Consider the following 57,671-nt stretch of genomic DNA (forward strand, 5'->3'; position numbering starts at 1 on the left):
AACCGGATGACCTGTTCCAGATGAGCGATCGCCGCGTCGAGATTGTTGATCGTGTAAGGGCTGGCGCTCCCCGTCGATGCCTGTCGCGCGGGTGGTTGCTTCTGCTGGCTCAAATCGGGCATCTGAATCCGGTCTGCAATCATGGAGACGAGATGATCGGCCGGCGTTGGGACATTTCGCGTCTCTAACCCCCGTCGGCATGGGAACGAACATGGGCGCGTGATCGGGACGCGATTCGTCCCGATGCCAGGCTAGCATGAGCCTGCCTGTCGTTTCGCTTAGAATCGACGTCCGGCATCGGCGGGCCAATGGGTGCGCGCGTCGATGACCCATCGTTCAATCGGGGAGTGAACATGCGGTTTATCCATGCGGCGGATATTCATCTCGACAGCCCGCTTCACGGCCTGAGCGCCTATGCGGACGCGCCCGCGGCGATGCTGCGCAATTCGACGCGCGAGGCGTTCTCATCGCTGGTGGCGACCGCCATCGACGAAAAGGTCGACTTCGTGGTGATCGCAGGCGATCTGTACGACGGCAGCTGGCGTGACCACAACACGGGTATCTTTTTTTGCAGGGAGATGGGCCGGCTGCGGCGCGCGGAGATTCCCGTGTTCGTCCTGTTCGGCAATCACGACGCCGAAAGCGAAATGACGAAGCAACTGCAACTGCCCGACAACGTCCGTACCTTCTCGACGCGCAAGGCGGAGACATTCAGGATCGACGCGCTGAAAGTTGCACTGCACGGCCACAGCTTCAAGGAACGCGAGACCACCGCGAATCTCGTCACGGGCTACCCGGCGCCTGTGTCCGGCTACTTCAATATCGGCGTGCTGCATACGGCTCTCGAAGGCAACGCGGCGCACGCGAGCTATGCGCCGTGTTCGCTGGCGGAACTGCATGGCAAGGGCTATCAGTACTGGGCGCTTGGGCACGTGCACGAGTTTGCGATGTGGCAGGATCGATCGACGGTGGTTTTTCCGGGCAATCTGCAAGGCCGCAATATCCGCGAGACGGGGCGTCGTGGCGCCGTGATGGTAACGGTCGACGACTCGGGCGCTGTCGTGGTCGAGCGGCTTTTCGTCGATGTGTTGCGCTGGGAGGCGGTGGAAGTCGATGCGTCGGCCTGCGCGACGCTGAACGATGTCGCGCGCGCGGTCGGCATTCATCTGGAAACGCTGGCGGCGTCAGCATCGACGACCGTGCCTCACGCCGTGCGCGTGACGGTAACGGGACCGAGCGCCGCGCATGGCGATCTGTTCGGACTCGAACCGCAATTGCGCGCCGAAGTGCTGGCGCAGATCGCGGGCCTCAGCCACGAGCGCCTGTGGCTCGAAAAAGTGCGTATTGAGACAAGTCCGCCCGCTGATAGCGGTTCCGTGCTGGATCGCGCGGATGCCATTGCTGATCTACACAACCTGCTCGTTGAAGCCGAGTCCGATCCAGACTTTCTCATGATGCTGAAAGAGCGGCTGATCGGACTGGCGACACATTCGCCTCACGAGCTGCAGGAAATGGTGCCCGCGCTGTCTCACGTGCGCAACGACGATCTGGCGGGGCTGGTGCGTGAAGTGCGCTCCGGTCTGCTCGAACAGGTGGCAAAGGCGAACTGAACCATGCGCATTGGCAAGCTCGAACTGATCCGTTACGGCAAGTTCTCCGACGAAGCGGTGGGATTCCCCCGTTCGTCGCGCGATTTTCATTTTCTGGTCGGACCCAACGAAGCCGGCAAGTCCACTATCAAGACGGCGATCACCGAATTGCTGTTCGGGATGCCGCACAGCTCGCCGCTCGATTTCATCCATCCGCAGAGCGAACTGCGTCTGGGCGCGATGATCGAGCATTCGGATCAATCGCTTGCGTTTCATCGGTCGAAGGCGAGGAAAGCGTCCTTGGTCGCGCCGACGGGCGAGCCGCTCGCGGGCGATGCGCTCGCGCCATTTCTCGGTACGACTGACAAGGCGTTCTTCGAGCAGATGTTCTGTCTTGATCACACGGCGCTGGTCAAGGGCGGGCAGGGCATTCTGGACGCGTCGAGCGACGTGGGACAGGTGTTGTTCCAGTCGGCGGCGGGCATCTCCAGTCTCGGACCTGTGCGAGAGCGGCTCGTGGAGGAGGCGGATCGCCTATGGAGCAAACGCAAATCGGGCGAGCGCACCTACTACGTCGGACAGAAGCAACTGGATGAAGCGAGCGCCGAACTGCGAGCCGCAGCGGTGCGGACATCCGCGTGGCGGGCGGCGCAGGAGGCCGTTGACGAGGCGCAGGAAGGAAAGGAGTCCGCTGAGCGACGGCACGCTGAACTGGAACTGACGCGCAGCCGCCTTGAGCGCATTCGCCGCGTCGCGCACCATCTGGCCGTGTGGCGGGAAAAAAACGCCGAACTAGACGCGCTCGGCGAGGTGATTGACCTGCCGGACGGTGCCAACGCAACTCTGCAAGGCGCGTTGAGCAAACTGGCCGCCGCGCAAAGTGCGCTGGAAATCCATCTGCGACGTGTCGGCGAACTGCAAGGCGCGCTGGAAATCGCAGAAGTGGATCACGTCGCGCTGGCGTTCCAGAGCGAAGTCGAAGCGCTCGAAAGCGCGCGTCATCGCTGCGGTGACCACGAAGCGGACATCGCACGCCTTGAACAGCAGGTCACGATGCTCGTGCGTCAGATCGCCGATGCATGTACGCAACTCGAATGGCCCCGGGACGAAGCGGCGGCGCGCAACTGCGTGCCCTCGGCGCTCGCGCTGCAGACGGTCGAAAGCCTGATGCGCGAGCGCGGCAAGCTTGAGCAGTCGGTCGTCAATGCGCAGCAGGCGATAAAGAAGAAGCTCGCGGACATCGCCGAGCTCGGTCGCAAGCTTGAGAGCCTGCCGGATGGCGACGTTCCCGCAGAAGTCTTGGCCGCGTTGCGTGCGGGACAGCGATATGGCGAAAACACCTCTGCACAGCGCCGGCTGCAAGATGCCGCCGCCGACGCGCAGCGCACGCTGGACGCGAGTCTCGCTGCGCTGGGCAAATGGAGTCGTCCATTGCCGGCGTTGAAGGCTATGACCCTGCCTTCGGCGGAACGTGTCGCGTCGTTGCGCGCGGAGCGCGATGAGCTCGTCTCGCGTCTGATGCGCGTGCGTGACCGCCGTGATGAAGCGCGTGAGAGCGAAGCCCTCGTGGTCGCAGAACACGATGCGTTTGAGCAGGCCAATCAGATCGTCACGGCTGAACTCGTCCTGCAAGCGCGCGATGTGCGCGACGCGGCATGGGTGGCGATCAGGGATGGTGCGGTGTCGGTTGCCCGCGGGGCGCCGGAATTCGAAGCATCCGTGAAGGCAGCGGATATCCTCTCCGACCAGCAGGTCGACTCCGTCACGCAAGCGTCGGAACTGTCGAATCTGAAACAGCGCGTTCTCGAAGCGAGGGAGGCGGTGGCGCGCGCCAATCAGCGCGTTACCGAAGCAGAACAGGCGCTCGCGGGCTTCGACGCGGCCTGGACGTCGATCGTTTCCGAGCAGGAATTGACCGGCATGGCGCTCGACGATATCGCTTCGTGGATGACGCGCCGCGAGCACGCGCTGCACGCCGCCGCGGCGGTCGAAAAGTGCACGGATGAGTTCGAGCGAGAACGCGCGGAAGTTGAAGCGTGTCGCACAAGACTCGCCGCTTCTCTCGTTCAGGCGGGACTGGGCGGCACGTTGCCTGCCGACCTCGAAGGCTTGTGCGCGCTGGCCGAGAGCCATGTGAGTGAGCGGAAGCAGGCTGCGACGACGCGGCGTCTTCTCGCCGGACAGATAGAAGCAGCTCAGATCGACGTTGCGACCTTGGGTCGTGACGCGGACAATCATGGCGATGCACACCGGCTCTGGAAGGAGCAGTGGGCTGCTGCCCTGGCGAAAGCGGGTCTGTCGGCTGTTGCCGGTTCGGATGCCGTGACCGAGGCTGCACTCGGTATCGCAAGAACGGTTCGCGAACAGCTCGATCAGATCACCTCCATTCGCGACACGCAGATCGGTCCGATGCGCGCCGCCCTGGCGAGCTTCTCGTCTGACGCGGGCAGGCTCGCGGCCCAGTTTGGTGTGTCGATGCCTGAAGAGGCGGACGCAAAGGCCATATCGGTCGAACTCTCGCGACGTCTGTCGTCTGCGCGCGCGGTGCAGGCCGAATCGCAGCGTCTGAACCATGAACTGGCGGATGTAACTGAGCGCGTTCGTCTCGCTCGTGCCGAGGTCGAAGAGGCTGCGGCGCAACTGCGTCCGCTCTACGCGCTGACGACCGTCGACACGCCTGACCTGCTGCGTCCGCTCATCGCGCGTTCCGACCGCAGGCGCGAACTCGTGGCTGCCATCGATCAGGCGCATAAAAATCTCGTGAACGATGGCGACGGATTGAGCATCGGTCAACTCGCCGACGAAGTCGACGCGACCGATCCGCAGGCGGTCCAGGCCGAACTGCTAAGCGTGGGTGCCGCGTTGAGCGATTCGGTCGACGCGCGTGCCGAAAGGGCGACCGCGCTGGCCGAAGCGCGTCAGCGGCTGGCGGCGATCTCCGGCGGTGCGAATGCGGCGATTGCCGAGGCAAAACGCCAGGAGGCGCTCGCTTCCATGGCCGAGGCGGCCGAACGCTTCATCAAGGTCGAGACGGCGTCGACCATGTTGCGCTGGGCTGTCGACCGGTACCGCGAGCGTCGCCAGGGGCCGATGCTGGCGCGCGCGAGCGCGATCTTTTCTGAATTGACGCTGGGTGCGTTCGAGCGTCTCTCCGTCGATTACGACCGGCAACCGCTGGCGCTGGCCGCAGTACGTCCGGACGGCGAGCGCGTCGAGATCACCGGCATGAGCGAAGGGACGCGCGACCAGCTCTATCTGGCATTGCGCCTCGCGGCGCTCGAATTGCATTGCGAGCATGGCGTAGCGTTGCCTTTCGTCGCCGATGACCTGTTCATCAACTTCGACGACAAGCGGGCGAAGGCAGGGCTTCGCGTGCTGGCGGGAATGGCCACGCGCATGCAGGTGATCTTTCTCAGCCATCACGATCACCTGGTCGAAATCGTTAACGAGGTGTTCGGCGCCTCTGCGAACGTGCGATATCTGGGCTAACGATTTTTTGGTTCAGCCACACATCGTTGAGTGTTCGTTGTTGCTTGCGGCACGGTGCGCCAGAACTCCGGCGCGCCGTGCCGCTTTGCTTTTTCCTGAGCCAATATCCGGTTGTAAAGCGAATCTCGATACGCAAACGTTTTCGCTTCAGACCAAGGGTTCCCGTGTCTTGCCGCGACCACCGGGACGCGAATTGTCCCAATGCGCATCTATAGTGTCGTCGATGCGGAACACCTATCAGACAGACACTACGGGGACCACGAATGGCCACTGAATATCTGCGCGACGACCACTATCACATCATCGGCTCGATCGAGACCGATTCGAGCGGCAAGCAGATCGCGCGTGACGCGCGTTACAACCGGGTTGGGGAATACGATCCCCGGACCGATCAAACCCGCGACGCTTCTTACCGGATTCTTGGAACGGGTAATCAGCTTTCGGCATTGATCTGGCGTGCAGTCAAATAGCTGCGGCTTGCATGTGGACATTCCATCGCGCAAATCGTCAGCGAATGCTTAAAGAAAGTATAGCGGGTGCCGTAATTGCCATGGTGGATGCATGGCGACCGCCCGTGTAATCGGGACGTCGTTTGTCCCGAGCGCGATGCAAACTGTGCAGGTGAATCCATGCACGGTGGCATCGGGGACACAGACTCGCTGTATTCACCTGAGAGGACTCAACATGTTGAACAACAATTCGCCCCTCGAAAGCCTTGCGGCATTTGCCATCGTTTTCGCGACCGGCATCCTGTCGACGGTCGCGCTTGGCAAGTACATTGAAAAGGTGCGCCGCGACGCGCAGAATGCCGTGTCTGGCGCGGCGTGAGTATCTGACGTATCGGCCTCGATATCCTGATTTCAGCACGCGTACGCTCCATGCCGATCCCCGCGCCTCCGATGACATTGACCTGCCGCGCGTGCGGCCGGCGCCGTGTCTATCGGCCGCGCAGTGATGTGCTGGTGGTGCTCGGCGCATGCGAGGCGTGTGGGAGCACCGATCTCGACATCCGGCCGGCACGTCCACTCGATGGCCCGGGCATTTTGGCCTTGTGGCTGCTGGACCGCCTCAAGGGCCGTTCGCGCACAAGGCCTTAGCTGCATGCTGGCGCTTGCATAACAACGACACAGACCACAGCCGACAGGCAGACAGAACAACGGGGGCCGTACGAGATGAAAGAACAATTGGCAATCGAGCAGGCCGCCGCCTGGCTGCGCGACGCGGACGGTCTGCTCGTGACGGCAGGCGCGGGCATCGGGGTGGATTCGGGGTTGCCGGATTTTCGCGGCAACGAGGGCCTCTGGCGCGCGTATCCGGCGCTGGGCGCGGCGCAGATCGGTTTTCCGGCGATCGCCAATCCCGCGTCGTTCCTCGAAGATCCGTTGCTGGCGTGGGGGTTTTACGGGCATCGCCTGAAGCTGTATCGCGAGGTCGTGCCTCACGCCGGGTTTGCGATCCTCCAGCGCTGGGCGCAACGCATGCCGCACGGTGCGTTTGTCCGCACCAGCAACGTCGACGGCCAGTTTCAGCGTGCAGGGTTCGCGGAACAGGCCGTTGCCGAGTGCCACGGGTCCATTCACCACCTGCAATGTGCGTCGCCGTGCTGCTCGCGCATCTGGCCCGCGACGGAATTCGAACCGCAGGTCGATGAGCAGGCATGCCGCCTGGTCGGTCGTTTGCCTCGCTGCCCGGACTGCGGCGGCATCGCACGCCCGAATGTGCTGATGTTCTACGATGCGGCCTGGCTGTCGCGGCGCACCGACGCACAGGAAGCGCGCTTGCAGCGCTGGATCGATTCCGCCCGCCGGATGGTGACGGTGGAACTCGGCGCGGGCACGGCCTTGCCGACGATCCGCCGATTCAGCGAGCGTCACGGGCCGCGCGTCATCCGCATCAATGTGCGGGAGCCGCAAATCGATCCGGCGAAAGGCATCGGCATTCAGGGCGGCGCGCTCGAGACACTCGTCGCACTCGACCACGCGCTCGATCAGGCCGACGGCGCGCACAAGCGCTGACCCGCCACGCCTCATCGTTTCGCCCGACGTGCGAGCCGCCACTCAACTCACGACCAGTCGCATTGCGCGAACCGAACGCGAGCGCGTGTTACCCACGCGCGGCGCTTGCGTTTTCGCGCGTTCATGGAGTCTTTCTTGACATCGAATTCCCTTTCTCCCGGGCTGATGCTGATTCACGGCAATCGGTCCGAGCGCCTTCGCGATCTGCTCGTTGAATGGATGAAACGTTACCCGCTCGCGCCACTCGAGAACGAGGTGATCCTCGTGCAGAGCAACGGCATTGCCCAATGGCTCAAGCTCGCGCTCGCCGCTGACCGTGATCCCGTGACGGATTCCGGTGGCTGCGGGATTGCCGCCGCACTGGAAATCTCGCTGCCTTCGACCTTCATCTGGCAGGCCTATCGCGCGGTGCTGGGCAAGTCGTCAGTGGCCGAAGTGTCGCCGTTCGACGAATCGCGGCTCGTGTGGCGGTTGATGCGCGTGCTGCCCGCGCTCATCGATCTTCCGGCGTTCGAGCCGCTGCGTCGCTTCATCAGTCACGACGGCGACCGCCGCAAGCGCTTTCAGCTGGCCGAGCGCATCGCCGATCTGTTCGACCAGTACCAGATGTATCGCTCCGACTGGCTCGACTGCTGGGCGAAGGGGAACGATAGCGTGCTCGATGCGCGCGGCGAAGCGCATCCCTTACCCGATGAACAACGCTGGCAGGCGGCGTTGTGGCGGGAACTCGTCGCGGACGTGGCGCGTTCGGCGGATGCTGCCGCAGCGCCCGAAGTGATGTCGGACGGCGGACGCGCCGCCGTTCATCAAGCGTTCCTCGCCAGAGTCGATGCATGGGACAGCGACACGCGGCCGCCAGGCTTGCCGCGTCGGGTCATCGTGTTCGGCATTTCGAGCCTGCCGCGCCAGTCGCTCGAGGCGCTCGCGGCCATCGCCCGCTGGACGCAGGTGCTGATGTGCGTGCCGAATCCGTGCGCGCATTACTGGGCCGACATCGTGCCCGACAAGGAACTGCTGCGTGCGCAACATTCGCGGCAACAGCGCCGCGAGGGCGCACCCGCTGAACTGGCTGCGGAACAACTGCATCTGCATGCGCATCCGCTGCTCGCGTCGTGGGGCAAGCAGGGACGCGATTTCATCGGCCTGCTGGACGAGTTCGACAGCGCCGAGGCACGCGAGCGTTATCGGCCGCAATTCGCGGGCATTGGACAGCGTATTGACCTGTTCGAAGAGCGCGAAGCAACGTCGCTGCTGCAACAGCTGCAGGACGATATTCGCGATCTGCGTCCGCTGCGCGAGACGCAAGCGGAATGGCCACCCGTCGATCCCGCTGCCGACGAATCGATCCGCTTTCACGTGGCCCACAGCGCGCAGCGTGAAGTCGAAGTCCTGCACGACCAGCTGCTCGCGGCCTTCAACGACGACCCGACCTTGCGGCCGCGCGACATCATCGTCATGGTGCCGGACATCGACGCCTACGCGCCGCACATCCAGGCCGTCTTCGGGCTGCTCGACCGTGACGATCCGCGCTACATTCCGTTCAGCGTCGCCGACCGCGGACAACGCAAGGCGGACCCGCTCGTCGGCGCGCTTGAAACGCTGCTCAGCTTGCAGCATTCACGCCTGACGGTGAGCGATCTGCTCGATCTGCTCGACGTTCCGGCGCTGCGCCGGCGTTTTGCCATCGACGAGAGCGATCTTCCGACACTGCGCGCGTGGATGCGCGGCGCGAACGTGCGCTGGGGCTTGCATGCAGAGCATCGCGCGAGCCTCGGCTTGCCGCGCGACGACAACCCGGCAGCGCCGCACACCTGGCTGTTCGGCCTGCGCCGGATGCTGCTCGGCTACGCGGTTGGCGGCGAAGCGCAAGCGTGGGGCGAGATCGAACCGTTCGGCGAAGTGGGCGGGCTCGACGCCGCGCTGCTGGGGCCGATCGTCCGGCTGATCGACGAACTCGATCACGCGTGGCGCACGATGAGCGAGCCGGCGACGCCCGCAGTGTGGTGCGAGCGCCTGCGCGCCCTGAAACAGGCGTTTTTCAGCGCCGACGACGGCAACGATGCCTATACGCTCGCGCGGCTCGACAACATCCTGCACACGTGGCTCGACGCCTGCACGGAAGCGGGACTCGACGACACGTTGCCGCTTTCCGTCGTCGGCGATTACTGGCTGAGCCTGCTCGACGATGCGGGTCTCGCACAGCGCTTCTTCGCGGGCTCGGTGACGTTCGCGACGCTGATGCCGATGCGCGCCATTCCGTTCCGCCGGGTGTGTCTGCTCGGCATGAACGACGGCGACTATCCGCGCACCCGCGTGCCGATGGATTTCGACCTGATGCGCGGCTACTACCGGCCCGGCGACCGTTCGCGCCGCGAGGACGATCGTTATCTGCTGCTCGAAGCGCTGCTGTCGGCGCGCGATCATCTGCATGTGTCGTGGGTTGGGCGCAGCATCAACGACAACAGCGAGCGGCCGCCGTCCGTGCTGATCGGGCAACTGCGCGACCATCTCGTTTCCGGCTGGCAACTTGCCGATGCACCGTCGGACAAGCGACATGCGCTCGTCGATGCGTTGACCGTCGTGCATCGCCTGCAGCCGTTCAGCGCCGAGTATTTTCCCGCGAACGCCGACGCCGATGCGTCGCCGCTCTTCACCTATGCCGCCGAGTGGCGCGACGTGCCGTCCGAAACGGCGACGCCCGATGCCACGGCTGACGCGCCGCTCGATGCCGTCGTGCGCGACGAGCCCTTGTCGCTGCGCGAAGTCTCCGACTTCCTGCGCAATCCCGTCAAGGCGTTTCTGTCGCAACGCCTGCGCATCGCGCTGGATATCCAGGAAACGGCCAGCGACGATCAGGAGCCGTTCGAACTCGATGCGCTCGACATCTGGAAGCTGCAGGACGAACTGATCGGCGCGCAAGTCGCGCAAGTGCACGAAGACGCTGACGACGCCGCGCTCGTCGCGGTACGCGACGCGCGTCTCGCCGTCATCCGGCGGCGCGGTGACGTCGCGACGGGCGGATTCGGCGACCTCGCGAGCGACAGACTGATCGAGCCGATGGACAAGCTGTTCGACGCGTACCGGACGCAACTCGCGCGCTGGCCGGTCGTGCGCGAGCGCGCGCAGGAAATCGGCTTTGCGGTGGCGGGCGAGCACGGCCAACTGGGCATCGCCGACTGGCTCGGCCACTGGCGTGCCGATAACGACGGCAAGCTCGCTCGCGTGCTTCTCGAAACCAGCGAGCTCGTCGAGGGACGAACCCGGCGCTATCGCTATGCGAAGCTCGTCGGACCGTGGGTGCAGCATCTCGCGGCGAACCTCGACGGCCGTGAGGTATCGACGGTGATCGTCAGCAAGAAGGGGACGGTCGAGTTCCCGCCGATGCAAGGGGGCAAGGCGGCCGCGTATCTCGGCGCGTTGCTGCGCGCCTGGGAGGAAGGCATGCGCAGGCCGCTGCCGCTTGCAGTCGAGTCCGCGTTCGAATGGATTTTTGCGGGCGGCGCGCCACGCAACGACACGGACTCATCGCGGGATATGACGGATGCGCGCCATGCCGCGCGCCGGAAATACGAAGGCGACGGCAGCGGCTTCACGTCCGGAGAGGTGGAAAAGAGCGCGAGCTTGCGCCGCGCCTATCCCGATTTCGAGAGCCTGTCCGCGAGCGGCGAATTTGCGGTGCTGGCCGATGCGCTGCTCAAGCCGCTGATCGACGTAGTGAAGAACAACGCAGGAGCTGACGAATGAACGCGCCCAACCTTCCGGCAAGCATGATGCACACGCCGCAACCGCTCGACCCGCTGCGCTTCGCGCTGTCGGGCCGCAGTCTGATCGAAGCCAGCGCGGGCACGGGCAAGACCTTTACGATCGCGATGCTCTATGTGCGGCTGGTGCTTGGACACGACCCGTCGAACGCGCACGCGCGTCCGCTGACGCCGCCCGAGATTCTCGTCGTTACCTTCACCGATGCCGCGACGAAGGAACTGCGCGATCGCATCCGCGCGCGGCTGACGGAAGCGGCCGCGTATTTTCGGGCCGAGCCGCATGACGTAGAGCCGCTCGCGCCCGGCGCAATCGACCTGCTGCACGCACTGCGCGACGAATATCCGCCGCAGCAGTGGCCGGCTTGCGCGCGCCGCTTGCAACTCGCGGCCGAATGGATGGACGAAGCGGCCGTGTCGACCATTCACGCGTGGTGCAACCGGATGCTGCGCGAGCATGCATTCGACAGCGACAGCCTGTTCACGCAGACGCTCGAAACCGACGAAAGTGAGCTGCTCGCCGAAGTCGTGCGCGACTACTGGCGCACGTTTATGGCACCGCTCGTAGCAGCGGATGCGGCCACGGCCAGCGAATGGGCTAAAGGTCCGTCGGAGTTGCAGAAGAAGCTGCGCAATCTGATCGACATTGCGCCGTTCCTGCCGGACGCGCCGGCACCCGCCGATGCGCTGCAGGCGGCGCGCGACGAGACGGCTCGGCGGCTTGCTGAGTTGAAGGCGCCCTGGAATACGTGGCCAGCGGACATGAAGGCATTGCTGGATACGGCGCGCGCAAGCAAGCAATACGTCGGGACTGCGTTCGGCAAGGCGAATTGCGAACGCTGGTTGAATGAACTCGCGGCATGGGCCGGCGATCCGGAGAAGGCATCGCCGTCTCTCACCGATACCGCCTGGAACCGGTTGACGCCCAAAGAACTCGCGGAACATTGCCAGCATGGCACGCCGCTTTCGCATCCCGGCTTCGACGCGCTCGTCACCTTGCGCGCGGAGCTTGCCGCGCTGCCGGATGCGCGCAACGATCTGCTGTCGCACGCGGCCCGCTGGGTGGCGAAGCGCTTCGCGGCCGAACAGGCGCGGCGCGCCCAGATGGGCTTCGACGATCTTCTGATGCGCCTCGACGCAGCCTTGCATGGACCGAACGGCGAGCGTCTCGCCGAGATCGTCCGGAAGCAGTTTCCCGTTGCGCTGATCGACGAGTTTCAGGACACCGATCCCGTCCAGTACCGCATCTTCGATGCCGTCTACGGGCAGGGCAGCGAAACATCGGAGGCGAGCGCCGACCATGCGCTCATCCTGATCGGCGATCCGAAACAGGCTATCTACGCGTTCCGTGGCGCGGACATCTTCACCTATCTTGCGGCGCGCCGCTCGTGCGGCACGCGGCTCTACACGCTCGCCACGAACTTCCGCTCGACGCACGCGATGGTCGACGCGACCAACCACTGTTTCAACGTGGCGGAGCAGCGAGAAGCAGGCGCGGGTGCGTTTCTCTTCCGCGAGTCGGATGGCAATCCTGTGCCCTTCATCCAGGTGAGCGCGAAGGGCCGCGACGATGCGTTCGTCGTCGATGGCGACGCGCCGCGTGCAATGACGGCATGGTGGCTGCCTCCGTCCGACGACGGCAAGCCGCTCAGCAAGACCGCGTATATCGATCGCATGGCGCAGAGTTGCGCGACGGAGATGGTGCGTCTGCTCGATCTTGGCCAGCGCGGCCGCGCCGGATTCGGCGCGGTGGGTGGTGCAGCGCCGCTGAAGCCGCTGCGTCCCGCCGACATGGCCGTGCTCGTCAACAACCGGATCGAGGCCGACGCCATTCGCAGGGCGCTTGCGAAGCGCAATGTGCGCACGGTCTATCTGTCCGACAAGGACTCCGTGTTCGAAAGCCCGCAAGCGGCCGAGCTGCAGCATTGGCTCGCGGCCTGTGCGGAGCCCGACGACGGCAGGCTCGTGCGCACCGCGCTCGCCACGCCGACACTCGGACTCGGCTGGGCACAACTGGACGCGTACTACAGCGACGAGATCGCGTGGGAAGCGTGCGTGTTGCGGTTCCGTGGCTATCGCGAGTGCTGGCGGCGTCAGGGCGTGCTGCCGATGTTGCGCCGCCTGCTGAACGATTTCAGCGTGCCCGCGCGCCTGCTCGGACTGCGCGCCGGTGGCGCACAACGCGTGCAGGGCGGCGAGCGCATCCTGACCGATCTGCTGCATCTGGCGGAATTGCTGCAACAGGCGAGCACGCTGATCGAAGGCGAACATGGCCTGATCCGTCATCTGGTCGAACAACGCGAAGCGGCGGCAGAGGGCAATGGCGGCGGTGATGCGCGGCAACTCCGTCTGGAGAGCGACGGCGATCTTGTGAAGGTGGTGACGATTCACAAGTCGAAGGGCCTCGAATATCCGCTCGTGTTCCTGCCGTTCGTGTGCGCGCACCGTCCCGCCGGCGCGAACGACGTGCCGTTCAAATGGCACGACGCGCAGGGCAACGTGCAGGTCGCGCTCGACGATGACGGCGGCGTGCTGGAAAAGGTCGACCGCGAACGGCTCGGCGAAGACTTGCGCAAGCTCTACGTGGCGCTCACGCGCGCGCGGTACGCGACGTGGATCGGCATCGCGGAACTGAAGGAATTCGAGCGCAGCGCGATCGGCTATCTGCTCAACGGCGCGAAAGTGCTGGCGTCGGGAGAACTCGAAAAGTGTCTCCACGAATCGCTCGGCGCGGCGGACGACATCGCTGTCACGCCCGCGCCCGAGCCTGGCGACGACCGTCTCGCGCATCTCGACCAGAAATCGCGAGAAGGCGAGGCGCGCGCCTCGGTGCGCGTGTTGCGCGAGCCGTGGTCGGTCGCGAGCTATTCGAGTCTGAAGAAGATGAGCCACGGCGTGAATGTCGTGCCGGACACGCCGCGTGAAGAAGGTTTTATCGAGGCCCGCGATGCCGAGGCCGAGATCGATCAGGACGATGCACCACAACCCCCGCAAGCGCCGCGCCGATCGGGGCAACGGATTGCGTCCTTGCTGCACGACTTCCCGCGCGGTTCCGACGAGGGCAGCTTTCTGCACGACCTTCTCGAATGGGCCGCGCGGCATGGCTTCGCGCAGGTCGCGGTGGACGAGCGGCCGCTGCGTGAAGTGGTCGCGCGCCGTTGCAGCGTGCGTGGCTGGCAGCGCTGGATCGAACCGTTGACGCAATGGATCATGCAGATCGTCACGACGCCGCTGCAGTTGAAGGCTGCCGGCGGCGTCGACGCGACATCGATCAGGCTGTCGGACTTGCGCACGTCGGCTGCCGAAATGGAGTTCTGGCTCGCCGCGCATCATGTCGACACAGCGGCGCTCGATCGGCTCGTCAGTGAACATACGGTCGGCGGCACTGAGCGCGCGGCGATCGAACCCGCGCAGCTCAACGGCATGCTCAAGGGTTTCATGGATCTCGTGTTCGAACACGACGGCCGTTACTACGTCGCCGACTACAAGTCGAACTGGCTCGGCGCCGATGACGCCGCCTACACGGCGGAGCGCATTCGCGCGCAAATCCTGCGCTCGCGCTATGACCTGCAATACGTGCTGTATCTGCTCGCGCTGCATCGGCTGCTCAAGGCGCGGTTGCCCGACTACGACTACGACACGCATGTGGGAGGCGCCGTCTATCTGTTTCTGCGCGGCCTGAATGCATCGACACAAGGCATTCATGCCGAGCGTCCGCCGCGCGAGCTGATCGAGCGGCTCGACGATCTGTTTACGGGCGACTTCGAACTCGCCGACCGGGAGGCTGCATGAGCGCGCTATTGTCTGAAAACACGGTCGCGACGTCCGGCGGCGTGGGTGATCGCGAGCAGATCGGGCATCTGCTCGCGGACTGGGTCGAGCGCGGCTGGCTGCGCGAAGTCGATGCTGCATTCGCCCGCTTTCTCGCGCGTGAAGTGCCGCGCGCACACGCGCTGCTGATCCTCGCCGCGGCGCTTGCGAGCCACCAGCTCGGGCGCGGCCACGCCTGTCTCGATCTCGTCGCGACGCTGCGCGACCCCGCTTTCGCACTGTCGCTGCCGCCAGATGGCCCGAGCACACGCGCCGACGACGATGCCGACGAGAACGTCCTGTTGCCGTCGCAGGTGCTGGCGGGTGTCACACTGGAGCGCTGGCAAGCGGCGCTCGACGATATCTCGCTGGTCGGCGACAGCGAGGGCAGCACGCCGCTGGTGCTCGTCGGCACGCGGCTCTACCTGCGCCGCTACTGGCAGTACGAACGGAACGTGTGCCGCGCGATTCGTCAACGGCTCGAAGCGTCGGTCGAACTGGCAGGCGCCCTGGATGTCGGCGGCTTGCGCCACGCGCTGAACACGCTGTTTCCGTCGACGGAGACACAACGCAAGGCGCACGCCGACTGGCAGAAGCTGGCCTGTGCGCTTGCTGCACGGAGCGCCTTCAGCATCGTCACGGGCGGACCGGGTACGGGCAAAACGACGACCGTCGTGAAGCTGCTCGCGCTGCTTCAATCGCTGTCGCTCACGGGCGAGGACGGCAAGCCGCTGCGCATCCGGCTCGCCGCGCCGACGGGCAAGGCGGCGGCACGGCTGAACGAATCGATTGCCAATGCCGTCGAGCGTCTGCCGCTCGACGGCTTCGCCAACGGCGAGGCGATACGCGAGGCGATTCCCGTCGCGGTGACTACGCTGCACCGGCTGCTCGGCACGCGGCCCGATACGCGGCGCTTTCGTCATCACGCGGGCAATCCGCTGGCACTCGACGTTCTGGTGATCGACGAAGGATCGATGGTCGATCTGGAAATGATGAACGCCGTGCTCGATGCATTGCCGGCGCGCGCGCGGCTGATTCTGCTCGGCGACAAGGATCAGCTCGCATCGGTGGAGGCGGGCGCCGTCCTCGGCGAATTGTGCCGCCGCGCCGGCAATGGGCACTACACGCGTGCGACGCAGACATGGCTGGAAGAGGCGACGGGCGAGCGCATCGAGTCGCGTCTCGTCGACGACGGCGGCGGCGCGCTCGATCAGGCGATTGCCATGCTGCGTTTCAGCCATCGTTTCTCCGCCGAAAGCGGCATCGGACAACTGGCCGAGGCCGTCAATAGCGGCGAGCCGCGCAACGTGGCAGACGTCTGGGCCAGCCATCACGCGGACCTTGCGTTGCTCGAATGCGCGGAGAAAGGCGACGCGGCGTTCAAGGCGCTTGTCGTCGACGGGCAGGTGAGCGCGTGGATGAACGGGCAGATGAGCGGCGAGACCAGCGCTCGCCGGGGCTATCGACACTATCTTCAGACACTGCATGAAGGACAGCCGGCACACGGCTCCGGGCAAGGCGCGTTCGACGCATGGGCGAACGATGTGCTCGCTGCGCACGGCGAGTTCCAGTTGCTGTGCGCGCTGCGGCGTGGCGCATGGGGCGTCGAAGGATTGAACCGGCGCGTGGCGCGTCTGCTTCAGGACGAACACCTGATCACGGCAACGGGTGAGTGGTATCTCGGGCGTCCCGTTCTCGTGACGCGCAATGACTATGAACTGGGCCTGATGAACGGCGATATCGGCATAACGCTCGCGCTGCCGGAGCCGGATGGCGGCTGGAGTCTGCGTGTGGCGTTCGCGGCCAGCGATGGCTCGGGCCGCATCAAGTGGGCGCTGCCGAGCCGCATGCAAGCGGTCGAAACCGTGTTTGCGCTCACCGTGCACAAATCGCAAGGTTCCGAGTTCACGCATGCCGCGCTCGTACTGCCAGACACGATGAGCCCCGTCCTGACGCGCGAGCTCGTCTATACGGGCATCACGCGCGCGCGCCGCTTCCTGACGATTGCAAGCGCGGGCGGCAGAGCGGTGATCGAGCGGGCGGTGCTTGCGCAGGTGCTGCGCGCGAGCGGTCTGTCGGCGGGATTCGACGCTGCCTGATGTCATCTGCGGCCGGGACAGGATATGTCTTGGCCACGTGCGACGATGCGTGCCACCCATCACACACCCGAGATGTCATGCCGAGAGCCATCGAACACATCGACGCGATTGCGCGTCGAAAGCAGCGCGACGTGCTTTTTCTCACCTTCTTCGACGACCCGAATGGCGAGCGTTCGCCTCATCACTGGGAAGCGCATCCTACGCGGGCGACGATCGTCGAATGGCTCGACTCGCACGGCTACGCATGGCAGCCGTGCGGTGAAGTCGCCAGCGAAACCGTCATGAGGAGTTATCGCGGCTCGATCTACATCGACGTGCCGTACGACCGGGACGACGCGTCGTATCGCGCGCTCGAAGCGTTCCTCGAGTTCCCCGACCGCTCGTTGCGCATGCCGCACATGCGCTTTCTCGTCCTCGATCTCCAGTCCGCGCAGAAGAATGCGCACCACGACGAACCGGGCTTCTGGGAGCGCTGGGCCGAAGATTTCTGACTGCAAGAAGAACGGATCATGATCGATAACACCGACATTCAACGCGCCGCGGACTGGATTCGTCACGCGGACGCCATCGTCATCGCCGCCGGTGCGGGCATGAGCGTCGACTCCGGCCTGCCGGATTTTCGCGGCACGGGCGGCCTGTGGACTTCGCTGCTGCCCGCGGGCATGATGGAGCGCGACGTCGGCTCGCTCACCCAGGGCGACTGCTTCGCGGAGAAGCCCGTCGACGCATGGCGATTCTACGGACGGGCCCTGCAGGTCTGCAGGCAATGCTCGCCGCACGCAGGCTACGCGATGCTCAGGCGCTGGGCCGAACGCACGCGTCATGGCGCATTCGTGTTCACGAGCAATGTCGACGGCCATTTCCAGGCGGCGGGTTACGACGAATCGCGCGTAGTGGAGTGCCACGGCACGCTCAATTTCATGCAATGCGGCGAGCCGTGCAGCGACGGGATCTGGGCATCGGGCAGTCTGATGGATGACGTCGATGTCGACGCACTTACACGTCCCGCTCTGCCGCGCTGCCCGCAATGCGGCCATCTCGCGCGGCCGAACTTCCTGATGTTCGACGACAGCCACTGGGTCGAGAAGCGCACGTCGGCGCAGTGGGAACGGCTGCGCATCTGGCTGCGTCCCGTGCAGCGGCCCGTCGTGATCGAGCTCGGCGCGGGAACGGCCGTGCCGAGCGTGCGCATGTTCGCGGAGTCGGTACGCGGTCCGCTGATTCGAATCAATCTCGACGAAATCGAGGTGGTGGGCGAGGGCGTTGGTCTACGAGGCACTGCACTCCAAGTGCTGTCGGCTCTCGACGCGACCCTCGCTCGAGATTGACACGGCAGCATCCTTACGTCGAGGCGCACGCACGTCCCGACGCATCATCCGGAAATCCGGCCGCCGGATCTTCTCGTGCAGCGCACTGGCGTTCAAGCGAAGCTCAAGAAAGCAGCAAAAAGTGTCGATAAACCCGAGATCATCCACTCACGCGACTATCGTTCAATGTCCGACATCGACCGCGAAATCATGCGCGTCCTTCCCGACGCAGCCACGCAAAGCGATTACCTGAGCACACCGGATGTCTACCGGCGTCTGACGAGCACCGTGCCGAACCTGCCCTCGCCGAAGACGATTTATCGGCATCTGGCTCGGCTCGAGGAAGAAGGTCTTGTCGAGATGGACCAGCGTGGAACGGCTTCCGTGTGGCGCAGGAAAGCAGGCGCGAGCGGTCTGGCGGCCAAGGGCGGCGCAATGATTAACTTTGACGAGGCGTTGGCGCTGCAGACGCTCAGGCGCTTCTCTTCGCGGCAGATCCCGGAACTGGTGGCCGAGTCGCTGACGCCGTTGTTCGAGATCGCGGAGACGCGGCTGAGGAAGACCAATAGCGAAACGGAGCGCAAGTACTCGCGCTGGGCCGGTAAGGTTGCAGTGGAGAGCGGCGGGTTCGCGCTGCACTATCCCGTGATCGATCGCGACAACTTTGCGGAGGTATCGAGGGCGCTGTTCGAGGAACGCAAGCTGGAGATCGTCTACCGTCCTCGTCACAAGACGGACAACGATCAGGCGAAAGTCGTCCTGCCGTTCGGTCTCGTTGAAGTGGGGGGGCTCGTATATCTCGTGGCGGGCACGGAAGGCAAGGCCAATCCAACGATGTATCGCCTCGATCGCCTTTGGGGCGCCAAGGCGATGCTCGAATCGTTCTCGTATCCTGCGACGTTTTCGCTCGATGCGTATGTCCGTCAGCAGCGCAGCTTCGATTTCATGGTCGAGAAGGAAGTGCTGCTCAAGCTGAAGTTCTTCAGCGGCGCGGGAGAGCATCTGCTCGAAGCACCCATGTCGAAGGATCAGAAGAGCACTCGCAAGGACGATGCCTTGTATGTGCAGGGCACTGTGATGTTGAGTCAGCGGCTGCGCTGGTGGCTGCGCTCGTTCGGGCCGAACGTCGAGGTGCTGGGACCCGCGAGCCTGCGAGCCGAGCTCGCCGCTGAAGCGGTCGAGCTCGCGAGTATCTACGGCGAATAGCGGCTGGCGGGACGTATCGGGGAAGATTCCGGGCCATACGTCGCTGGCGGGAATGAGATAGGCTCGTGAGCGGCGCGGCTAAGCGGTCGATCAAAACGCTCCGCGTTGTGCATCGCGGCTTGCTTGACACGCCTACGCACGATCTGTGCTCGCGCAAGAGCGTCGAATTACCGGGCTCGAAGTGCGCGATGGCCAATCGTCGCAGCCCGCATGACGTGGTGGTGCGCTTTCTCGACATGCTGTCGGACGAGCCGATGAAGGTCGAAGCGACGGGACCGTTCACCCGCTCGTATGTTCGCACGATTACGTATGAAGGCCGCAGCGCGACGCAAGCCACCCGCGAAGCACTCGACGAGGCGATCGTCCGGGGCTTCTTGCCCTCCGACATCGCGCTGCTGACGTTCAACAGTCGCGACAAGTCACTATTGGTGAGGCTCGACCAGCTTGGCCTCTACGCGTCGCGCAGCTTCACGGGCGACGGCGCGACGACACGGTATTCGGGCGTCGGTTCGTCGGTGCGACGCGTGCGACGATGAAGCTCATCATCGTGATGTCGAACCGCGCGGAAGTACAACTGATCGAGCGAATGTTGTAACGCGCGCAGCGATGCCTATTCCGCATCGAGCTGCTGCGCGATCATGCGCAGAAGATCGCGCCTCACAGGGCCATGCATTGCCCCATGAGGCGTCGACGACGCTGCAACCAGGCGCCCTAGCCGGGCGAGTGCTGTGTGAGGCGACAACGTGCCAGTGAGCGCCCAATGACCGGAGCGCCTGCTCGGCAATTCGTTCGCATTACCTGTGAACAGAACCATTTCAGTGCGGTTTGCAGGGAACGACGCCAACACGGCGCGATTTGCCTGGATGCTGTGCCAGCAAAATTCATCGTTCGTGCGGCGCGCAGGTTTGACCAGATGCACGACGATGTCTGCGTCCGTCTCACGCCTGACACGCGAGATCTTCCAGGAGAGCGCGCCTTGCAGATCGGGTAACTCGCTCATCCACGACTGAACCTCCGATTCATCGAATCCCCAAAGCCGCATTGCGATGCACAGCGTCTGCGTATTGTCGCGAACATCGCGATGATCGTGCGTCGTGTTCCTGCGAATCGTGTTCGTCGGCTTCGTCATAGGTATCAAGCGCTTCAAGTGATGGCGTGATCGGGATTTTGGAGAGGCATCGGGACAAACACTGTCCAAATCCACGCAGCGATGCGCGATTGTTTCGGGACACAGATTGTCCAGATCGATTTCTATATTTCGGTTGGGCCATTTGGCGAACGCGGTGTTCGCCATACAACTCCGAACAGAATGAGAATAGGATACGCACGAGTCTCTACCGATGATCAAAATCTCGATCTGCAACTGGCAGCGCTAAAGAAAGCTGAGTGCGACAACATTTTCACCGATCAGGGCGTATCGGGCGCAAAGTTCGCGCGGCCTGGTCTCGAACAGACGATGGCGGCGCTGTCGAAAGGCGATACGCTGGTCGTATGGCGCCTCGATCGTCTGGGGCGTTCGCTCACGAAGCTCGTCGAACTCGTCGACCAGCTCGGCGAGAATGGCGTTCAATTTGTCTCACTCACAGAGTGCATCGATACGACGTCTTCGGGCGGCACGCTTCTCTTTCACATCATGGCCGCGCTTGCGCAGTTCGAGCGCTCGCTGATCGGCGAGCGGACACGGGCCGGCATGCTTGCCGCCAAGGCACGCGGACAGCATGTCGGCAGGCGGCGCGCGATGACGCAAAGCGAATGCGTCGAAGCCCAGCGCCTGCTTGAGCTTCATTCGTCGCATACCGTCGCCGAGCAGTTCGATGTACATCCGCGGACGCTGCTTCGCAGCCTGCGCAGGTATGGCCTCGAAGCACAGCAGCTTGCATGAAATATCCGTTCTATTCTTGGCGGCCTTGAGTTTCCGATGAGTCGCGTTGCACGGTTGAGTTGCGCAGCATGCGCTGCATCGTGCGCGGATGCACATGGAAACGCGCTGCCAGTTCTACGACGGACAATGTTTCCGACAGTGCAAGTGCCTCTTTGCATTGCACCGGTGTCATTGTCGCGCGCCTGCCTACACGACGACCTCGCTCTCGCGCCGCGTTCATGCCGCAGCGCGTTCGCTCGCTGATCAACGTTCTTTCGAACTGAGCCAACGCGGCCATCATATGAAAGATGAACATGCCGCTGCACGACGTGGTGTCGATCGCTTCCGTGAGCGATTGAAAGCGGATGCCCCGCTTGTCGAGCGTGTCGATCATTTCGACGAGCTTCATCAATGACCTGCCCAATCTGTCGAGCCGCCATACGACGAGCGTGTCGCCACGGCTGAGCTGTGTGAGCGTGTCGTCCAGACCCGGCCGGCGGAATGTCGCGCCTGACACGCCATGATCGTGAAAGAGTCGTTCGCAGCCTGCCGCCGTCAGCGCCAATACCTGCAAGTCGAGGTTTTGTTCTTCCGTCGAAACGCGAGCGTAACCGATCTTCATCGTCGTGCCTCACTTGAGTACATCGTTCTGACGCATGCATGCGCGCGTGCCGCGCAGAAAAATGTTCGTCATGCGTTGACACAAAGGTTCCCTTTTGTCAGCGCAGCGAATCGTGTCGGCGGGAACAGCAGATCCATGTTTTATCTGTGATTTTTTTCAAGCCCTGAACTATCATGGATCGTGACACAAAGGAACCCTTTTGTACCTGGCTGCGAGGGCCGCCTGCGGAAAGGCGGGATGGGTTCGGCGCAATGAGTCATAACAGGCTAACGGGGTTTGAGACCGAACTCGAAACGTTACTTAAACGCTTCGGCGCTGGACAGCGAGCGCACAGCGGCTCACGCGTGGGTTTGTGTATTGTCGCGACGATCGTCAACCTCCGACAGCTCGAGCGCGTGTACGGGTCAATTTTCGCGATGACTGCACGCCAGGTGTTGCGCGAGCGGGCGCGGGAACTGTGTCGCGAGTATTCGGGCATCGTCGCGATGAGTGGCGAACATATGCTGTTCGCGTTCGATGTGCTGCCCCATGTGCGCGGCGCACTTGACACGCTGCCCTCGCGTCTGCTGGATATCATTCTGATCCGCCTTTCCGAACGTCCTGTTCGATACGGCCAGGCAGTCGCATTTCCTGTATTCGAAGCAGGCATCGCACACTTCGACGACAAGCCCTTCGATATTGCGTCAGTGAATGCGGCAAGCCGTATCGACGCAGCGGCTCGCGATGAGTGGCGGGAAGCTTTCGTCGCGGATACCCGCGTAGCAGAATCCGTGTTCGGCGCCATGAACGACGGAAGGCTCGATTTCGATTTCGAGCGCATCTGCGACGCAAAAAAACCCTCAGCGACGCTCTACCAGGAAGCGCTACTGTGCAAGATGGGCGATGCCTATCGCGAGCGCACGCGGATCGGTTCCGAAATATGCGCGCTGGAGCGTCTGGGTGTCGTGCGATGCCTCGACAGATGGGTGGTGCAGACGATCATCGACAGACTCAGGGCGAATCCCGCCGCCCGGCTCGGCTGCAACATATCGACCCGTAGCGCGGTCCTCGATGGCTGGTGGGCACTCATCGTCACGACACTCGCGGTCGAACCCAATGTTGCTTCACGGCTCACCATCGAAATCACCGAAACTTTTCCGCTAGCGAATCTAGACGCCACCCGCGAATTCGTCGCGGTGCTTCAATCATTAGGTTGCCGCGTGGCGCTCGACGATGTCGGCCATGACTTCGGCAGCCTGCGCAATCTGATCACGCTTGATGCGGACATCGCGAAGCTCGACCGGTCTCTCATTGCCCGCTGCCGCCACGACGAGGCGGCGGCAGCGCGCTTTGCGCAACTCATTGAACTTGTGAAGGTTTGTGCCGATTCTATCGTTGTCGAAGGAATCGAAACGGAAAGCGATGCGCAAACCGCTTGTTCAAGCGGTGCGACGGGTCTGCAAGGTTACCTCTACTCCTGATTTTCTGACCAGAAACGGCGAGCGTATGCATTGCGTTGTCGTACGCAAGTGCATGCATGAAGCTGGCTTCGATTTTGGCTGCAGAGACATCGTTTGTCCAGAGCGCGCTGCAGAATGCTGACTAACCCACAGCCGCCGAACGATTAAATATCGCCCCGCACTCAGGACATGAAGTGTCCAGATAGGTGCATAGAGTGCGAACTCGTCGTTTGAGAGTAGTGAAGCAATAGTAGGCGATAAAACAGAGCATATTGACAAATGAACTTCAAGCGTTTCCAAAACACTATCGTTTCCTCGTATCGAATCACGATGGCTGCGATTCTTCTACTGATCGTCGCAGGCGTGATGTCGTATCTGTTTCTCATGGTCTTCTATGCCGTCAATCGTAACTGGTCCGCACCTATCGTCCTGTCACCGACGCAGGAAAAAGTGCTGGCATATCAACCGCAGGTATCGGCGCTTGAAGCAGCACTGTTGAAGAATCGTGTTGATCTCACAACTGCGACCGAAAGATACCGCGTCATCACTCAGCAGATTGAGGACACCCGCGCGCTCATCGAAAGATTCAACACGGCGGCACATAGCGAGTCGCATGCGCTCGCGTTGACGGAAGCAGATATGCGGTTCGCGCTCGGCAGAAAGCGTATTGACTCGTTGCAAACGGAGAAAGCGGCGGCCGAGGTGAAGCCGATGCTGGCATCAGTCGATTCTGACCTTGCGGCCGGCCTGATTACGAAAGACCAGGCAATGTCGCGCCGCCTCAATATCCAGTCGGCAATGAGTGCGATAACCGACTCGCACATCAGCGAGATCACGCTGCGCGAACAGGCGCGCGCCGCGGCTGCGGCGAGCAGGACGCTCGGTGGCGGTCCGGCATCGTCGCTGACGGCCTTGCAGTCTCTGACCAACGAGGCGCAATTGCGCATGACGCTCGCCCAGGCGAATGTCGATGCGGAAACGGCGCGTCAATCCGTCGACCAGCTACGCGCAACGGTGGCAAATGCGGAACGCGTGCTGAGCGTCGCGAAACGTTCGCCGTATTACCTCGCGTTGACACGCAGTGTTGCGGTTGTCTTTGTCCAGTACGACAACCTGACCAATGCGACGCCGGGCGCATCTGTCTTCGATTGCTATCTGCAGGTGATCGCTTGCCGGAAAGTCGGCACGGTCGAACATGTGTACGACGCGGAGGAGTACGCGCGACAACCGCTCTTCAAGACGGATATCAAAGGAAGGTTTGTGCGTGTGGACTTTTCAGTGACGTCCGCCGAACAGTCGCCGGTGGTTTTCATTGGACATAAGCCGCTGCTCTTCTAAATGAATCGCGGCGCTGGGTGGATCATCCGGCAAGAGCGTCACCTTCCAAACTTCATAGTCGAATTGATGCCTTTCAAAGTCAAGTATGCATTTGTTTTTTTGCTTCTCGGCACGTTGAACGTGGCTGCCAACGCGCAGACTTCAGCTGATGCAGAGAAGCAGGCTTACTGCCAGTATGTGCAGGACCAGGCGGATGCGGAACGCACGCTGGATACGGGTGTGGAGGGATTTGGCCGACTCGGTCAATCGGATTCGAACCCGTCGCTCAAGCAGGTCGTAGTCGGTGTTTCGAAGAGCCTCTCGCGGCACCTGCGGGGCGTGTCGGCAACGCGAGCCGCGCAGCTGGAATGCGAGTTGTACAGCCGTACGCTCAATGTTGATCGTTTCGTTAAATACGGCATGCCATCGATCGACCGTCAGGTGGCGATTCAACAGGTGGCGGATCTGAAGGATGTGCTCGATATCCTGAACGAAGAGATCATGTCCGCCGACAAGCGTTTGCAATCTGGAAACGGGACGCTATCCGACCTGCTGACGCTCAGGCAGCAACGCGACCGGATGGCCGCGCAATACGTCGCGGCGAAAACCGAAGTTGCGTCGCAACCCATACCGGAGGTGCCGCATATCGACTTGAAGCAGGCCATCGCGCAGATCGATGAAACGACACTCGATCTTCAGGACGAGCTGAATCACAAGCAGAAGCTCCAGGCATGGGACGTGTCGCTGGTCGGTGGCATGCAGAAGCCGATTTCGGGCACACCGGTGAATACGTCGACGGGGTACCAGCCGTTCGTTTCCGTGACGTTCACCTATAACTTCAATGCGGCGTCGTATGGGCGAAAGCTGGACAACGCCACACGCTCGCTGATGACGATGCGGCATCAATTGAACGACGAACTGGCGCAGAAGGTCGACGGATTGCAGCGGAGTATGGCCGATCGTCTTGCTGTGCAGCAAGAGAACCTGCCGCAGTTGCTGGGCGAGCAAAGCCAGTTGAGCGACGAGTACGAACGGCTGCGCACGCTTGCTTCGCCCGAAGCGCTACGAATGAAATCGCAGATTCGCGTCAGTCTTGCTATGGCCGCCATGAAAGTTCATCTGGCGCGTTTGCAGATCACGCTACTTTCTCAGAACTATGCGCAAGATCAATAAGATTCTGGTTGTTGGACTCGGCTATGTGGGATGTCCGCTCGCTTTCGAACTCGCGAAGCATTTCGACGTGACGGGCTACGATATCGACGTGAGCCGTATCGGCGAGTTGCTTGCGGGCAATGACAGGACGGGCGAGATCGCGGATGACGATCTTCATTCCACGCGCTGGCGGCTTACGAGCGATGCCCACGAGGCCATGCACGACGCCGATCTCATCATCGTTACAGTACCAACGCCCGTGACGGACGCGAATGTGCCCGATCTCGGTCCAGTTGTCGGCGCAACGAGAACGATCGCGCGGCACATGAAACAAGGGGCGACCGTGATCTATGAGAGCACGGTGTATCCGGGCGTAACGGAAGAGATCTGCGTGCCGCTGCTGGAGCAGCGCGACGACCATACGGGTGAGAGGCGTTTGCAACATGGCGTGGACTTCTGGGTCGCTTATTCACCGGAACGCATTAATCCCGGTGACCGCGTGCACACGCTAACGTCGACGACGAAGATTGTTTCGGGCGATACGCCCGAAACCCTCGAACTCGTAGACGGCCTGTACTCGAAGATCACGACGACCTACCGCGCCGCCAACATCAAGGTCGCGGAAGCGGCCAAGGTCATTGAGAACACGCAGCGTGACGTGAATATCGCGTTGATGAACGAGTTGTCGCAGATCTTCTCGCGGCTCGATATCGATACGCACGACGCGATCGATGCCGCCGCGTCGAAGTGGAATTTTCATCGCTATGTGCCGGGATTCGTCGGCGGCCACTGCATCTCCGTCGATCCGTACTATCTGACACACCGGTCCGCGCAGGTCGGCTATATCCCGTCGCTGATTCTGGCGGCACGCGAAGTGAACGACAAGATGCCCGGCCTGCTCGCGGAGAAGACCTTGAAGGCGATGCGCCATCGCGGCCTGCCGCTCGATTCGAGAATCACGGTTCTCGGGATCACGTTCAAGGAGAACGTGCCGGATATTCGCAATTCGAAGGCGGTTGGCCTCGTGCGCGAATTTATGAGCTGGGGTATTGACGTGCAGGTCATCGACCCTCACGCCGACCCAAAGGACGTCGAGCGCGAATATGGCATCCGGCTCACGAGTTTCGAGCGGCGCGAGCCGGCGCGTGCGGTCGTGCTGGCCGTTGCGCACAATGAATTCGTCGACGGCGGATGGGGCATGATCCTCAAGCATATTCATCCGCGCCAGGGAGCGGTCGTCACGGACGTCAAGGGGGTACTGACGCGCGGCGGCGAGCCGCACAACGTGACGCTGGTGCGGGCGTAAGTCATTCGAAGTGAATCACATGAAGCGCCTGCTATGTCTTGCGCTAGTGTTGTGGATGGCCGCGGCGTCGGCGACGGAGATCGAATGGGCTGGAACGGGCTGGCAGGTCCGGAGCGGGGCAGGCAAGCCGTGCGCTTCGGACCGTTGGAACGGGCGCGGCGCCTGGGTCGATGCGGAAGGCCGGTTGCATCTGAGGCTCTCGCGCATGCCGGATGGCCACTTTGCCTGCGTCGAGGTCGAATCAGTGAAGCGATTCGGCTTTGGCCGCTATGCGTTCGGGATTCGTGGACCGATTGGCGACGCCGACCCTGACGTCGTGTTCGGCGTCTTCATGTATCCGCCAGCAGATGTCGGACCGGACGGCACGAACGAGATTGACATCGAGATTGCGCGTTGGGGCGATGCCACCGCGCCACAGATCAACTACACCGTCTGGAATCGGAGCCATCCCGGTAGTCGTCACACGGCGTTTCGCGTCCCAGACGATATCGCGGAATCGACATTCGCCTTCGCGTGGCAGACTGGCGTGGTGAACTGGGAGTCGCCCTTACAGTACGGGCGGGAGGTAGTCTTTCGGGGCGATGTCGCAGATCGACCACAGAAGCTGGTCATCAATCTCTGGTTATACAGGCGGCCCGAGCCGCGCAGTGGAAAGGAAGTCGAATTCGTCATCAAGTCTTTGGGGCCGTTGTGATCGATACATTTGTGCAGTTGATTTTCGCGTTGCCGTTAATGGTGATGGTGATGAACTTTGGCGTCACGCTGATGTTGCGGTTCGGCGCGGAGTCGACGTTTCTGGTGAAGAACTATGCGCTGCAACCGCGGGTAAGCGTGCTGCTGCCATGCTTCAACGAAGGTGAGCACGTGTTCCATACGATCCAAAGCATTCTTTCGAGCGACTATCCGATGGAGAAGGTGGAAGTGATCGCCGTCGACGATTGTTCCGCAGACGACACTTTCGAATGGATCGAGCAGGCGGCGCGCCGCTGGAAGAACGTCCGCGCGTTTCGCAACCCGGTGAACTCGGGAAAGCACCAGACGCTGTCACATGCGCTGTCGCATTCGTCGGGCGAGATACTGATCTGCATCGATTCGGATTGCATCTTCGACAGTCGCGCAATCGCGGAACTGACCGCGTGTTTCGTCGACGAGACGATCGGCGCGGTCGGCGGCCGAGTCGGGATCAGCAACGCGCAGGAAAACGTGCTGACGCAATGCCAGACAGTCGTCTACTACTACAGCTTCCAGATCATGAAGATGCTGCAAAACTGGACGAGAAACGTGATCTGTATTTCGGGCTGTCTGTTCGCGGTGCGGCGCGAGCATTTCGAGGCGATCGAGGAACAGGTGAAGCATCGCAACTGGTTCGGTGTCGGCGTACGCGACGGCGAGGACCGCTATATGACGCACTTGCTGCTGCTCAAAGGGCTGAAAACCTACATCAACATCGACGCGCAATGCTGGACGGCCGCGCCGAACAATTTCAGGCAGCTGTTCATGCAGCAGCTTCGCTGGCGACGCAGCGGCCTGCGCGATCTGTTCTGGACATTGCGCAAGTTCGGCGACAATCTCGACGTGCTGCATCCGCTCACCGTGGTGAACCTGCTGATTCCCGGCGCGCTGCAGGTGCTCTGGCCCGCCATGTGCATTTACGGTCTGGCGTCGGGTTGGCTCGCGGAGCATCTGTTGCAAGACATGCAGCTTTATTTCGGCATTTGGGTCGTCGTCGGCCTGCTCTATAACCTGTACGTGCGCTGGCACAACCCGGAGCAGAAGGTGAACCCGTTGCTCGTTGGTGCGTTGGGGATGTGGTTTATCGCGGACTCGTTTGTGATTACGCTCGTGGCGCTCTGCACGTTCGATGTGGGTGAATGGGGAACGCGTGGGACTTCGGAAAAGAAAGTGTGACGAAGCAGTGCCTGACGCCATGCGAATGCTCACGCTTTGCGAGGCGTTCGCAGTTCAGGTGGTTCAATGTCGCCAAACGTTTGCGATGTCGCGTTCAATGATTGATGCCGTCCTGCGTGCATCGCAATGCGATTTGCGTATAACATCCAATCACTTAAGTTCGCGCAGAGCATGCCGATATTCACGCCTGTAGTGCCTTCTGCGAGCTTTACTTTACCGCGCATGACATGACGTCGTGCTTCGCCTTTTCGATGGCATGGATCGGGGAGCATGTGGGCATCGAGCGCGACTTTCAACGAAAACAAGAATGGCTATAGTTCACCCTCCGTTGGCAGAGATACGCGTGGCATCTGCTGGCGAGCATGCAGAATTCGACATTCTCAAAAAGCTGGCTGATGGCCTGCCGGAGAGCTACGAACTGTTTCATAGCGTCGACTGGACGCGCGCTGAGCCGCATCGCGACAGTCATGGCGAGTTCGACATCGTGGTAGTCAACAGCGCCGGCGACGTTGCGGTGCTGGAGGTGAAAGCGGGCGAGATCGACATGACAGGCGACGGCCTTTTCAAGCGATACGGCGGGCAGCGAAAGGACGTCGGGCGGCAGGCAAGCTGGCAGTTCAGGTCGCTTTTGCAGCGTTTGAAGGCCGACGGCATTGATGTGCGCCTGCTTCATTGCCTGGTGCTACCACAGTATCGAATTGGCGATCACGGCACAGTCAGTTACCCGCGTGAACGTATCGCGGACGCGGAAGACTGCCTGGATATAACAGGTTTCATCCAGCGCCGGCTCGGAGCCGGCCGGCCCGATCCGAATAAGGAACGGGTATGCGCGTTCATGCTCGACCGCATACGCGTTCAGCCGGATATCTCGGCGCTTCGTGGCACGCTCCAGCGACGTGTCGACGAGATTTCGGGCGGGCTGGCGCGTTGGGTACCACGTATCAATGTGGCGAGCGGCGTCATCCATGTGCGTGCAACGGCTGGATCAGGCAAAACACAGCTCGCGCTCTCGTTGCTGCGGCAGTCGCTTGTCGCGTTGAAAGCGGCATCGTACGTGTGTTTCAACCGGCCTCTAGCGGATCAGATGCGCGCATTAGCGCCATCGGACGTCGAGGTCAGCAGTTTCCATCAACTGTGCTGGGAGGCGGCGGGACGACCGCGCGTGTCGCCGGACTTCGAGGCGCTTGCGCAGTGTTATCTGGAGAAACAGCAGCGCGCCGCGCCGCATCTGGACGTGCTGGTGATCGACGAACTGCAGGACATGCAGGCCGCGTGGGTGCAGGCGCTGATCTCGCGCGTGCGCGAGAACGGCCGCATCTATCTGCTCGAGGACCCCGAGCAATGCGTCTACGCGGATCGGGCCCAGATTGAAATCAGCGACGCCGTAATGATGACGGCGCGAGAAAATTACCGCAGTCCCCGCAAGGTTGTCGAGACGATCAACCTGCTGCGGCTGACGGAAGAGCCGATTGCGCCTTGTGCGCCGATTGCCGGCGAACCGCCCGGGTTCACGATCTATAGCCCTGCCGCGAAAAACGTTGCGCAAGCGACTGCCGACGCAGTTCGCCGATGCGTCCAGGTTGGCTATGGATTGGATGACATCGTCGTCCTGTGCTGGCGCGGGCGGGGCCATTCTTCGCTAATGGCTGACGACATGCTGTCGGAATGGAAGCTGAGAAAGTTCACGGGTTCCTATGACGAGGCGGGACAACCCGTGTACACCGATGGCGAGCTGACGATCGAGACCGTTCGACGCTTCAAGGGGCAGTCAGCACCTGCCATCGTGCTCACCGAAGTCGACTTCGATCACGCGGACGCGCTGTGGCCGCAATTGCTGTTCGTCGGATTGACCCGGGCGCGGATGCACGTGGAAGTCGTCGTATCGGAAACGGCGGTACATTCGCTAGAGTCGCGCCTGACCGCTATGTGAATGGAGTGTGCGGCATCGTGCCGCGTCATCTAGGCTATCCTCTGTCGGATAGACACGCGAACCGTGACGCTTGGTACCGAGCTTTTTCATGTGGCTTACGTGTGCGTGAAGGGGCAAGTCGTTGATCTGTCGGCCGATTTTCTTGAAGGACGGGAGAATCTGCACGGTTCAGCCGGTTACGACCTCCGTCAGGGTGTTACAAGCTCGCCGATGTTTCTACGCGTGCCCTGCCATCGGCGTCGTTTTGAACACCAATAGCTTCGCTTCCAAGATGACTCAGTCAGCTGCACCAACGGGGGTGGTGCACCCTGCAGCGCGGGTCAACGGCGCCGTTTCTGCTTCTGCGCATTAAACATTTTTTCTGGAATGCCGTTAGCACAGGCGTGCCGTCACTTCTGATCTCATCCGTCGCCACGAGGTCGCGATTGCACGCCGGTATACGGACAGGGTTTGTCCGCAACGGATCGTATGGTACGGATCGATAGCATGGTCGTACACTAACAAAAACAGGATACAAAGCAATGTCGATTCATCACGAAGCAAATCAGATGCGCGAAGAACTTGAGCGCGATCGCAATACGACAGTTTCCGTTGCACTGTTTGGTCAACCCGGCGCGGGCAAATCGTCGCTGATCAACAAGATCGTCGGCAAGCGAGTGGCAGAAGTCGGAGTGGAAACGGACAAGACTGTCGATGCCACGCCTTATGAGGTAAATGGCCTGCGCTTCGTGGATTTGCCGGGTTACGGCACATCGAGATTTCCGAAGGCCAGCTACTTCAGCGATTTCAAGCTCCAGAACTTCGATCTCTTTCTCTGCGTGACCAGCGGCAAGCTCCATCAGGCCGACACGGAACTGTTTCGCGAACTGCACAAGCAAGGCAAGGTGTGTATCTACGTGGTAAACAAGGTAGATGAATTGTGGGAGGAAGGCGTCGGGATAGACGAACTTAAGGCGCGCAAGGAAAGGGACATCAGCAAGAACCTTGAGATCCCAGTAAAAACCATTTTCACGAGCTGTCGCACTTCCGAAGGTCTCGATCAATTAAACACTGAGATCAAGAACAACCTCGACGGCGCCAAACGTGAGCGATGGCTGCGCGATGCCAAGGCCTACAGTGCCAGGTTCCTTGAGGAGAAGAAGGAGGCATGCGAAAAATACGTCGTGACGGCAGCGGCAGCTTCGGCGGTCAACGCGATTAATCCGATTCCTGGCGCCGACATTGCAGTCGATCTTTCGATTCTCGTCGGGCTATTTGCAGGAATTCGCCAAGCCTACGGACTCGACGAAGCTGCGCTAGACAAGCTGAAGCAATCGGCTATTCCCGTAGTAGGCAGGCTTGCCAGCAACGTGGTCTCCTATGCCGCACGTGAAGGGCTGATGCAGTTGCTGAAGCGCTGCATCGGCAGAGAGGCGCTCAAACAGTTCTCGAAGTACGTGCCATTTGTGGGGCAGGGCGTAGCGGCGACACTCGGCTATGTCATCACGAGCAATGTGGGTAGCATGTATCTTGACGACTGTCATGAACTTGCAAAGCAGATCATCGAAAACAAGCTTGTCATCTGACCGATGCTGAAGGCTATCCTGCCGGCGGCGATCGCTAGCCTGTTAGAACGGCGCGGGCCCGTAGTGTCTGCGGATTCCGTACTCAGATTCAACATTGAGCGTCTCGGTAGGGAACTGGCTCGCGCGCCCGGTCGGAAGGTCGCCATCTTCGGTCAGCCGGGCGCGGGCAAATCCTCGCTTCTAAAAAACATGACCGATGCGCAGGTTAGGCCCCTGCCGTGCATCGGCTCTCAAACCGACGCGACCGACTGGTCCACGGATCCGGCGTGCGAACTGCTCAGCTTTCACGAGCGCGAAGTGTACGTCGACGCACCGGGTCACGATACGCTGAACCACCCGCTCAATGCCTTCGCGCCGAACTTCCCGTTCGCAGCATTCGATGCGTTCGTATTCGTCATTAGCGGGAAGCTGCATGATGCCGACTGCCTGATGTTTCAGCGTGCAATGGAGTCGCGCAAATCGATGTGCATTGCCCGGTCGTTCGCGGAATCACTGACAGTGGAAGAGGCTGTCGCGGTCGAGCGCGATTTGCGGCGCAAGCTGGCCGCTCCCGCGAAACTGAAGTTCGTGTTATTCAGCAACCGTACGCGGGAGGGTGTGAAGCAAGTGCAAAGGTTCGCGAAGGGAGAGTGAGAGAGCCGCAAGCGTGGCCGGAGGTGCCGCGCGCATCACGCACATCGAGGCTCGAGACGAGCCATTAGCAGTTAACTCACATTGTTGCCCGTGAAGTGGGCTTACCATTTCTCGCTTAAAAGTTAACGACAGATATGCACGAAAAGAACATTGAAACGCTTCGGGAAGAGGCTACGCGTTTGCTTCAGTACGGCAGCGAGTTGCTGAAGCGAATGACCCTGAACCCAGGCATCGTAGTAGAGCCGAAGCGCGACGAACCGCAGATCTTCGATCTCGAATCGACGCGGGTTCGCATCGACGAGATGCATAGTGAGCAATGCAAGGTCGAACAGCTTGAAATGGTGCTTGCCGTTGTTGGCACCATGAAGGCCGGTAAATCGACGACGATCAATGCGATCGTGGGCGCGGAAGTGCTGCCGAACCGCAATCGCCCGATGACCGCGCTGCCGACGCTGATCCGTCACACGCCTGGCAAGGTCGTACCGGTCCTAAAGCTTGACCGCACAGAGCCAATCAATGCGTTGATGCGCACGCTTGCCGAAGCGGCTGCGCGTCCCGAGCATCGCGACACCGTTCGAGGACTGCAGGACGACAAGGACATGGTGGCCCTGCTGCAGCTCGTGAAGAGCGGCGGCGAGTTCCAGCAGTGTTACGAAGGCGCAGACGAGATCTTTCGTTTCCTCAAAGGCCTGAACGATCTGGTTCGTCTTGCGGGCGAATTGGGCATCGACTTCCCGTTCGACAGCTACAGCCACATCGAAGCGATCCCGGTGATCGAGGTGGAATTCGGCCACTTGCGCGGCAAGTCGGACTTCCAGGGGCGTCTTGCGTTGCTCGATACCCCGGGACCGAACGAGGCGGGTCAACCCCATCTTCGCAAGATGCTACGCGAGCAGTTGCGTAACGCCTCGGCGATTCTCGCGGTGCTCGACTTCACGCAGCTCAAGTCTGACGCCGACGCTGAACTGCGCAAGGAACTGGTGGATATTGGTGGCGCGCGCACCTATGCGCTCGTGAACAAGTTCGACCAGCGAGACCGCAACGGCGACACCGAAGACGACGTGTGTGCGCTCGTGGCCGGCAAGCTGCTGCCAGAGGTGGTACGCCCGGATGACGTTTTCCCGGTTTCGTCGAAGCGCGGCTATCTGGCGAACCGGGCGCGGACCGTGTTGGCCGCCCAGGGGCGCCTGCCTGACCCGAAAGCCGAGGGCTGGGTCGAGGACTTTGCCACTGAGGCCATGGGCAGCAGTTGGGACGAAGACGATCTCGACGATTCCGAAAAGGTCGAGAGCGCCGCCGGGAAGCTCTGGAAGAAGTCGAATTTCCAGACCTTACTCACGGACGTGATCGAATACGCGCACGCACGTGCGGCGGCGCTTGCGATCGACTCGGCTGCGCAGAAGCTCATCAAGCTCACTGGCGACGTTTCGAACTTTCTCGACATTCGCAAGACCGGCCTTGCGCAGGACGCGCAGACGCTGCACGCGCAGATCAACGCCATCGTCGAGGACATCCGTAAGATTGGCGACCTCGAACAGACCGCTCAGAAAGCGACGGAGAATGCATTGGCCGAGATGGCTGGCATGGTCGACGAGCGATTCTCCAGGAGCCAGAAGGACGTCGAGACCGTTGTCGACCAGTACTTCCTGAAAGGCAAGATGGCGGAACTGGAGGCGGCGATCGAGCAGCAGAAGCCGCGATCGCGCAAGGCCATCAGGAAGTCATCGCGCTCTGGTGAGTCGGCGCCGTCGTGGAAAGGCATCCTCGCATCGTTAGCGGAGGCGGTCGGGGAGGCGTTCAATCCCGGCGAAGATATCGACTTCAATCCGAACAAGGAGACGATTCAGTTCGACGACGCGAGCAAGGCGACGGAACTGATGGATACCATCCGCGCGCGGGTGGAAGAAGTCATGGCGATTGCGGAAAGCGACATGCAGCACGATCTGATGCAACTGATCGAGGGCTTCAAGCAGCGCTTTTGCGAACACGTCGAGGCGCCGGCTCACCGGATTATCGGCGACCTGAACAAACGCCTCGGCGAAGACGGTTTCACGGTGAAGCTGGCAATCCCGATGATCGCGCTCGACACCATCGAGTTTTCGAGTGGTGAGATGCTGGCCGATGCAATTCAGCACAAGACGCGCACGGTCACGCGCCAGCGCCGCCAATCGGGTACATGGGGCAAGGTCTGCAGCTGGTTCAATACTAACGATTGGGGCTGGGAAGACTATAGCGTTTCGGTCGAATACTCGGAGATCCATCTTGGCACGGTGAAGGAGATGGTCGCCAGGCGAATCGGCGAGAGCTTCGATGGTCTCGCAGAACGCATCCACGCATCGGTCAAGGAGCCAGTCAACCTGGCGACGGGCGAGTTCTTCGCCGTGTTCAAGGGCGAAGTCCAGAAGATTCGCGGCACGCTGATGCAAAGCGAGCGCGACCAGCAGCGTGACAAGGCCGAGAAGGACCGGTTGATCGAGGAGCTGGTTGTCTTGATGAAGAATGTGCCAGCCGCGCGCGAGGACAGCGAGGAACTGCGTCGCGAAACGCAGCACTGGCTGTCTGATGAGCTGGAAGAGCAGGCATGAGCGAAGCGCCGATCGATATCGAGTCGGCGATCTGCAAGACGCTGACTTGCCTTCCTGAGAAGCTGGTGGTCGACTTCGCCAATTGCGTCGCCGAGTCCACAGGAAGGCTGGCCGGTCAGTCTGGTCGCAACGGTTTCTTCACGCGCTGCTGGGAGGGCTTCACGGGCCGCAGCGCCGAGCGCCAATGGCGCCTGAACCAGAATTTCGCGGAAGGTCTCGACGTCACGCTGCAATGGTTGACTGAACTGACGGAATCCGTCGCGCGCAGCAATCTCGCGATTGGTCGCGTGCACGACACGGTCAACCGCATGATGCTCGAGCTCGTGGATGTGGCGGACTTCTCGGCGAATGTCAGGGACGAACTGCGGGCGAGCACGTCGCGTCTGGAGAAGCGGCTCGATGCGCTCGCCAGCGAACTCGCACGCGTGGACTTCATTCAGGGCGTGCAGTTGAATCTGGACCAGGTGTTCAACCGCTGGCGCGCGGGTCGCTTTGCCGGTCTCTCACCGGCCGGCCGCGCCTATGCGGCGCTCGAATGTCTGTGGTGGGGCACATTTGGCGACTACTGCCGCTATCAGAACGGGCCGCAGCGCCATGCGTTTGTCGAAGACGCAATGAACCGCGTGACCGCTCAGCTGGCTGAAGATGCCCGATGCGGGACGCACGATCGGGTCGATTCGTCATGGTGGCTCACGTCAGGCAGCGCGCCTGAGCAACTCGAAGGTGCGGCGGCACTCTCCTACCTCGGGGATACGCTGGACCCGGTGCGCAGTCCGGTCGCATTCGCCGTCGCCCATACGCCTGCCCGCCTGCCGCTCGAAATGCCGTTGCGCGCGACCCCAAGGCGCATCGGCGATGCGTTGGTCCGCGAACTCTTTGGAGAGGCTTCGCGTGGATAATCTCAAGGTGGGTCTGGTGCTCTCGGGGGGCGGTGCCAAGGGCGCTTATCAGGTTGGCGTCATGCGCGCACTGGCGGAACTCGGCACGCAGATCGACATGGTCGCGGGGGCGAGTATCGGCGCGCTCAACGGTGCGATCGTGGCCTCTGCCATTACCCCGCAGAAGGCGCATGCGCATCTGGCCCAACTATGGGACCGGCTTGCGCAGGCTTCGCCGGTGGAGTTCCAGGCGTTCGGCTATCTGACGATGCTGTCCTCGGCGGGTGTCGCGCTGGCGCCTACGCACGCGCTCGACCGCGTGCTCAAGGCCGCGCGCCTCGCCGCCGCAGCGCTCGACGTCGATCTGTCAAAGTCGCTCGACAGGCTGGAAAACAGCCTCGCCAGCGATGCACCTCTCAAGGCGCTGATGGACGAGTATCTCGATCCGGCGGCGCTGAAGGCCGGATTGCCACTGTATGTCTCGCTGTTCCGGTCGCAGTCCCCCTTCGACGATCTGCTTCGCATCGCTGCCGCCGAAGCAGGCGTCGTGGACACGCCGGAGTCCGCCTACGTGCACGTGCAAAGCTTGCCGGCAACCGAGCAAAAGGCAGCGCTGCTTGCCTCCGCCGCGATTCCGGTGATCTACGCGGCGAAAGCGATCGACGGCAAGCGCTATTCCGATGGAGGCATCGGGGGGTGGCGCACGATGCAGGGCAATACGCCGGCGGGTGCGCTGATCGATGCGGGCTGCAACATGCTGATCGTCGTGCATCTGTCTGACGACTCGCCGTGGTCGCGCCGCGATTTCCCGCAGGCGACCGTGCTGGAAATCCGCCCGCAGCGCGCAATCGCGCGCGACCCGAGCCTGCTCGACCATCGCGATTTGCTCGGCTTCGACTCAACGCGGATTCCCTCGTGGATCGCTCAGGGCTACGAGGACACGCTTGCGTGCGCTCAGCGCATCATGCGGCCCGATGCAGCCAGGCGCGCGCTGCGCGAGTCGGAAAAACTACTGGAAGCGAAGCAGGCCCAAAGTATTTCGAATGAAGCGCGCCTCGCTGATGCAATGGCACGCTTGCGTCGCGACTGAAATGTGAACGAAGACCTGTCAAACAGAAAACCTGTTTGGGTGCTCTGTCGAGGGGGCATATGTGCGCCGCAGGGGTGGCCTGCATGGCGACGTACCGGATTGAATACGCGAACCCTGTGAACCAGCAGCAATTTTTGGATGACATCGAGGTCAACGCATTTGTCGAATGGCTGGCTGGTTTTGCCGATCGACTGTTGGTGGATCTGAATATCGGCAGATCGGCACGCGTGCCGACTGCCGTTGCCAGAACCGTGCAGGGTTTCGATAACCTGATCGATACGTATGTATGGCGCGCGAATTGGGTGGACGACGACGGCACGCAGGTGGACTCGTTGTGCTGGGATAGTACGGCGCAGAGCCTCGCGCGTCTCGGCAAGAAATTGCGTAAGGCACTGGAAAGCCAATCTGCCGAAGCCGTTATGACAGCATGTAAGGCTATTTTACGCTGGGCCGGCGAGCGCAATGCCAGTCGAGGCGCGCGCCCCTTCCTTAAGGCAAAGCATGTCAACGGGCAACTGGTCGACTACCTCATCGCTGCACGTGAAGCGTTTAGCCTGGAACGAGGAAGACTTGGTCAGCTTCACGCAATCGAGCTGGTGAACTCCATGATGACCAAAATCTACGCGTTGGCATCGGGCGACGGGCTTCCCATTTACGACTCACGCGTCGCCGCTGCAATCGCAGCGCTAGTCGAGATATATCGTGTCGAGACACACCGTGACTGGTTGCAGGTGCCAGGCAAGCTCTTGTTTCCGACGATGGCCGACGAATCTCGCCGCAAGTTGAATGGTCTGCACCCGAACGCACTCATCTCTGCCGGCGCAGTGATGCGCTACCAGGATGCCGATATGTCTGCACGCTGGGCGTCGGCAAAGCTACGCCTTGGCTGGATCGTGGAAGACGTGCTCAGGCGAGCGCCGAAATTGCTGAGTTCCCAGCCGCATTCACGGCACCACGCCTTCGAAGCATCGCTTTTTATGATCGGTTATGACGTGCGATGCCTCACCCCCAATCTATAGCGAATAGCACGCGCGACACTGCGAACGGAGTTTGGGTTAGCGCGAGCGGCGTTATTTGGACAAATTTTGTCCGTTTGTCAATTCAGAATATGTACTCTCTGAAGCGATTCGATTTCCAGGAATGTGCATGACCGAACTCGATACCCGTACCACGGACATCTATCTTCCTTACTTCACCGATGTAGATCCTGCGCTGAGCAGATCGTCGGGAGGTCGCGATCCACTTGGCCTGTTGCCGGTATGGAGCGCGTTCGGACGCCGGCTCGTGCCTAATCTGGCGTCGCCTGTCGCACAGGTCACCGGCATCAAGGCCGTGGTCCTGATTCAATGGCTTGCGGATCAGAACAGCATGCAAAGGCTGTTGGAACACGAGGGCGCGCGTCGACGTTTTTTCCGGCTCATGGAAGGGCTGCTTGAATATTGGTTATACCGGCAAGACGGCGCGGCTCACTGCTTCGGCAGCAACGCGCTGGCCGCCGCAGAAGAGAATTTCTACGTGACGGCGACGTCGGCCAAGACGGTTGCGAACGGGCTCTATCAGTACTATCGCGGCAGTTGCCGGCGCGCCCGGCTCGTCGACGATGCCTGGACCGTCGAGGCCGACGTTGCTCGTCAATTGAGCAAGTGCTGGACGCAAAAGGCGACGGAGGAGTTGATCGAAGCGCTTGCCGGGCCTATCAAATCCTCAGCTACGCGGCTCTTTCCCGGAAAACATCTCAACGGTGCGCTCCACAGTGCGCTGACCCGGGTGTTCGATTCGAACACGCTTCGCGACACGCTGCAGAACTGTTTGTTCGGCGACACGGATCAGCGCTCGCTGGCTCGTGAATTTCTTGCGCTACGACAAGCGGGCGAGACGGAAAAACTGACATTCGAGGGTCGTGTCAAAAGGCTTGTGTCACCGTCGCTCGATCACGAGATTGACTGTGTCCTTCGATGCGAGCCGTTTCTTCTGGTCATGCAAGACGTGTTCGACTATATGCGTGGCTCACCCGGCAAGAGGCTGGAGATCATAGCAGGCGAATTGAAACGATATCAGCCGGACATGGGGAAGCGCGCCACACGTTTCCTGCCACTTGGCGCCGAACAGGATTCCGCGCGGATGAAGCACATGCAGGCACTTGCGCGCATTCTTGCCAACACTGAATCTGCAGCGAGTGCCACGAACAATGCCGAACTGGTGGCGTTCTTGCGTGAGCTCGTCGCCTATCACGCGCGATGTATTAAAGAACGCGGGCGTGACCCGATGGTGGTGATCGAAGGCGATGTCGTATTGGTCACCGTCGCCAGCGATCGCAATGTGCAGGATGCGACGGCGCGGCTCGAAAAAGGACACCCCTGGATGAATGACTATTACCTGAACACCGCGTCGAACCTCTACGGGCAGGTATTTTGAGCACCACCATGAAACTATCGAAACCTGGTATCGACCGGGCGATGCGCGCGACGCTCGAGCATATCCGGGATCGTTTCTCAACCGATCATCCGCGCTATGTTCTCTTCACGACGTTCAATTTCGCGTCGCAGTTTTTCGAGTCGAATGTCTTGCCGCTGCTGGTCGGAGACACGGTCGACGATCTGAAAGGCGCCTCGGAAACACGCTACGCGATCAACGCTGACCTCGAGACGCTCAGGTGCCTCGTGGTGTGTGATCGCTCGACCTGTCCCGAACCAAAAGGCGACATGCGCTACGGTTTGCTGCCCGTCGGCCTTTCCGATGGCCGCTTTCATCCGAAGCTGATGTTGATGTTCGGTACGCTGAAGGACACGCAACAACCGGGCCTGTGGATGTCGGTCGGCAGCGGCAATCTGACGTTGTCCGGGTGGGGCGTCAATCGCGAGGTCGTCGGGATGACGCCAGTCACGTCTCGTCATGCGTCGGAACTGAATCTCCTGTTCGAGTGGCTTCGCGGCCAGGCAGCACTTCAGTTTGGAACCACATCAGAGGACAAGGAAGAGGGCGGCGTCCGCGACATTCTGCGCGTATTGCACGGAGCCGTGCTTCGCGACGATAACCTTGTGCCGCATACGCCTGCCACACCGTCATTACATCTGTCGTTGCCGCAGAAGAGCGGGAGCGAATCGATGCTCGACGCGTTGAAGGGCGACGTAGCCTGGGACGCAGCGACGGTTGTTTCGCCTTATTGGAGCGCCGTGGATCAACTGGTCGAGGCGCTTGGCGTGAAGACGTGCCGCTTCGTGCCTTCGCTGACAGCCGATGGCAAGTACCGCTTCCCTGTGGAGACAGTCAACCTGACGGACCGAACGTTCGCGGCGTTCGAGAAAGATAGCGAACGTTACACCCATGCAAAGGCGCTGCTGCTCGAGAACGAACAGGAGCGGGTATTGTGCATCGGCTCGGCGAACTTCACTCAGGCGGCGATGCTTTCTGCCGGGAACCAGACGCTGACGAATATCGAGGCGATGCTGCGCTACGAACTCGGCGCTGCGCCCGACCCCTGGAAAGCGCAACTGCGATCGCTACCCGATCCTTCCTTTGCGTCGGTCGATGAGGATGATGAGGAGGACGGTGCGCCGCCGCTTCCGCCTTTCGACGCGACGGTGCTGTACGACTGGACGGCGGGCGAATTTCGGGCACATCTGACCATCACGGGCAGCGAGCCGGTCAGTGATCTCGTTCTGTCGATCGGTGCGTACAGTTGGACGATGACAACTGCGGCCGCTGGCGAGACGTGCGTCATGCAACCATGGCGTTACAAAGGCGCACAACCGGTGCGATCGTTCTCGGTCCACTACCGCCTCGCTCAAGATGAACCGGCAATATTTCGCGGATTGATCACCCAGGTCAACGCGGGCGACGATCAACTCGGCTATCTGCCGCGTCCGCGCCTCAATCGGGTTCTCGAACTGCTGCGAAGCCTCAATCCGCTTGCGACGACGGGCAAGACCCGCGAGCGCGTTCTTTCCGAGCTTGCAGATGGCACGGGCGATGGCGAGGAAGAGTCCGCCGATCCGACCTTCGACTTTTTCGGTCTTTTCCAGGCCACCTGGAAGCTGCAAGAGTACTACCAGACGAAAGCGGCGGCTGAGCGCGACCCTTACGACAAGCTCGCACCTTATGGTGCAGTGACGCTTTATCGCGCGATCACCGCGCAGGCGGCGATCACGCATGAAGAAAAGATCGGCCGGTATATCCAGCTGTCGGAAATGCGCGATGTCGTCGTGCGTCTGGACAAGACGATGAAGTTCAAATCGACGGAAACGTTCCGTAGCGACATCGAGACCGAAATCAGCGTGCTTGGCGCAGAGATGACGCAGTTGCTTGGCGAGTCGCAATCGTTTCGATCGATGTTCGGCGAGGCGACCCCTGAACGCACCAAAACATTCCTGCGCTGGTTCCGTGAGGAACTACAGCGGGAAGCGAGTCACCAGGCGGGAGGCATTCATGGTTGATAAGACGGACATCATTCAAGGCGGGCTGACCGCTCAGGCTGTTCGTTCCTACATCGACTTCGACGGACATGACGCCACGCGCTTGACGCCAAGCGCGCAAGCCGTGCTTCAGAGCAAGGGGGTAGCCGCACTCTGGCATTTGCTGGAAACAAAATCCTTCGCGTATCTGGCTGATGAAGTCGGCATGGGCAAGACCCGGCAAGCAATGGGTGTCATCGCGACGCAATTCCTGCGCAACCCCGACTCACGCGTGGCGATCGTTTGTTCGAGCGCGACGCTGCAGCGTCAGTGGCAAAGCGAGTGGTCGGAATTTTTGCGAACCTGTTACCGGTTGCTCGATGACCGTTTGCTCGACACAGTCAATGCCCGTCAAGTCGAGGATCTGCATCTTCACCATAGCCTGCGCGATTTCGTCCGTTCGCTGAGTCTCGGCGATGCACGCATTCATTTGCTGCGCTATTCGTCATTTAGTCGCCCGCTGACTTTCAAGGGCAAAGACGCGGCGTCGATACTGGACGATTACCGGTCAATGGTCGGCGTGTCGTCACTGGCCGATCTCGAAGACGACGAACGCGCGCTGTGCACGACGCGCGGAGCGTTGTCCGAGACGCAGAAGGGCGACCTCACGCACGCATTGAGCGCAGCATACTGCCGGCGTATCGCGGCCCTGATGACGAATGGTTCGAGCCTTGGCGCGGACGATGAGCCCATTCCCAATCACCCGCTTGATCTGGTCATTTTCGACGAAGCACAGTATCTGCGTCATACGACCAATTTCCAGAATCGGCATATTGCCGGCATTTTTCGCCGGAATGTAAAACGCTGGTTGTTCATGAGTGCAACGCCGTTGCACTCGAAGGCGAGTGACATTCGCAGTCTGGATACCTATCTTTGCCGCCAACCCGCGCACAAGGTTGGTGAAAATCGCGCTTTGGAGATTCCGCGTGATTGCGGAGACTGCCAGTATCAGACATTTTGCAGCCGCATGACCTGGCAATTGCGTGCGCAGCCCGAAGGCGTGAGAGATGTGGTGCCGCTGCTGCCGGACTTCATGGTCCGCCGGACACGTACTTATGCGGACAGGCACAACCGGCACTACGGAAAAATCCAGTACCGCAAGTACGAGCGCGTTCGCTATGCGGGGTCGAACGATCCGTTCCTCTCGCTCACGATGGCGCTCGTGCAGAAACGCCTGGTCGGCGTGCTCGCGGGAAAGGGAAACAGATTCCGTCTTGGCGAGTGCGCTTCGTTTGAATCGTTATCGACTTCTGTTGGGCGTCTGCTCGGGCGCAAAAAGGCGCACGTTGCCGAACCAGCCGTTGAGCGTGAATACGAGGCTGTGCGCGACGCGAAGCAAGGCACGAAGGAGGAGCCGGGCGTATCGGTGGATCGCACCGCCATCGACGAGCTCAATCGTAGCTTCGTCGACGCGATGAATGTGCCCGGTAAACACCCTGGGACCCAGCAGCACACGACCTCGCTTCCGCACGCGAAACTGAATCGTGCCGCTGATGCGTTGTTTGCGCACAGCCTCGCGAAAGGCAGTTGTCAGAAGACACTTGTTTTCGTGCGCCGAATCGACACCGTCGAAGAAATCCGCGATCTGCTGAACGTGAAGTTCCAGCGACAGCTCGATCAGCGGATCGAGACCTGGCGAAGCATTCTGATGCAACCCGCTCTGGGTGCAAACGGCAAAACGCCATGGGTCAAGGATGCATTCTGGGAAACGGGCGCGGCGGGCGCGATGGATGACGCCGACGAAGAGGTGATCGGAGCGGAGAGAAAAGCCGACGAAGAGGCGGAGCGCGAAAGCATGAAGGAGTTCGGCAGCGACGAACCTTCGGGTGCCGAATCGCACCGCACGGCCTATCGCGAGGCGTTCGACCTTCCCTATTTCGAGGCGTTGAAACGGGCGGCAAAAGGCGGGCGTCACGGCATGCTCGTGTCGTTCGGCTCGCGGTTGCTCAGTACGAAGGACGCGTCGCGCAATCCGCTGCGAGGATTTCTTCTGAAACGGCCAGAACCTTCTGAAGAACTCGTCAGCGAGGCGAATGAGAACCATTGGAAGAACAATGCCGCACGTTGGCTGCGCTTTCTACGGATCGTTCTGGGTAGCGAGCGGTTCGATGAGCTGTCTACTGATCCGGCTCGCCGCTGGTTGTTCGACGGGTCCGCGGACCATAGAGACGATGCCTGGAAGCTGGCAGCATTGCAGCTTTGCGTGCTGCAATCGATGAGGCAGACCGATTTCCTCGTCGATCTGTTCATTCTCCATACGCACTTGAACCGCACGCCGGATGGCGCGACCGAGTTGCCCGAGAAACTGATGTGGCTGCTCGAATGCGATCGGCAAAGCACGGAAGGCCACGGGCTATCCACCTACATCGATAACTGGAAAGAAACGTTTCGCCGCTGGATCGAGCATTTCGATCTGATCGTCGACAAATGCCTGCGTAGCGGCGCAGCGGTCGGCTGGGAGGAGATTTACCGCGAGCGCGTGCATCTTGCGTTTCGCCAGATGTCGCCCGTGATTGGACGCTCCAGCCGGCTGCGCAATCAGAACGCGGTGACGCAGTTCAAGTTTCCCACGCATCCGAACGTGCTGATCTGTACGGACGTGCTGAAAGAGGGCGTCGACATGCATCTCTTCTGCGACAACGTCGTGCACTATGGCGTCGCGTGGACCTCGGGCGATCTCGAACAGCGCATCGGGCGGATCGACCGGTTGGGAAGTCTGATTGGACGACGGATCGAGCGCTTTGAGCGCGTCGAAGGCGAATCGCTGGCCGAATTGCCACGTCTGGGTGTGGCTTTTCCGTATCTCGACGGGACACTCGATCAGTTCCAGGTCGAGCGCGTGATTCGCGCCAAGATTGTCAGCGATCTGCGCATGGACCTTGGCAAACGGAAGGACGAGATTGGCGAACTGGACCTCTCGACGTTCGACGATGACGAGTCGATTCAGGTTGCGGCGAAGGGCGATTCACAGCATGCCGACGGGGTGTTCTTTCCTGACTCAGCGCTGGCAGTGGTTGCGGAAAATGCAGCGCCCGCCGCGATCACGTTGCCCGACGGCATTCGCCGCAAGGGCAGCGACGAACGGGTGCCTGCGACGCAGGCGGTCAATAGTGCGTCCGAATCGGCGGAATATCTGCCGGCGTTCAACTGCCTCCGCGTGACGCGCATCGTGCCGACGGGACCGGGCGTGAGTCGTCTGACGCGACGTATGCTCGACACGGCGATGGGTGTACTCCGTCTATCACGGTCCGCTCCGAAAGATGCGTCCATTGTCTGCACGGAGGAGATTCTTGTGCCTGGCGCCTGCTCGACCGGGCGCTCACTGAGTGTCGCACTGGCTGAGGGCGACCAAGCGTCGGTCGGGCATGTCGACCTGGAGGGCTTTGCGTTCGATCAACGAGCCAATACTGCGACCCGCCAGATGGACATGTCATACGCGTTTGCCTCCCGGGAGCGCCTGAGCGGCAAGGTGATTCTGGAGTCGATCGGCGACGACTTCCTGCTGCTGCGCACGGCGATCTGCTCGTTGGCCGCGGCACTCGCGACAGCGGATGGACACAACTTGCAGCGCTGGCTCGCGGCGAAGAACAGTGGGCGACGTTGGGGTTATCTGATGGCGGATGCCGACACGGTGTGGTTCGCGGTCGTAGTCAGTGCAGCATCGGGCGATGAGGCGCCCCTTCTGACGCGGCTCTCGCAGGAGATGGGGAGAATTGCGCTCTACTACCGGCCCACGATTAAGTATCCCGACGAATATTTAGAACGGGAATATCGTGCCCGCACGGCATTTCCGGCGCTTGCCGCCGTTAGTCAAGCATACGGCGGCGATGCAGATCTGCGCGTTTCACGCCTTCTAAAAACTCTTGAAGAAGGAAAAATATCAAGCATGAAAAACGTTGATCTTCAGGCATGCGGCAACTTACTTGCGGGTGTGCAGGGATGGTTTTGCGACGTTTTCGATGAAGTTTTGGCCGCCCTTTACGAAGGAGATGAGGACAGTTCGGAGCGTCCCTTGCAGAAGATGCCGCTGGTCCTTCTGGATGGCGGGATCTTGCATTTGCACGCGGCAGGCAAGGAACATTTCCGCATTCAGGCGTACTTGGACTTGAATGGTGCAATTCGCAGTGCGCACGTCATATCCGGCCCGAAAGTGGTCTGGGAGTTGGTAGCAAGCACGACCACGCGAGGCAAGAAGCCGGAGTTGCAGCTCTCGACGTTCGAACAGCTTCCGCACGCATTGCCGCAGGTGTGGGAAGGCGAGGCTGCAAATGGCGCGGCCGCGTTTGCGTCTACCGACGAGAAGTACCGCTTCGTGGTGCTTTATCACCATCCAGCGGCATGGCAGACCGCACGTGCTGATCTGCTCGAAGCATGGAAAGCGGTGAAGAAGAAGATGCAGGAGCTGTCAACCTTTCAGCGTAAAGGTTGTCGGGACACGCTGATTCAGGCAGTCGAACCGGAGACGGTGCCATAACGGCAAGTGACTGCGGTTTGATGCAGCAGCCCTGCGCGTGCCCTGGTCGAGCGCAAAAAACAGTAGGCCGTTCGGCGTTGATCGCGTGAAGGTCCAGATGCCGCATTCGCTAGAGTAAACGCTAACGGTGACCGATTCCTATGCTAACAATGAAGTTCATTCCGATCGGCTCGAATTTTGGATTTAGGGCAGAAGGAGGAGCTTCAACGAGTACGAATCGAACGCGCGGACTGCTTGCCAAGGTGCACGAACCGCAAGAGGAAACATGCAAGCTCCGAACCCTCAAGTCCTAGCACAGTCACCCGTAAACATGCTTTATGTTGGCAGTGGTACGCAAGGTCGGGTCGGGGTTAACCGGGGCGTGCGTGAAGCGTGCGTGAATTCGACTCGATTACGAGTCGGTGCGCAGAGGGCATTTGAGTGAAGCGACAAACGAGACACAGCAATGAACAAATACGAAACCCAGGCGTTGAGTGACATTCAATCGTGGAGAAATCCAGAGCGAGGTTGGTTTGGACGGGCTTTGCAGGTCGTTAACGCACCACTGGATGCCGCTGGCGATGCCATTCTCAAAACCCCAGGGGTCGGTGATGAGAGGTGGAACCGGAAATTCGGACAGGTCGGTAAGTGGAACGGTCGGGGCCTGAGCTGGTCATAGGAACCAGTAAAAGGAACCCAAAGATGACAAAAAGAAGCCGCCGGTCACATAGCCCGGCATTCAAGGCAAAGGTGGCACTGGCAGCCCTGAAGGGCGACAAGACGCTGGCAGAACTGGCGCAGCAGTACGACGTTCATCCGAACCAGACGACCTCATTCGAGTCTGGAAGACCGCACTCCGGATGAGGCATACTTCGCGACGCTGCCTGCGATTAAATCGGCAGCATGAACGCCCCGGTGGTTCCACTTAAAAATCTCGGGACCCTGTCCGAACAAGCGGCGCCACTTTTATGTGATCAAGAAGGCGGTGGAGGGTCTGACGAGTGTGTGCAACGACGCCGCTCATTGGAGTGTGCGCGCCGACGCCACCGGTAGACCGCGTAGATAGGCGTCCCCGGTTGTGATCGTTTCACCCGCTGAGTATGGCAATTGGCTTTCGCGAATATCGGCAAATCTATCTGGAACAGTCGCTCCTCCGTCGGCCGTTGAACATCCGCAAAGGCCGATCGGTTGATTTACCAAGGCAGGAGAGCGCACTTCGGCCGTGTCGAGTGAGGTCGCTTGACATAAAAACCGTCGCGTGGCGACAGACAGATGAGCGGCGGGGACACTCCTTGAGTGTCCGTCCCTGTTCGCCGGGAAAAAATGGCACGTCTGAATTGTGTTGGATCAGGGCGCTTTGTTTGAATCAGGCGCCCGGGACACCCCGAGGAGAAAGGACCATCACTTTCCACTCAGCAAGGTCTTTGCTTGCAATGTAATTGCCGACAAGCCCTCTTGCACGATTTCCTGCCAGTCGCTAGAACTTACGACCTGCTTGGATTCTTTCACGCGCGTCTTGATCGTCTGCGTACCGTGGAGGGCACCCACATCGCCAGACACCAGGATCTCCGACTTCTGATTGGTAGTAACGGACCAGAAACCGGGCTGGAACCATGCCCAGAAATCGACGACTTCTGCCGTCACCGGCGCGGCTGCGCCGAAATTCGGATCGCCTGGCTTCACGACGACATAGCCCGCCTCCTGGAAGCCGGTAGCCAACGCGTTCTCAACGAGGCCCGAAACAGTTTTGCCTTCAGGCAGCACCACGTCACCAAGCGCCTTGCCGTAGCCGTTTCTCTTCCGACCAATGGCTCGGGCTTTCGAGGCGTCGCTCGCGTCTTCGGCTGGATCAAGTGACGCCATGTCGGCACTCGGTGGGGCGACGGCGAACGTGCGTTTGTCTTGCGGCGACTCGATACGGACAAACTTTCCGGTCGCTGGATTTGTGCCTTGGGGCGCGACGACGTCAACGGTGGTGCGTCCGACCGCACATCCCGCGAGGATGGAAACGGCGATAGCATAGAAGGCGATACGATTCAACACCATGAAGGATTCTCTCAAAGTTGGTTATGTTTTGTCTGGAGCCGACTTGTACCTCGATATCGATCATGAAGTTCGTCAGATCCGTCCCAGTGTTGATTACGGCAAAAAGGCCGCGAAATTAATCGAGAGAGCTGTTGAAATTTCACGTTGTCGGCCGAAAGGCAATCGACTGCGTTTGTTCTTCACCAGCATTGACGACATGGGGTGCGGAAAAGCGCGTCGCCTGCTTCGACAATGAGACACGATAAATCCCTTTGCCCGCCTGTTTGGCCTCATACAAGGCGTTATCCGCCCGTCCGATGAAGTCATCAACTGCCTCGTTCCCGGACGCCAGCGCGACCCCGACGCTGGCGCCGATGCTGACCGTCTCGCCGACGCCGAGGGATAGGGCATGCCGACGATCCGAATGATGCGTCGCGCGATGGCGGTGATGGCGATAGGGTTTGATTCAGGGATCACGATTGCGAATTCGTCGCCCCCGAGCCTGCGGCAAGTTCCCCGTGCCGGATCGCTTGCTGCAATCGTATAGCAACCGTCGTCAACACCTCATCGCCTGCACGATGGCCGAGATGATCGTTGACCTGCTTGAATCCATCGAGGTCCAGATATAGGAGGGCGGGCGCTGTACCTGGGCTTGTCTGGCGACAATTACTTCTGCCGACGGTAGTTCTAGTTGACGCCAGACATGGGCTCCTTTGATTCGCGAGAACCCGCTTGAGACGGTCCCGGAACTGACGTCGGTTTGCGAGTCCCGTCAGGGGATAATGTTGAGCAAGATGGAGAACTTTGGCTTCTCCGCGCCGACGCTCAGTCACATCGACAATAATGATGACGGCACTCCCGTCCGGTACCGGGTTACGCGTCATCTCAAGGTGACGCCCGTCAACGAGGTCGATGTCGAGAGGGTGGAGGTCCTCCCGCAGCCAGGCAGTGCAGCGCTCTATCAACTGCTTCTGTAATGTTGCTCCGAACCCATGCACAGCGGAGCATACCAGGCTGCCCACGAACGCGGGTGCTCAGTGCGCCCGTTGTTACAGCGCAAGTACGCATGGATCGCATACAGGCGTGTCGCCAGCACGCCTGCGTCCAGGACAAACCATATGAGGGCCCATGGCTGGTTGAGTCTGGCCAGCGCCACCAGCGCTACGAACATGCTCGCTACGCCCGCCATGGAAAGCGGCCTCGCGTTATCGAACAGCGTCGACAGCAACGACGAACGGATCGACGGACTGACGACGTTCTGCTGCCGTACGGGCGTGGCAAGAACAAAATCCAGAAGTGAAAGTTTTACCGGCATGACGCGAGCTTCGACGAGACAACCATGCGCGCCTTCATGCGGACGCGCCCTACCTGGTTTACGGCATCTGAATGCGCTCCCTTGATTGGGGAGGCCTGGATTGGCCTCACCGGAATAACAGCGTTGGAGCGATGTCGCACATAGATCGATGTGTTGAAATCAAAATCAGGGACGACGGCCGCCCAGGCCGCCTCGCGACTAACCGCCCCTTGTTTTCCTCCGTTCTCGCTCGCGAACGTGCTCGCAGAGGTCGCGGGAATCGATTACGAAGAACGATCCGTTCGTTGCGGAAAAAGCGGATACAACCGACTAACCGTTTCAGTATCTACGTCAACGCAACGGGATCCAACAACGTTATGACAGTGGACGACGCAATGAATCGTCGCCTTACCACCGGAGACTCCGAATGAAGAAGCTTGCTGCCGCCTTGGTTACCTCCCTGTTTGCTACGGTCGTGTTCGCCTAGGCTTCCGCACCTGCTGCCACAGCACCCGCGGCTGCCGCTACGGCTCCCGCCACGAAACCGGCACCGGCCCACAAGACGACGAAGCACATTCATAAAGTGAGTCACCACGTGACGCACAAGAAGGCGGCGTAACAGGAAGCGGTCCCGATGTGGAGTACGAAACCCTGCTTCGGCAGGGTTTTACGCATTGAATGAATGGTTCTAAACGGGGAAGCGGAGTAATCGCTCGTTCGAGCTACGGAGACACCGTCAAGGTGTTCGCGGCAGTCGGTGCGCGCGGCTGCATCGGTCTGTCTCAAACAACGCAGCCTTAAGCGAACGGAGCGCCTTGTCGCCAAGGCATTCGCGGCGGCCCGTGGGCGGGGCCGTCAAGGTGGGCAGGCTGACGCCTGTCCGCTTCAGAATCCCGCAAACGCTGCCTTATGCGAGCGCGAGTGTCTTGGCTTTTAACGCCCCGAGATTTCACGTGACGGTGCGCCGTCAGACTCTCGGCCTCCTTTTTGCGGCCGTCGCGTATCGCTGTCGTAAAACTCGAACGGCAGCTGTCCACCACCTCGGTTGAACTGGTGCTCTCGGCCAACATGAGTCGGTTGCTGGGAGTGTGGACCGGACATTCAGTCGTCGGCCCGCGCCTCCAAAGCGGCCATCCGGTCGGCCTCTCAAATTTCAAACGGTCCGACGAAACCCAATCGATTAGCGCGCGGAGCGTCGGCTTGCGCGCACGCACCTCAAGACTGTGACAGCCGCCTGGCGGACGGAATTATCGGGTACTTGTCGTTGTCATAATAGCTTGCCTGTCTCATGGACGGAGAAGAGGCGAAGGTTCTCAAGCGTTTCGCGGCGCCGTCAAAGAAGAGGTAAACAACATCCGAGGCATAAATCGGATTGTTGTCTGCTTCGGTATAGAAAGCAGCGTGCCCGATGTCGTCGACCAGATTGCGAAGCTTTGGGTTGTAGCTAACTTCGTAAGTGCACTGATTTTTGATGACATCATCGACCGCATCAACCGCGGACAACTCCCCGATCACCCAGGCATGGGGCGACTTGTCGTTCTTCAGCTCCCGGATTTGTTGCGCCTTATATTGATGGACGTAAAACTGGCAATTTTTTAGAGCCAGAATCTGCGTCGCCTGGGCATCTGCTTTTCCGGTAGTGCCGTTCAAGCGCTCTTTCCTCCCAAACGGTGAGCCGCAGAATTTTTCTACAATCCATCGACAGCGACCCTTCTCTCCCAAAGAGTGCAGATCGAGGTAAACCTCAACGGTTTCGCCAATTTTCATATTTTTTTCCTAGTTCTTATCCCAATAGACCGCTTTCTCAGGAAAAATCTTTCTCACCCCACCCCGAGGGTCTTCCTGATCTCCCAAATAGCGCGGAATCAGATGGATGTGCAAGTGCGGCACGGTTTGCCCAGCGGCAGCGCCTACATTGACACCGATGTTAAAGCCATCAGGGGCGTTGCCTTCCTGTACTGCCTGGTGAGCTTGATCCAGCAACGCTAATAGTGCCACACGTTCTTCAGTGGTAGCCTCAAATAACGATGCTACGTGCCGTTTGGGGATAAGCAGGCTATGGCCCGGCGAAACGGGAAACCCATCGTGAAACCATATGGCCTTATCGTTCTCACCAAGAATCCGGTCTGGCGGAAGGGAGCAAAATGGGCAGGGGTAATTCACGATTTATCTTTCGGAACAGTGCAAAATGTGCAGTCAGGATTTATTCGGCGCTCGAAAAACGGCATCGCCGTGACAGCTTCTCAGCATAAGCGATGGAACCAGCGTATGCATCCATACCGAACGCTTCCGAAGCGTTTAGTGCGGTGGCTTTCGTCCGCGTCCAATTGGGAGATGAAGACCAGGACGACCTCGAACCGTACGCTCCAACTTATTTCAAACGGTCCGGCAATGAAAGGGCCGCTCCTCTCCCGGTAGCTGGCATTCGGTCTAAGGCTAAGCGGATGGCCGAGAGGAGTCGGCTGCTGCCGGTCGAGCCGGGCTGCAAGGGCCCGGACTTGCGGCGCAGTGCACCTATGCAGTCGCAGGGAGATCGGCGTCGGCTTGTTCACGGCCTCCCTTATAATCGGGCATGGCTCAATCCATCCCCCACGCAGCAAGTTTGCGAGCGTTAGCACAGACTGCACGATCCATCGGCTTACTGGTCGCACATACCTCAACGAACTATTCACCATCCACGCGTGAGGAATGCGCGTTCCACGACCTGCAGCCGACGGTCGCATGAAAATACCCAAACGACTTTTGCCCCTTCTCGAAGAAGGGCTCATCGACGAAGTCATCGGCCAGTTGATGAGCGGCAACGAGGCAACGGTCTACGTCGTGCGCAGCGGCGAATCGACACGTTGCGCAAAGGTCTACAAGGATGCGAAGCAGCGCAGTTTCCGGCAAGCCGCATCGTATCGGGATGGTCGCAAGGTCAAGAACAGCCGGCAGGCGCGGGCAATGGAAAAAGGAACGCGCTACGGCCGTCAGATGCAGGAAGCGTCATGGCAGAACGCTGAAGTGGACGCGCTGTTCCGGCTTGCCGGCGCAGGTGTGCGCGTGCCGCAACCCTATATTTGTACCGACGGCGTGTTGCTGGTGGATCTGGTGATCGACGAGGTGGGTGACGTCGCGCCACGGCTCAACGACGTCGCTCTGACCGAAGCCCGCGCCCTCGAACTGCACGCGCTGCTGCTGAACCAGGTTGTCCGCATGCTTTGCGCGGGGGTGATTCACGGCGATCTGTCGGAATACAACATTCTGCTGGCAGCGGATGGGCCGGTGATCATTGATTTGCCACAGGCCGTCGACGCGGCCGGCAACAACGAGGCCGCCTCGATGCTCGAGCGAGACGTCGACAACCTGGCCGCGTACTTCGGGCGGTTTGCACCGCAACTACTCACGGCGAGTTATGGCATGGAGATCTGGACGCTCTTAGAAGCAGGGCGGCTGCATGTCGATGTCGAATTGACCGGCCGCATCGAAGTCGACACGCGACCTGTGGACCTCGATGGCGTGCTGCAGGAACTCGAAGAGACCCGTCTTGAGGAAGACATGCGGGTGCGGCGACAGCAGGAACTGAGCGCAGGCCGGGAACCGTGCTCGCTGTCCCCCGGAGACAGCCCGAAAGAGCATTACCTCCCGGTACCGCCTTTCGCGGACTTCAGGAACGATCAGGCGGCGAGAGATACGGTCACAAGACCCGGAATCCCGGGCCTTGTTCGTTGATAGCCGCGTCAGGCTATTGGCAAAGTTCGGCCGACTTCGGCATGGGCCGATTGCCTCCTCTGAACGGCACCGAACGTCGCTCGTTGGGCGGAATCTGAGATGGAGCGATTTTTCACGCACCGGGGTCGACCCACCCCGATGCGCTTTATGCGCCATGGTACGAGGGGGCCTGACACGCTACCACCGGCTCACAACAGGATCGCCTGCTGCAAAAGTTCCAGCGCTTTCAATTCGTCCAATCGCCCCGTGCGTGCTTTACCCGCAAGCGTCTTGATCAATGCTTCCGCGATCGGTTCAATACCGTGAAGATTGTCCAGGCTCGTCACGGAAGTCAAAGAGACCTGTACCGCGTTTCGCTGCGGTATTGCGGACGCGGGAAAGGACGCAACGGTTGCCGGTGTGGCTGCCGTAGCATCGTTATCACTTGCTTCAAGTGGGCGACCGGCAAGGTCGCCGGAGAAATCCCTTGCATGATCTTGCGGGCTGACGACGATCGTCGCTTTCTCGTCTGCGACATCCGCCGAAACAGGTGAGGGGCTTTCCGAATCGCCCAGGGCGCCCGCCCGCGTGCGCTTCTTGCGCGCCTTCACATCGGCGTGTTTCTCTGGTACGCCATCGTTTGTTGCTGCCGCAACCGGCTCGTGTTGTTGACCGGATGCGCGACCCCGCGATGCGGGCGTAAGCAGAAGCGACACCGACTCTGGAATCTCGGTTTCGGAGCGCGGGTTGTCCAGCCAGCCAGTTGGCAAACCAAGTCGCTCCGTGAACCGGTTGGCTTCGACACTGTCCATGCGCTTCTTGCCATTTAGCCGATCGGCGATGTTGAATCCACTCATCTCCATGACTACACCCAGTCTTACTTTCGATCCATTGCGACTGGTGAGAAGGCGAAGGTTAGCGCGTCGGATGTTTTCTACCTCAGCACCGTCGCTTAATTCCAGTGGTTGCTGTTGGGGCGTTTTAGGAGATGTCCTGGATTTCGAAGGCGCAGCTTTCTGTGGCGTACGAGGTTTAGCTTGTTCGGCTATCTGGCTTTGACTATTCCTGACGGCTCTGGGCGACCCACCCGCTGCTTTCTTCGGCATTTGCGCTTCCTCGGACAAACTATCTTTAAGAACTGGTTGCTGATCGACGTTCAGGGCAGAAGCCGGCTCAAGTGCTTCAGCCTCTACGTCGGGGCCGCCATCCGTTTGAACGAAGTCCAGCGGTGACTTCAGGCGAGCGATGGTCTCGGCCGCGAGCGCAGGATTGGGCTGGTCAAAAAAGCCATGCGGCAATCCAAGCGTGGTTTCCATGTGAAAGGCGGTCTCGGGCGTGAACCTCTCACCCTTCATCAGTTCGGCCACGCGTGTCATGTTCGACTCAAGTGCTATCGCGATATTCTCTGCGCCCACCGCGTCGACCAGAAACTGAAATGATCGTGTTTTGAAAATGGAGGCAGTCTGGGCGGAGTCTCGAGGAGGCGCCTTCACATACGGTTGTCCCTGCCGGTTGGACGGGGATTTTTTAACGTGGTGAGGTTGGCGTTGGCCACTGTCCCGGGATCCCGCATATCGCCCGCGGGCTTGACTCATAAAGTAGGGCTCCATGCAATCGTTGGCCTTCTGGATTTTTTTGATTATAGACGAGCCGATGTTGGCATTTGACTCCATGGGTTGAAACGAGCCGCGATGGTTGACAGGTCGACATCCCTGCCGTCGGGCTGCGAGGCGATGTGTCCGACACCAGGATAGTTCGGTCGGTCAGGGTGGCCAATGCTACGATATGGTAGCGGTCAGTCACCAAAGGGCTTGCGGCATGGAAGCATACAACCCCGACAGCGCGCCCGAGCCTGATTCGTGGCTCGAACTCGACGAACAGGAGCGCATTGTTCTGGTCGAAGCCTGGCATCGCGCGGCACACGTCAAACTTCCGAATGTCACCGCCCATGCCGCGTTTCACGCCGTCGTCGAAAACCAGATCGCGATGAATCTCGATCCGGTGATCCGGGCCATGCATCGCCTGACGAAAGCAGGACTGACGCGACACGATGCGATTCACGCGATCGGTTCGGTGGTCGCCGAGCATCTGTTCGATATTTTGAACACGGGGCAGAGCGACGATGTTGATGCTTCGCAAGCGCGCTACCTGGCAGCAGTGGAGCGCCTGACTGTAGCGAGTTGGCATCAAGGACGAAAATAGCGACTGACTTTTTCGCACCACCACCTGGCTTGGCGCATTTCAAAAGCACGCAGGCACACGGCATTCTTCCGTGTGCTCGGATAGAGAAAAGGTGAGGATTTCCAGACGTCGTGCCGGTTCTAACCTCAAGATCCGGGCGAATCGGGATGCCCGCGACGAAGTCGCCGGACAGCTTATCCTTCATCGCGGTTTCCCACAGACTGGAAGAGAACAGGGCCGGCGCTATCGAATCCATCTGTCGCAACCGGCGTTCGACCAGCACGGGAAAGTGAACTCGTCAGTTGGCGTGCTGCCGCGCGAGTGGACTTCCTGCAAAAGGGTCGTCGCGCCAGTTGATCGTCGTTCGTTGAGTATCCGGCATGGGTGACGCCGGTGCCGACTCAAAATGCTCGAGTCTTTGTCCTGCGCTAATCGCCTGCTTCAGCCACTGGGGCATTTCCCCGTCGCCTGTCCACGTACCCCCGGTCGCATTTTGATACCGGGCTGGTTTTTGCCTTGCCTGATCGCCTGCTATTGCTGAAGCGAGGTCGTCCGGCTCAATGCCGTATTCTTCCATCCGGTGGCGGAGATAAGCAATCATGCTGTCCCGCTTACGTTCATCCATATCGTTTCCATCTGTGAATACCGTCCGACGGTTCTTCCACATGATCTGCGGATAACCTGTCTGAATCGGATTTGATCTGCTCAATTGCGCTAAGCCGGGGAGGGCCACCGCCGCTTCCAGCAGAAGATTAATGCAGCAGGTATCTCTTTTCAGGCCGCGTATTAGCGGTCGTGGTTCCGGTGCCGGGGCTGAGTGAATCCGGGTGCGAGAGGTTCGGCTAGCCGCTATCGTAGCGCAGCCGTTGCAGCCGCTCATCCTTCAGTCCTGCCTTAACCAAAGTCGACCAGGCACCCAAATTGTTCGTTTGAAGTCGGAGCTTCTCTCAATTGTAGCGTGCCACTCTCGACCTGCGTCTTTCTTGCTGGCATAGTTCGGCCATTACTACACATAGAAAGGGGAAATAATGGCTACGCTCGAAAACGTGCAGGCGAAAATCGCCAGGTTGCAGGCCCAGGCCGAAGCGCTTGCGGCGAAGCAGTCGTCCGGTGTTATCGCAAAGATTCGTGACCTCATGGAAAAGCATGGCCTGACCGTTGCGGACATCGAATCACATGCCGGCGGTACGAAGCGTGGACGCAAGCCTGGCGCCGCGACGGTTGCCAAGCCAGCAGCAGCGGCGAAGTACCGTCATCCGAAAACCGGTGCCACCTGGACAGGGCATGGTCGCGCGCCTGCGTGGATCGCGAGCGCGCGTGACCGGATGAAGTTTCTGATCGACGGCAGCGCTGCACGACCAGCCATTGCTGCAAAGAAACCCGCAAAGGCGGGCAACTCCGCGAAGGGCGTCCAGGCGCCGAAGTATCATGACCCAAAGAGTGGGGCGACATGGAGTGGCCGGGGGCGGGCACCGGCATGGTTGGCGGGTGCCAAAGATCGTTCGAAGTTTCTGATTGCCGCCACGGAAGAGGGTGCCTCGGGCTCGAAGGCGGTTTCTCCTGGCAAGGCAATCGCGAAAAAAGCCGCGACGAAAAAGGTGACGGGAAAATCGGCCGCCACGAAGAAGATCAAGGCAGTAACAAAACCGGCACCGGCGACGAAGGCCGCCGTCAGGAAAACTGCAGCGAAAAAAGCGGTGACGAAGAAAGTACCTGCGAAGCGGGCGCAGAATACGGCAGCAGTTGCACCAGCCGGTGATAGCGCCTCGGCGCCCGTCGCCGCATGATTGACGGGTGACCGGTTACGTGCAGGGCTTGTCCGTCCTGCTCGAATCGGTGCACCGGGATGCCACCACACGCACAAATTCCTGACTTGCTGACCTTAAAAAGTTTGACTCGCGCAGGGCGGGTCACTTGTCAGGACGATGCGCCCACCGCTTAGACAGGCTTGATATTGGCAGCCTGCTTGCCCTTCGGGCCCATCTTCACTTCGAAGCCGACTTTCTGGTTTTCCTGCA

45 protein-coding genes and 2 pseudogenes (2 of these 47 cut by a window edge) are annotated in these 57,671 nt (G+C 60.7%); 35 read left to right on the forward strand and 12 right to left on the reverse strand.

The window, feature by feature from the left end; translation table 11 throughout:
- Positions 1 to 122, reverse strand: partial view of a chorismate mutase family protein gene (locus BMW76_RS25430; RefSeq protein ID WP_245763377.1) — the 5' end (the start) only. Its footprint begins 133 nt before the window's first position; 122 of the gene's 255 nt are visible here — the first part of the coding sequence; the start codon lies at positions 120 to 122; its stop codon lies off the left edge, out of view.
- A 231-nt stretch (positions 123 to 353) separates the two neighbouring features.
- Between BMW76_RS25430 and BMW76_RS25435 the strand changes: the two genes are divergently transcribed.
- The 12 genes from BMW76_RS25435 to BMW76_RS25485 all read left to right on the forward strand — a co-directional run bounded on the left by BMW76_RS25435 (position 354) and on the right by BMW76_RS25485 (position 19,809).
- The gene (locus BMW76_RS25435) at positions 354 to 1,610 is read left to right on the forward strand and encodes a metallophosphoesterase family protein (RefSeq protein ID WP_090870309.1); all 1,257 of its coding nucleotides are present in this window, start codon (positions 354 to 356) and stop codon (positions 1,608 to 1,610) included.
- A gap of 3 nt (positions 1,611 to 1,613) precedes the next feature.
- A complete protein-coding gene (locus tag BMW76_RS25440) occupies positions 1,614 to 5,078 on the forward strand; it encodes an ATP-binding protein (protein WP_090870219.1) in 3,465 nt (1,154 codons plus the stop codon).
- A 263-nt stretch (positions 5,079 to 5,341) separates the two neighbouring features.
- The gene (locus BMW76_RS25445; protein ID WP_090870221.1) at positions 5,342 to 5,548 is read left to right on the forward strand and encodes a hypothetical protein; all 207 of its coding nucleotides are present in this window, start codon (positions 5,342 to 5,344) and stop codon (positions 5,546 to 5,548) included.
- A gap of 91 nt (positions 5,549 to 5,639) precedes the next feature.
- Complete coding sequence (locus tag BMW76_RS40495; protein ID WP_143062318.1) at positions 5,640 to 5,906, forward strand: hypothetical protein; 267 nt, start codon at positions 5,640 to 5,642, stop codon at positions 5,904 to 5,906.
- A gap of 344 nt (positions 5,907 to 6,250) precedes the next feature.
- Positions 6,251 to 7,093, forward strand: a complete 843-nt coding sequence (locus BMW76_RS25450) for an SIR2 family NAD-dependent protein deacylase (RefSeq protein ID WP_090870223.1) — start codon at positions 6,251 to 6,253, stop codon at positions 7,091 to 7,093.
- A 135-nt stretch (positions 7,094 to 7,228) separates the two neighbouring features.
- Positions 7,229 to 10,837 carry an exodeoxyribonuclease V subunit gamma gene (recC, locus tag BMW76_RS25455; RefSeq protein ID WP_245763378.1) on the forward strand — a complete coding sequence of 1,203 codons (3,609 nt, stop codon included), beginning with the start codon at positions 7,229 to 7,231 and terminating at the stop codon, positions 10,835 to 10,837.
- Positions 10,834 to 14,643 carry an exodeoxyribonuclease V subunit beta gene (gene recB, locus BMW76_RS25460; RefSeq protein WP_090870225.1) on the forward strand — a complete coding sequence of 1,270 codons (3,810 nt, stop codon included), beginning with the start codon at positions 10,834 to 10,836 and terminating at the stop codon, positions 14,641 to 14,643. Before recC ends, recB begins: the two co-directional genes overlap by 4 nt.
- The gene (gene recD, locus BMW76_RS25465) at positions 14,640 to 16,760 is read left to right on the forward strand and encodes an exodeoxyribonuclease V subunit alpha (RefSeq protein WP_090870227.1); all 2,121 of its coding nucleotides are present in this window, start codon (positions 14,640 to 14,642) and stop codon (positions 16,758 to 16,760) included. Before recB ends, recD begins: the two co-directional genes overlap by 4 nt.
- Before the next feature lie 77 nt (positions 16,761 to 16,837).
- Entirely contained in the window at positions 16,838 to 17,251 is a 414-nt protein-coding gene (locus tag BMW76_RS25470) for a hypothetical protein (protein WP_090870228.1), read from the forward strand.
- Positions 17,252 to 17,269: 18 nt separating this feature from the next.
- Positions 17,270 to 18,088, forward strand: coding sequence for an SIR2 family NAD-dependent protein deacylase (locus BMW76_RS25475; protein WP_090870230.1), 819 nt, complete (start codon positions 17,270 to 17,272; stop codon positions 18,086 to 18,088).
- A 165-nt stretch (positions 18,089 to 18,253) separates the two neighbouring features.
- The gene (locus BMW76_RS25480; RefSeq protein WP_090870313.1) at positions 18,254 to 19,273 is read left to right on the forward strand and encodes a WYL domain-containing transcriptional regulator; all 1,020 of its coding nucleotides are present in this window, start codon (positions 18,254 to 18,256) and stop codon (positions 19,271 to 19,273) included.
- Between the two features lie 119 nt (positions 19,274 to 19,392).
- Complete coding sequence (locus tag BMW76_RS25485; protein WP_143062319.1) at positions 19,393 to 19,809, forward strand: hypothetical protein; 417 nt, start codon at positions 19,393 to 19,395, stop codon at positions 19,807 to 19,809.
- 74 nt (positions 19,810 to 19,883) lie between these two features.
- On the opposite strand, the gene BMW76_RS25490 is transcribed toward BMW76_RS25485, so the two are convergent.
- Complete coding sequence (locus tag BMW76_RS25490; protein ID WP_245763379.1) at positions 19,884 to 20,567, reverse strand: hypothetical protein; 684 nt, start codon at positions 20,565 to 20,567, stop codon at positions 19,884 to 19,886.
- A gap of 15 nt (positions 20,568 to 20,582) precedes the next feature.
- Between BMW76_RS25490 and BMW76_RS25495 the strand changes: the two genes are divergently transcribed.
- Positions 20,583 to 21,155, forward strand: coding sequence for a recombinase family protein (locus tag BMW76_RS25495; RefSeq protein WP_090870235.1), 573 nt, complete (start codon positions 20,583 to 20,585; stop codon positions 21,153 to 21,155).
- Between the two features lie 10 nt (positions 21,156 to 21,165).
- Here BMW76_RS25495 and BMW76_RS25500 read toward each other — a convergent pair whose 3' ends face one another.
- Complete coding sequence (locus BMW76_RS25500; RefSeq protein ID WP_090870236.1) at positions 21,166 to 21,756, reverse strand: recombinase family protein; 591 nt, start codon at positions 21,754 to 21,756, stop codon at positions 21,166 to 21,168.
- 173 nt (positions 21,757 to 21,929) lie between these two features.
- Between BMW76_RS25500 and BMW76_RS25505 the strand changes: the two genes are divergently transcribed.
- From BMW76_RS25505 to BMW76_RS40505, 18 genes and pseudogenes are all read left to right on the forward strand, one after another.
- Entirely contained in the window at positions 21,930 to 23,216 is a 1,287-nt protein-coding gene (locus BMW76_RS25505; RefSeq protein ID WP_090870238.1) for an EAL domain-containing protein, read from the forward strand.
- Positions 23,217 to 23,474: 258 nt separating this feature from the next.
- Positions 23,475 to 24,533 carry a hypothetical protein gene (locus BMW76_RS25510; RefSeq protein WP_090870240.1) on the forward strand — a complete coding sequence of 353 codons (1,059 nt, stop codon included), beginning with the start codon at positions 23,475 to 23,477 and terminating at the stop codon, positions 24,531 to 24,533.
- A 120-nt stretch (positions 24,534 to 24,653) separates the two neighbouring features.
- Positions 24,654 to 25,685, forward strand: a complete 1,032-nt coding sequence (locus BMW76_RS25515) for a hypothetical protein (protein WP_143062320.1) — start codon at positions 24,654 to 24,656, stop codon at positions 25,683 to 25,685.
- Complete coding sequence (locus BMW76_RS25520) at positions 25,669 to 26,970, forward strand: nucleotide sugar dehydrogenase (protein WP_090870243.1); 1,302 nt, start codon at positions 25,669 to 25,671, stop codon at positions 26,968 to 26,970. Before BMW76_RS25515 ends, BMW76_RS25520 begins: the two co-directional genes overlap by 17 nt.
- Positions 26,971 to 26,989: 19 nt before the next feature.
- Positions 26,990 to 27,664 carry a glycoside hydrolase family 16 protein gene (locus BMW76_RS25525; RefSeq protein ID WP_143062321.1) on the forward strand — a complete coding sequence of 225 codons (675 nt, stop codon included), beginning with the start codon at positions 26,990 to 26,992 and terminating at the stop codon, positions 27,662 to 27,664.
- An 11-nt stretch (positions 27,665 to 27,675) separates the two neighbouring features.
- The gene (locus tag BMW76_RS25530) at positions 27,676 to 28,878 is read left to right on the forward strand and encodes a glycosyltransferase (RefSeq protein WP_143062322.1); all 1,203 of its coding nucleotides are present in this window, start codon (positions 27,676 to 27,678) and stop codon (positions 28,876 to 28,878) included.
- Positions 28,879 to 29,185: 307 nt separating this feature from the next.
- On the forward strand, positions 29,186 to 30,808 hold the full coding sequence (locus tag BMW76_RS25535; RefSeq protein WP_177200496.1) for a nuclease-related domain-containing DEAD/DEAH box helicase: 1,623 nt from the start codon (positions 29,186 to 29,188) through the stop codon (positions 30,806 to 30,808).
- 521 nt (positions 30,809 to 31,329) lie between these two features.
- Positions 31,330 to 32,373 (forward strand): GTPase family protein, encoded by a 1,044-nt coding sequence (locus BMW76_RS25540; protein ID WP_090870251.1) that lies wholly within the window; start codon positions 31,330 to 31,332, stop codon positions 32,371 to 32,373.
- Between the two features lie 3 nt (positions 32,374 to 32,376).
- A complete protein-coding gene (locus BMW76_RS25545) occupies positions 32,377 to 33,006 on the forward strand; it encodes a GTPase domain-containing protein (protein WP_090870253.1) in 630 nt (209 codons plus the stop codon).
- A 212-nt stretch (positions 33,007 to 33,218) separates the two neighbouring features.
- Positions 33,219 to 35,591: a dynamin family protein gene (locus BMW76_RS25550; protein ID WP_177200497.1), complete on the forward strand. Its 2,373-nt coding sequence runs from the start codon at positions 33,219 to 33,221 to the stop codon at positions 35,589 to 35,591.
- The gene (locus tag BMW76_RS25555) at positions 35,588 to 36,490 is read left to right on the forward strand and encodes a diguanylate cyclase regulator RdcB family protein (RefSeq protein ID WP_090870257.1); all 903 of its coding nucleotides are present in this window, start codon (positions 35,588 to 35,590) and stop codon (positions 36,488 to 36,490) included. The genes BMW76_RS25550 and BMW76_RS25555 overlap by 4 nt, the downstream gene beginning before the upstream one ends.
- Positions 36,483 to 37,559: a patatin-like phospholipase family protein gene (locus BMW76_RS25560; protein ID WP_090870259.1), complete on the forward strand. Its 1,077-nt coding sequence runs from the start codon at positions 36,483 to 36,485 to the stop codon at positions 37,557 to 37,559. Before BMW76_RS25555 ends, BMW76_RS25560 begins: the two co-directional genes overlap by 8 nt.
- Positions 37,560 to 37,642: 83 nt before the next feature.
- Entirely contained in the window at positions 37,643 to 38,578 is a 936-nt protein-coding gene (locus BMW76_RS25565; protein WP_143062323.1) for a hypothetical protein, read from the forward strand.
- 127 nt (positions 38,579 to 38,705) lie between these two features.
- Positions 38,706 to 39,974 (forward strand): hypothetical protein, encoded by a 1,269-nt coding sequence (locus BMW76_RS25570; RefSeq protein WP_090870263.1) that lies wholly within the window; start codon positions 38,706 to 38,708, stop codon positions 39,972 to 39,974.
- Positions 39,975 to 39,982: 8 nt separating this feature from the next.
- Positions 39,983 to 41,992, forward strand: coding sequence for a phospholipase D-like domain-containing protein (locus tag BMW76_RS25575; RefSeq protein WP_090870265.1), 2,010 nt, complete (start codon positions 39,983 to 39,985; stop codon positions 41,990 to 41,992).
- Positions 41,985 to 46,484 carry a DEAD/DEAH box helicase gene (locus BMW76_RS25580; RefSeq protein ID WP_090870266.1) on the forward strand — a complete coding sequence of 1,500 codons (4,500 nt, stop codon included), beginning with the start codon at positions 41,985 to 41,987 and terminating at the stop codon, positions 46,482 to 46,484. Before BMW76_RS25575 ends, BMW76_RS25580 begins: the two co-directional genes overlap by 8 nt.
- 445 nt (positions 46,485 to 46,929) lie before the next feature.
- On the forward strand, positions 46,930 to 47,142 hold the full coding sequence (locus tag BMW76_RS40500; protein ID WP_143062324.1) for a hypothetical protein: 213 nt from the start codon (positions 46,930 to 46,932) through the stop codon (positions 47,140 to 47,142).
- A 23-nt stretch (positions 47,143 to 47,165) separates the two neighbouring features.
- Positions 47,166 to 47,306, forward strand: a pseudogene (locus BMW76_RS40505) (transposase); the annotation flags it as partial.
- Positions 47,307 to 47,864: 558 nt separating this feature from the next.
- Here the strand turns inward: BMW76_RS40505 and BMW76_RS25585 are convergent.
- Positions 47,865 to 48,509 carry a flagellar biosynthesis protein gene (locus BMW76_RS25585; RefSeq protein WP_090870268.1) on the reverse strand — a complete coding sequence of 215 codons (645 nt, stop codon included), beginning with the start codon at positions 48,507 to 48,509 and terminating at the stop codon, positions 47,865 to 47,867.
- On the opposite strand from BMW76_RS25585, the gene BMW76_RS41300 reads away from it, so the two are divergent.
- The gene (locus BMW76_RS41300) at positions 48,508 to 48,744 is read left to right on the forward strand and encodes a hypothetical protein (protein WP_177200488.1); all 237 of its coding nucleotides are present in this window, start codon (positions 48,508 to 48,510) and stop codon (positions 48,742 to 48,744) included. The genes BMW76_RS25585 and BMW76_RS41300 overlap by 2 nt on opposite strands.
- On the opposite strand, the gene BMW76_RS42485 is transcribed toward BMW76_RS41300, so the two are convergent.
- From BMW76_RS42485 to BMW76_RS25605, 5 genes are all read right to left on the reverse strand, one after another.
- On the reverse strand, positions 48,649 to 48,954 hold the full coding sequence (locus BMW76_RS42485; RefSeq protein WP_281248549.1) for a diguanylate cyclase domain-containing protein: 306 nt from the start codon (positions 48,952 to 48,954) through the stop codon (positions 48,649 to 48,651). The two genes, BMW76_RS41300 and BMW76_RS42485, sit on opposite strands and share 96 nt — an antisense overlap.
- Before the next feature lie 7 nt (positions 48,955 to 48,961).
- Complete coding sequence (locus BMW76_RS42000) at positions 48,962 to 49,510, reverse strand: diguanylate cyclase domain-containing protein (RefSeq protein WP_322789299.1); 549 nt, start codon at positions 49,508 to 49,510, stop codon at positions 48,962 to 48,964.
- Positions 49,450 to 49,803 carry a hypothetical protein gene (locus BMW76_RS42005; RefSeq protein WP_245763380.1) on the reverse strand — a complete coding sequence of 118 codons (354 nt, stop codon included), beginning with the start codon at positions 49,801 to 49,803 and terminating at the stop codon, positions 49,450 to 49,452. The genes BMW76_RS42000 and BMW76_RS42005 overlap by 61 nt, the downstream gene beginning before the upstream one ends.
- Positions 49,804 to 50,997: 1,194 nt before the next feature.
- Positions 50,998 to 51,549, reverse strand: coding sequence for a hypothetical protein (locus BMW76_RS25600; protein ID WP_090870270.1), 552 nt, complete (start codon positions 51,547 to 51,549; stop codon positions 50,998 to 51,000).
- Positions 51,550 to 51,558: 9 nt separating this feature from the next.
- Positions 51,559 to 51,945: an HIT family protein gene (locus BMW76_RS25605; RefSeq protein ID WP_245763381.1), complete on the reverse strand. Its 387-nt coding sequence runs from the start codon at positions 51,943 to 51,945 to the stop codon at positions 51,559 to 51,561.
- A 558-nt stretch (positions 51,946 to 52,503) separates the two neighbouring features.
- Here BMW76_RS25605 and BMW76_RS25610 point away from each other — a divergent pair.
- Positions 52,504 to 53,355 (forward strand): annotated as a pseudogene (locus BMW76_RS25610) (PA4780 family RIO1-like protein kinase); the annotation flags it as partial.
- A gap of 326 nt (positions 53,356 to 53,681) precedes the next feature.
- Here BMW76_RS25610 and BMW76_RS25615 read toward each other — a convergent pair.
- Complete coding sequence (locus BMW76_RS25615; protein ID WP_090870315.1) at positions 53,682 to 55,067, reverse strand: hypothetical protein; 1,386 nt, start codon at positions 55,065 to 55,067, stop codon at positions 53,682 to 53,684.
- A gap of 190 nt (positions 55,068 to 55,257) precedes the next feature.
- On the opposite strand from BMW76_RS25615, the gene BMW76_RS25620 reads away from it, so the two are divergent.
- Positions 55,258 to 55,674 carry a hypothetical protein gene (locus BMW76_RS25620; RefSeq protein WP_245763382.1) on the forward strand — a complete coding sequence of 139 codons (417 nt, stop codon included), beginning with the start codon at positions 55,258 to 55,260 and terminating at the stop codon, positions 55,672 to 55,674.
- Positions 55,675 to 55,951: 277 nt separating this feature from the next.
- Here BMW76_RS25620 and BMW76_RS25625 read toward each other — a convergent pair whose 3' ends face one another.
- On the reverse strand, positions 55,952 to 56,278 hold the full coding sequence (locus BMW76_RS25625) for an H-NS histone family protein (RefSeq protein WP_090870276.1): 327 nt from the start codon (positions 56,276 to 56,278) through the stop codon (positions 55,952 to 55,954).
- 403 nt (positions 56,279 to 56,681) lie between these two features.
- Here BMW76_RS25625 and BMW76_RS25630 point away from each other — a divergent pair, with 403 nt between their 5' ends.
- Positions 56,682 to 57,440 carry an H-NS family nucleoid-associated regulatory protein gene (locus tag BMW76_RS25630; protein ID WP_090870278.1) on the forward strand — a complete coding sequence of 253 codons (759 nt, stop codon included), beginning with the start codon at positions 56,682 to 56,684 and terminating at the stop codon, positions 57,438 to 57,440.
- Positions 57,441 to 57,591: 151 nt separating this feature from the next.
- On the opposite strand, the gene BMW76_RS25635 is transcribed toward BMW76_RS25630, so the two are convergent.
- Positions 57,592 to 57,671: the 3' portion of a cold-shock protein gene (locus tag BMW76_RS25635; RefSeq protein WP_090870279.1), read on the reverse strand. 124 nt of this gene lie beyond the right edge of the window; only the last 80 of its 204 coding nucleotides appear in the window; the start codon falls outside the window, past its right edge — the gene reads right to left on this strand; the stop codon is at positions 57,592 to 57,594.

Source organism: Paraburkholderia diazotrophica (assembly GCF_900108945.1).
Lineage (GTDB): Bacteria > Pseudomonadota > Gammaproteobacteria > Burkholderiales > Burkholderiaceae > Paraburkholderia > Paraburkholderia diazotrophica.

Bases quoted from the DNA above. Each gene is read 5' to 3' on its own strand.
- BMW76_RS25435 (WP_090870309.1), top strand. From the start codon at position 354: ATGCGGTTTATCCATGCGGCGGATATTCATCTCGACAGCCCGCTTCAC.
- BMW76_RS25440 (WP_090870219.1), top strand. From the start codon at position 1,614: ATGCGCATTGGCAAGCTCGAACTGATCCGTTACGGCAAGTTCTCCGAC.
- BMW76_RS25445 (WP_090870221.1), top strand. From the start codon at position 5,342: ATGGCCACTGAATATCTGCGCGACGACCACTATCACATCATCGGCTCG.
- BMW76_RS40495 (WP_143062318.1), top strand. From the start codon at position 5,640: ATGGCGACCGCCCGTGTAATCGGGACGTCGTTTGTCCCGAGCGCGATG.
- BMW76_RS25450 (WP_090870223.1), top strand. From the start codon at position 6,251: ATGAAAGAACAATTGGCAATCGAGCAGGCCGCCGCCTGGCTGCGCGAC.
- recB (WP_090870225.1), top strand. From the start codon at position 10,834: ATGAACGCGCCCAACCTTCCGGCAAGCATGATGCACACGCCGCAACCG.
- recD (WP_090870227.1), top strand. From the start codon at position 14,640: ATGAGCGCGCTATTGTCTGAAAACACGGTCGCGACGTCCGGCGGCGTG.
- BMW76_RS25470 (WP_090870228.1), top strand. From the start codon at position 16,838: ATGCCGAGAGCCATCGAACACATCGACGCGATTGCGCGTCGAAAGCAG.
- BMW76_RS25475 (WP_090870230.1), top strand. From the start codon at position 17,270: ATGATCGATAACACCGACATTCAACGCGCCGCGGACTGGATTCGTCAC.
- BMW76_RS25480 (WP_090870313.1), top strand. From the start codon at position 18,254: ATGTCCGACATCGACCGCGAAATCATGCGCGTCCTTCCCGACGCAGCC.
- BMW76_RS25490 (WP_245763379.1), bottom strand. From the start codon at position 20,567: ATGGCGAACACCGCGTTCGCCAAATGGCCCAACCGAAATATAGAAATC.
- BMW76_RS25495 (WP_090870235.1), top strand. From the start codon at position 20,583: ATGAGAATAGGATACGCACGAGTCTCTACCGATGATCAAAATCTCGAT.
- BMW76_RS25500 (WP_090870236.1), bottom strand. From the start codon at position 21,756: ATGAAGATCGGTTACGCTCGCGTTTCGACGGAAGAACAAAACCTCGAC.
- BMW76_RS25505 (WP_090870238.1), top strand. From the start codon at position 21,930: ATGGATCGTGACACAAAGGAACCCTTTTGTACCTGGCTGCGAGGGCCG.
- BMW76_RS25510 (WP_090870240.1), top strand. From the start codon at position 23,475: ATGAACTTCAAGCGTTTCCAAAACACTATCGTTTCCTCGTATCGAATC.
- BMW76_RS25520 (WP_090870243.1), top strand. From the start codon at position 25,669: ATGCGCAAGATCAATAAGATTCTGGTTGTTGGACTCGGCTATGTGGGA.
- BMW76_RS25525 (WP_143062321.1), top strand. From the start codon at position 26,990: ATGAAGCGCCTGCTATGTCTTGCGCTAGTGTTGTGGATGGCCGCGGCG.
- BMW76_RS25535 (WP_177200496.1), top strand. From the start codon at position 29,186: ATGGCTATAGTTCACCCTCCGTTGGCAGAGATACGCGTGGCATCTGCT.
- BMW76_RS25540 (WP_090870251.1), top strand. From the start codon at position 31,330: ATGTCGATTCATCACGAAGCAAATCAGATGCGCGAAGAACTTGAGCGC.
- BMW76_RS25545 (WP_090870253.1), top strand. From the start codon at position 32,377: ATGCTGAAGGCTATCCTGCCGGCGGCGATCGCTAGCCTGTTAGAACGG.
- BMW76_RS25550 (WP_177200497.1), top strand. From the start codon at position 33,219: ATGACCCTGAACCCAGGCATCGTAGTAGAGCCGAAGCGCGACGAACCG.
- BMW76_RS25555 (WP_090870257.1), top strand. From the start codon at position 35,588: ATGAGCGAAGCGCCGATCGATATCGAGTCGGCGATCTGCAAGACGCTG.
- BMW76_RS25565 (WP_143062323.1), top strand. From the start codon at position 37,643: ATGGCGACGTACCGGATTGAATACGCGAACCCTGTGAACCAGCAGCAA.
- BMW76_RS25570 (WP_090870263.1), top strand. From the start codon at position 38,706: ATGACCGAACTCGATACCCGTACCACGGACATCTATCTTCCTTACTTC.
- BMW76_RS25575 (WP_090870265.1), top strand. From the start codon at position 39,983: ATGAAACTATCGAAACCTGGTATCGACCGGGCGATGCGCGCGACGCTC.
- BMW76_RS25580 (WP_090870266.1), top strand. From the start codon at position 41,985: ATGGTTGATAAGACGGACATCATTCAAGGCGGGCTGACCGCTCAGGCT.
- BMW76_RS40500 (WP_143062324.1), top strand. From the start codon at position 46,930: ATGAACAAATACGAAACCCAGGCGTTGAGTGACATTCAATCGTGGAGA.
- BMW76_RS41300 (WP_177200488.1), top strand. From the start codon at position 48,508: ATGAAGGATTCTCTCAAAGTTGGTTATGTTTTGTCTGGAGCCGACTTG.
- BMW76_RS25585 (WP_090870268.1), bottom strand. From the start codon at position 48,509: ATGGTGTTGAATCGTATCGCCTTCTATGCTATCGCCGTTTCCATCCTC.
- BMW76_RS42005 (WP_245763380.1), bottom strand. From the start codon at position 49,803: ATGCCGGTAAAACTTTCACTTCTGGATTTTGTTCTTGCCACGCCCGTA.
- BMW76_RS25600 (WP_090870270.1), bottom strand. From the start codon at position 51,549: ATGAAAATTGGCGAAACCGTTGAGGTTTACCTCGATCTGCACTCTTTG.
- BMW76_RS25615 (WP_090870315.1), bottom strand. From the start codon at position 55,067: ATGAGTCAAGCCCGCGGGCGATATGCGGGATCCCGGGACAGTGGCCAA.
- BMW76_RS25620 (WP_245763382.1), top strand. From the start codon at position 55,258: ATGGTAGCGGTCAGTCACCAAAGGGCTTGCGGCATGGAAGCATACAAC.
- BMW76_RS25625 (WP_090870276.1), bottom strand. From the start codon at position 56,278: ATGGATGAACGTAAGCGGGACAGCATGATTGCTTATCTCCGCCACCGG.
- BMW76_RS25630 (WP_090870278.1), top strand. From the start codon at position 56,682: ATGGCTACGCTCGAAAACGTGCAGGCGAAAATCGCCAGGTTGCAGGCC.